Source organism: Streptomyces sp. NPDC006544, assembly GCF_040611715.1.
GTDB lineage: Bacteria > Actinomycetota > Actinomycetes > Streptomycetales > Streptomycetaceae > Streptomyces.
Map to the genome: position 1 here is coordinate 170931 of NZ_JBEXOV010000001.1, position 48353 is coordinate 219283.

Consider the following 48353-nt stretch of genomic DNA (forward strand, 5'->3'; position numbering starts at 1 on the left):
GCCGGTGCGCGAGGGCGGCCACCCCGGCGGCGGCGAGGGCGGTGGCGGCCACGGACGGCAGGCGCAGGGTCCAGAGGCTGTCGCCGCCGACGCCGAACACGGCGCGCATCAGCAGGTAGTAGAGGCCGTGCACGGCGTCGACCCGGCCGAGCAGTTCCCACAGCTCACCGGCCGGCCGGTGGGCGACCTGCCAGGTGACGGATTCGTCGCGCCACATGGAGCCGGCGCGCGGGAGGCCCCAGAGGCCGAGTGCGAGGGCGGCGAGCGGCGGCAGCCAGCGCCAGGGGGCGAAGCGGCTGATGTCTGCCTCCGGGTGCTATCCGTACGGGTGGTGCGGACTCCATACTCGGGGTTCGAGCCGGATACCTGCGGGGTGGGGCATGCGAACACGTGGATGGCGGGCCGGTCCGGTGGCCGCGACGGCGGTCTTGGTCCTGGCTTCGGCACTGGGCGCGTGTTCGTCCGACGGGCCCGCGGACGGGGCTTCGCCGGGCCCGGCGAAGAGCACCGGCTCCGGGGCGGGCGCGAGCCCGGGCGACGGGTCCGGGGCGCCCTCGGCGACGGCCACGCTGCCGCCCGGCCAGAGCCAGAGCCCCGCGAACCCCGCTCCGGACCCCTCCGCGAGTCCCCCGGCGTCGGTGCCCGCGCCCGCGGGCTCGGAGCCGGACGCCGGCGCGACGCTCGTCGCGGTCACCCGCAGCGGCGGGATCACGGGCAAGACGAGCACCCTGGTCGTCAAGGGGGACGGAACCTTCCTGCGGCTGGACGCGAAGGCCGTGACGGTCGACCGCGACAAGCTCCCGGCGGCCGCCCTCGCGCACCTGCGCACCGCCCTGCGGAACGCGGACTTCGCCCGCCTGCCCCGGATCTCGACGCCCGACCGGCCGGTCGCCGACGCGTTCACCTACGCCTTCCGGCACGACGGCTACGAGGTGGCCGCCGCCCAGACCACCCTGCCGGCGCCGCTGGGAGACGTCCTGGACGCCCTGCCGGCCTTCGAACCGCGCTGACGGACCTCCCGGGCGGCGCCCGCCGGGGCCGGCCCTCCCCGGTACCGCCCTCCGGGGCCCGCCCGCCCCGGTACCGCCCTCCGGGGGCCGCCCGGCGGAGCCCCGACCACCCACCGCACCCGGAACCGGGCCGCCGCCCCCTGGGAGGGACGGGACGGCCCCCGGCGGCGTCCGTGGCGAAAACCACACATCCGGAACCCGTCATAGCCGCAGGCCGAACGCTCCTCTACGCTGCACCCCTATCACGCGGGATCTTCAGGGGCGGGACATGGAACAGACGCACACCACCCACAACGGCGCCGCGGCCACCCCGGGCGCGCAGCGCCGGGTACTCGTCGTCGAGGACGACCACACCATCGCCGAGGCCATCGCGGCCCGGCTGCGCGCCGAGGGCTTCCAGGTGCAGACGGCCTCCGACGGACCGGCGGCGGTCGCCGCCGCCGAGAACTGGCTGCCGGAGCTGCTGGTCCTGGACATCATGCTGCCGGGCTTCGACGGCCTGGAGGTCTGCCGCCGGGTCCAGGCCCAGCGCCCGGTCCCGGTGCTGATGCTCACCGCCCGGGACGACGAGACGGACCTGCTCGTCGGCCTCGGGGTCGGCGCCGACGACTACATGACGAAGCCCTTCTCGATGCGCGAGCTGGCCGCGCGGGTCCACGTCCTCCTGCGCAGGGTGGAGCGGGCCACCCTGGCCGCGCACGCCCCCCGCGGGGCCACCCTGCGCCTGGGCGATCTGGAGATCGACCACGCGCAGCGCCGGGTGCGGGTGCACACCGAGGACGTGCACCTGACGCCGACCGAGTTCGATCTGCTGGTGTGCCTGGCCGGCACGCCGCGGGCGGTGCTCTCGCGCGAGCAGCTGCTCGCCGAGGTGTGGGACTGGGCCGACGCGTCCGGGACCCGTACCGTCGACAGTCACATCAAGGCCCTGCGCCGGAAGATCGGCGCCGAGCGGATCCGTACGGTCCACGGCGTCGGGTACGCCCTGGAGACCCCGGCCCAGCCGTGAGCGGGCACCGGCCGCCGGGTCAGCGGCCTCCCGGCGGGCTGCGGCCCCCCGGAGGACTGCGGCCCTTCTCGCCGTTCTCGATCAAGACGAAGCTGGGCACGCTCGTCGTGGTGTCGGTGTTCATCACCACCGGCCTGCTGATGGTGGCGATGCGCACGGCCACCGAGGTCCGCTTCATCACGGTGTTCTCGGTGATCGCCTCGATGCTGATCACGCAGTTCGTCGCCCACAGCCTGACGGCGCCGCTGGACGACATGACCACGGTGGCCCGGGCGATATCCCGCGGGGACTACACCCGCCGGGTGCGCGAGGCCGGCCGCCGGGACGAGCTGGGCGACCTCGCCTCCACGATCAATCTGATGGCGGACGACCTGGAGGCGGTGGACCGGCACCGCAAGGAGCTCGTGGCCAACGTCTCGCACGAGCTGCGCACCCCGATCGCGGCGCTGCGCGCGGTGCTGGAGAACGTGGTGGACGGGGTCTCGGCAGCCGATCCGGAGACCATGCGGACGGCGCTGAAGCAGACCGAGCGGCTCGGACGGCTGGTGGAGACCCTGCTGGACCTGTCCCGGGTGGACAACGGGGTGGTGCCGCTGCGGGCCCGCCGCTTCGAGGTGTGGCCGTACCTGTCGGGGGTGCTGAAGGAGTCGGGGCTGGCCGCGGCCGGCCGGCCGGGGCTGACCTCCGGCTCGGGCGGGCACACCCGCAACGACGTCCACCTCCACCTGGACGTGTTCCCGGCGGACCTGACGGCGCACGCGGACGCCGAGCGGCTGCACCAGGTGGTGGCGAACCTCATCGACAACGCGGTCAAGCACAGCCCGCCGCACGGCCGGGTCACCGTCCGCGCGCGGGCGGGCGACGCTCCCGGGGCCCTGGAGCTGGAGGTCAGCGACGAAGGTCCGGGCATCCCGGAGGAGGAGCGGCACCGGGTCTTCGAGCGGTTCAACCGGGGCAGCGCGAGGGGCGGGGACGGCGGGACCGGGCTGGGCCTGGCCATCGCCCGCTGGGCGGTCGGGCTGCACGGAGGGCACATCGGGGTGGCCGAATCGTCCCGGGGCTGCCGCATCCTCGTCACGCTTCCGGGCAGCTCACAGGCGCCGGGTTGACGTAGGGTTCGAGTGGGAAGGACATGATCTCGGCCACAGGCGCCGGGGTCCGTCAGGGGTGCGAAGCCAAGGGGGCCGCAACCGCGGTGCCTCCTGCCCGAACCACGCTTGTTTCCCGCCATTCCTAGCGGTGAAACCCGCCGTTCGATGTGACCTACGCGACGGAAGTACCGCCCGGTCTGCATCACACGGTCCGGGAGGCGTAGCCTTTATTCCCGCTGTCCATACCTTGTGAAGCGGAAGAGGGCGGTTGCCGCCGTGTCGCCACAGTCCCCCAGTAACTCGAGCACCACGACCGAAGCAGGAGGGAGCGGGAAGAACCCCGCCCCGGGCTTCGGTGCCAATGAGTGGCTCGTCGACGAGATCTACCAGCAGTACCTCCAGGACCCCAACTCGGTCGACCGGGCCTGGTGGGACTTCTTCGCCGACTACAAGCCGGGGGGCGCTGTCGCTCCGGTGAAGGCGGATAAGCCCTCGGAGAAGCCGACTCCCCCCGCCGCGACGACGGACGGCGCCTCCGCACAGGCCGCCGCCCCCGTCACCGCCGCATCGCCGCAGGCGTCCGTCGCCGCCGCCACGGGGGCGGCGAGCGCCACGCCCGCAGCCCCGGCCGCGACGCCCGCGCCAGCTCCTGCCCCTGTACCTGCCACCCCCTCTGGTGCCCCTGCTGTGACTGTCACCTCCCAGGCCCCGGCCGCCGCACCGGCCGCGCCTGCCCCTCAGGCATCGGCTCCGGCCGCCGCCCCCGCCCCCGTAGCCCCCCAGAAGGCCGCGCCCGCCACCGAGGCCCCTGCCGGCCCCGAACTGGTGACGCTCCGCGGCCCGGCGGCGGCCGTGGTCAAGAACATGAACGCCTCGCTGGAAGTGCCGACGGCCACGTCCGTCCGCGCCGTCCCGGTGAAGCTGCTGTTCGACAACCGCATCGTCATCAACAACCACCTGAAGCGCGCCCGGGGCGGGAAGATCTCCTTCACCCACCTCATCGGCTACGCGATGGTGCAGGCCATCAAGGCCATGCCGTCGATGAACCACTCCTACGCGGAGAAGGACGGCAAGCCGACCCTGGTCAAGCCGGAGCACATCAACTTCGGCCTCGCGATCGACCTGGTGAAGCCCAACGGCGACCGCCAGCTCGTCGTCGCCGGCATCAAGAAGGCCGAGACCCTCAACTTCTTCGAGTTCTGGCAGGCCTACGAGGACATCGTCCGCCGGGCCCGCATCGGCAAGCTGACGATGGACGACTTCACGGGCGTCACCGTCTCGCTGACCAACCCCGGCGGCCTGGGCACCGTCCACTCCGTGCCCCGCCTGATGCCCGGACAGTCGGTCATCATGGGCGTCGGCTCGATGGACTACCCGGCCGAGTTCCAGGGCACCTCCCAGGACACCCTGAACAAGCTGGGCATCTCCAAGGTCATGACCCTGACCTCGACGTACGACCACCGCACCATCCAGGGCGCGGCCTCCGGCGAGTTCCTGCGCGTCGTCGCGAACATGCTGCTCGGCGAGAACGGCTTCTACGACGACGTCTTCGAGGCGCTGCGCATCCCGTACGAGCCGGTCCGCTGGCTCCGGGACATCGACGCCTCGCACGACGACGACGTCACGAAGGCCGCCCGCGTCTTCGAGCTGATCCACTCCTACCGGGTCCGCGGCCACGTCATGGCCGACACCGACCCGCTGGAGTACAAGCAGCGCAAGCACCCCGACCTCGACATCACCGAGCACGGCCTCACCCTGTGGGACCTGGAGCGCGAGTTCGCGGTCGGCGGCTTCTCCGGCAAGTCGATGATGAAGCTCCGCGACATCCTCGGCGTCCTGCGCGACTCGTACTGCCGCACCACCGGCGTCGAGTTCATGCACATCCAGGACCCGAAGCAGCGCCGCTGGATCCAGGACCGCATCGAGCGCCCGCACACCAAGCCGGAGCGCGAGGAGCAGCTGCGCATCCTGCGCCGGCTGAACGCGGCGGAGGCCTTCGAGACCTTCCTGCAGACGAAGTACGTCGGCCAGAAGCGCTTCTCGCTGGAGGGCGGCGAGTCCGTCATCCCGCTGCTCGACGCCGTCATCGACTCGGCCGCCGAGGCCCGCCTCGAAGAGGTCGCGATCGGCATGGCCCACCGCGGCCGCCTGAACGTCCTGGCGAACATCGTCGGCAAGTCGTACGCGCAGATCTTCCGCGAGTTCGAAGGCAACCTCGACCCGAAGTCCATGCACGGCTCCGGCGACGTCAAGTACCACCTGGGTGCCAACGGCACCTTCACGGGCCTGGACGGCGAGCAGATCAAGGTCTCGCTCGTCGCGAACCCCTCGCACCTGGAGGCCGTGGACCCCGTCCTGGAGGGCGTGGTCCGCGCCAAGCAGGACATCATCAACAAGGGCGGCACGGACTTCACGGTCCTGCCCGTCGCCCTGCACGGCGACGCGGCCTTCGCCGGCCAGGGTGTGGTCGCCGAGACGCTGAACATGTCGCAGCTGCGCGGCTACCGCACCGGCGGCACCGTGCACGTGGTCATCAACAACCAGGTCGGCTTCACCGCCGCCCCGGAGTCCTCGCGTTCCTCGATGTACGCGACCGACGTGGCCCGCATGATCGAGGCGCCGATCTTCCACGTGAACGGCGACGACCCGGAGGCCGTGGTCCGCATCGCGCGGCTCGCCTTCGAGTTCCGTCAGGCGTTCAACAAGGACGTGGTCATCGACCTCATCTGCTACCGCCGCCGCGGGCACAACGAGTCCGACAACCCGGCCTTCACGCAGCCGCTGATGTACGACCTGATCGACAAGAAGCGCTCGGTGCGCAAGCTGTACACCGAGTCCCTCATCGGTCGCGGCGACATCACGCTGGAAGAGGCGGAGCAGGCGCTCCAGGACTTCCAGGGCCAGCTGGAGAAGGTCTTCGCGGAGGTCCGCGAGGCCGCCACGCAGCCCGCGGCCGCCGCGCCGGCCCCGGCCGCCCAGCCCGACTTCCCGGTCGCGGTGAACACCGCGATCTCCCCGGAGGTCGTCAAGCGGATCGCCGAGTCCCAGGTCACCATCCCCGAGGGCGTCACCGTCCACCCGCGTCTGCTGCCGCAGCTGCAGCGCCGCGCGGCGATGATCGACGAGGGCACCATCGACTGGGGCATGGGCGAGACCCTGGCCTTCGGCTCGCTGCTGATGGAGGGCACCCCGGTCCGGCTGTCCGGCCAGGACTCGCGCCGCGGCACGTTCGGCCAGCGCCACGCGGTCCTCATCGACCGGGAGACCGGCGAGGACTACACCCCGCTGCTGTACCTCTCGGACGAGCAGGCCCGTTACAACGTCTACGACTCGCTGCTCTCCGAGTACGCGGCCATGGGCTTCGAGTACGGCTACTCGCTGGCCCGTCCGGACGCGCTGGTCCTCTGGGAGGCCCAGTTCGGCGACTTCGTCAACGGCGCGCAGACCGTCGTCGACGAGTTCATCTCCTCGGCCGAGCAGAAGTGGGGCCAGACGTCCGGCGTCACGCTCCTCCTTCCGCACGGTTACGAGGGCCAGGGCCCGGACCACAGCTCCGCCCGCCCGGAGCGGTTCCTGCAGATGTGCGCGCAGGACAACATGACCGTGGCGATGCCCACGCTCCCGTCGAACTACTTCCACCTGCTGCGGTGGCAGGTCCACAACCCGCACCACAAGCCGCTCATCGTCTTCACCCCGAAGTCGATGCTGCGTCTGAAGGCCGCGGCCTCGAAGGCGGAGGAGTTCACGACCGGGTCGTTCCGTCCCGTCATCGGCGACTCCACGGTCGACCCGAACGCGGTCCGCAAGGTCGTGTTCTGCGCGGGCAAGGTCTACTACGACCTGGAGGCCGAGCGGGAGAAGCGCGGCATCACCGACACGGCCATCCTGCGCATCGAGCGGCTGTACCCGCTGCCGGGCGCGGAACTGCAGGCGGAGATCGCCAAGTACCCGAACGCGGCGAAGTACATCTGGGCCCAGGAAGAGCCGGCGAACCAGGGTGCGTGGCCGTTCATCGCGCTGAACCTGATCGACCACCTCGACCTGGCGGTCGGCGCGGACATCCCGGCCGGCGAGCGCCTGCGGCGGATCTCCCGCCCGCACGGCTCGTCCCCGGCGGTCGGTTCGGCCAAGCGCCACCAGGCGGAGCAGCAGCTCCTCCTGAGCGAGGTCTTCGGAGCCTGACGGCTCCCTGACGGCTCGCTGACCAGCACCTCGCAAGGCCCGGCCCCCTCGGGGGCCGGGCCTTGCGGCGTCTGCGGGCGCCCACGCCGGGAGGGGCGGGCTCAGCCGGGCCCGGGGGTCGGCAGGCCGGGGTGGGCCGCCCGCCAGGCGTCCCGGGTCCGCTCCACCTCCGCGCGCGCCGCCGCGTACCGGCCGCCCCGCGGCCCCAGGCCGTCCATGGACCGTTCGGCCGCGGCCATCGAGCCGACGAACACCCTTCCCGCGGGCGTGAGTTCCGGGCAGGCCTCGAGGGCCGGCAGCGCCGCCGCCACCTGGGACCGGATGCGCGCGTGCTGCGCCCAGGCGCCCCGGGCCCCGTAGAGCGCGGCGCGCTGCCAGTAGCCCGCCAGCGCCAGATGTGCGTACGCGCCCCGCAGGAGGCCCTCCAGCGGCCGGGGATCCGCCCTCCAGGGGGCCCAGTACCGCGCGGAGCGGTCGGCGGTGTGCAGGGTGACCGCCTGCGCCAGAGCGGCGAGCTTGCCGTGCTGCACCTCGTGGACGAGGGTCGCGGCCAGGGCGGGCGGCGGCTGGGCCCGCGCCAGTACGGAGCCGGCCGCCGCGGGCGGGGCCGCGCCCGCGGCGCGGGAGGTGCCGGACAGCGGGACCAGGGAGCGCAGCAGTCGGCCGGTCTCCTCCGCGCGGGCCGTGTCGTAGCGGCGCATCAGCGTGAGCGCGCCGGCCCACTGGGTGTCCCACCGCTTGTGGCCCTTGGGAGTGAGCCGGCGGGCGGCGCGGTCGGCCGCCGAGGCCCGGTACGGGTCGAGGTCGTCCAGTGCGGTGTGCCCGTCGGGGAGCGCGTGCAGGGCCAGCGCGGCCGGGTCGTCCGGGTCCCAGGAGCGCTCGGTGAGGGCGAGCGGGCCGGGCCGCGGCGGGCGCAGCAGCCCGAGGGTGGGCAGGACGAGGCGGCCGTGCACGGGCCGCAGGGTGACCTTGAAGCAGATCCCGGCCCGCAGCCCGGCGGCGGCGGCGAGCGCCCCCAGGTGGGCCACGTCGGGCGGCGGCCCGTGGGGCGTGCGCAGCCGGCGCAGGGTCTCCTCGGCCCATGCTCCGGTGGCCGGATAGTGCACCACGTCGGCCACCGCGCCGGGGTCGCACCGCCCGGCCTCCTCCAGGAGGGCCCGGTACTCCGCGGCCTCGCCTCCGGGCAGTGCGTCGAGCACCTCGCCCAGCAGCCCCAGCCGCCGGGTCCGCCGGATGCCGCGCACCAGTGCGGTCCCCTCCGCGGACGGTTCCGTGGACCCGAGCTCCCGCAGGACGCCGTCGCCCGGCTCCGGGTGCCTCATCGCCTCGCCTCCCGCCGTGGACCCTCCATCCCTGCCCGGGGGACGTGCTGCGCGAACGGCGGAAAGCGGCCACGTCCCGGCGCGCCGCCCGGGCGGATTATCCTGGCGGGAAAGACCCGACCACCGCACGGAGCCCGACTTGTACTTCACCGATCGCGGCATCGAGGAGCTGGCGAAGCGGCGCGGCGAGGAGGAGGTCACCTTCGAGTGGCTCGCCGAGCAGCTGCGCACCTTCGTCGACCTGAACCCCGACTTCGAGGTTCCGGTGGAACGCCTCGCCACCTGGCTGGCCCGCCTGGACGACGACGAGGACGAGGACGCCTGAGACCAGGTCCCGCTCATGACGAAGGGGCCCGGCCGCGATGCGGTCGGGCCCCTTCGTCATCGTCCCCGGGGACAGGGAGGACAAGGCGCACTCAGGCGGCCTTGGTCTCCCAGAAGATGCGGTCGATCTCGGCGATGAGCTCGAGCGCCTTGGCGCCGGTCGCCGGGTCGTTCGACGCCTTGGCGGCCGAGAGGGCCTTCAGGGTGTCGTTGACCAGAGCGTGCAGCTGCGGGTACTTCTCGAAGTGCGGCGGCTTGAAGTAGTCGCTCCACAGCACCGAAACGTGGTGCTTCGCGAGCTCGGCGCGCTGCTCCTTGATGGTGATGGCGCGCGCGCGGAAGTCGGAGTCGTCGTTGGCCTGGTACTTCTCCTGCACGGCCTTGACGGACTCGGCCTCGATGCGGGCCTGGGCAGGGTCGTACACGCCGCACGGCAGATCGCAGTGGGCGGAGACCTTCGCCTTGGGGGCGAAGAGGCGGGAAAGCATGGAGTGTGTCCTCCTCGTGATCGTCTTCTCAAGGGGGAGATTACTCCGTGAGAGAGACGTTTTCGCGGCCGCCCCCATGGGCTTGGGACAAAAGTCCAGGGCCGTACCCGGGCCGGTGCGCGAATGTACGGAAGAGTGCGGCAGCATGCGGGGTGGGACAAGGTGCGGGCGAGGAGGTCACGGATGGTCCGGAACACGCCCTCGGGACGGCGGTCGCCGTCGGTGTGGTCGTCTCCGTTGAAGGAGTGGTCGTCTCCGTTGAAGCGGATCGGCGTGCTCGAGGTGACGGGTCCTTCGATGGCTCCGACGCTGGAGCACGGGGACCAGCTGCTGGTCCGGTACGGGGCGCCCGTGCGGCCGGGTCACGTCGTGGTGCTTCGCCACCCGTTCCAGCAGGACCTGCTGGTCGTGAAGCGGGCGGCGGAGCGGCGGCCGGGCGGCTGGTGGGTGCTGGGCGACAACCCGTTCAACGGGACGGGCGACAGCACCGACTACGGGACCGTCCCCGACGAGCTGGTCCTGGCGACCGGGGTGGCCCGTTTCAGGCCGTTCCCTCGGCCGGAGCACACGGCGCGGGATCAGCGGTCGCTGAGGGCCCGGGTCTCCTGGGCGGCCTCGGCGCTGCGTCCGCTGCGCGCGGACTCCTCGGCCTCCAGGCGCTTGCGGGCGCGGTAGGCCGCGACGTTGGCGCGGGTGGCGCACCGGTCGGAGCAGTAGCGGCGGGAGCGGTTGGTGGAGGTGTCCAGGTAGGCGTTGCGGCAGGGGGCCGCCTGGCAGAGGCCGAGCCGCCCCGGGCCGTGCTCGGTGAGGTGGAAGGCCAGCCCGAAGGACGCGATCGCGGCGTAGCCCGCGGACGCGTTGGAGGGGTGGTCGGCGAGGTGGATGTGCCAGTGGGGTCCGCCGTGCTCGGCATGCTCGTCGATGGGCACGTGGCCCGAGACCTGGGGGCTGACCGGGAACTCCATGAGCAGGGAGTTCAGCAGGTCGACGGCCAGGACGTGGTCGCCGCCGTCGGCCGCCTCGAAGACGGTGCGCAGCCGGCCCCGGACGTTGCGGAAGCGGGTGACGTCGGTGTCGGTGACCCGGCGGGCCATCTGCACGCTGGCACCGAAGAGCGCCCGGACGGCGTCCACGGAGGTCAGCGAGTCCTTGTTGCGGGCCGGCTCCTCGGTGTTGACCAGGCGCACGGCGTAGTCCGAGTAATGGGCCAGTTCCACGTGTAGTCCTTACGGCTGCGGATTGTTGTCTCCGTAACGGCCGAGACAGCTTCTAGGGTATTACGCATACAGGATGCCGTGGCGGACACGGCACGTTCCGAAGGACAGGAGGAGCGGGCCGGCCGGACCCGTCGGCGTGGGCAGGAGCGCACCGGGCCCCGGACCATGGGTGCGGTACCGGAAGTAACACGGACCGCGCCGCCGAGAGGTTCCCGAAATCCAGCAGTACGGGCACCGTCCCCGCTCCCGCCCGGTTGACGACCGCCCGGCCGTGGCGGCCGCCGCACGCGGAAGGGGCGGTACGGGAGACCCGTACCGCCCCTTGCGCGTGAAGCCGTTACAGCACCTTGGACAGGAAGGCCTTCGTCCGGTCGTGCTGCGGGTTGCCCAGGACCTCGCGGGGGTGGCCGGACTCGACCACGACACCGCCGTCCATGAAGACGAGGTTGTCGCCGACCTCGCGGGCGAAGCCCATCTCGTGGGTGACCACGATCATGGTCATGCCCGATTCGGCCAGGTCCCGCATGACGTCGAGGACGTCGCCGACGAGCTCCGGGTCGAGCGCCGAGGTGGGCTCGTCGAAGAGCATCAGCTTCGGTTCCATGGCCAGCGCACGGGCGATGGCCACGCGCTGCTGCTGGCCGCCGGAGAGCTGGGTGGGGTAGTTCCCGGCCTTGTCGCCGAGGCCGACGCGGTCGAGGAGCTTGACGGCGCGTGCGCGGGCCACGGCCTTGCTCTCGCCCTTGACCATGACGGGGGCTTCCATGACGTTCTCGATGGCCGTCATGTGCGGGAAGAGGTTGAAGCGCTGGAAGACCATGCCGATGTCCCGGCGCTGGGCCGCGACCTCGCTGTCCTTCAGCTCGTAGAGCTTGCCGGCCTTCTCGCGGTAGCCGACCAGCCGGCCGTCGACCGAGAGCCGGCCGGCGTTGATGCGCTCCAGGTGGTTGATGCAGCGCAGGAAGGTCGACTTGCCGGAACCGGACGGGCCGACCAGGCAGAACACCTCGCGGGGGGCCACCTCGAGGTCGATGCCCCGCAGGATGTGCGCGGCGCCGTACGACTTGTGGACGGCCTCGGCCTTGACCATCGGCTGGGCGGTCACTTCGACACCTCCGTACGGCGGAACATGTTCAGGTTGGCGCGCAGCCGCTGGAACGGCGTGGGCGGCAGGGACCGCAGCGCACCGCGTGCGTAGCGGCGCTCCAGGTAGTACTGGCCGACGCTGAACACACTGGTCAGGGCCAGGTACCAGATGGAGGCGACGAACAGCATCTCCATGATGGCGCCGGCCGTGGACCCGATGTTCGACGAGGCTCGCAGCAGTTCCGTGTACTGGACGGCGGACACCAGTGACGAGGTCTTCAGCATGTTGATGAACTCGTTGCCCGTCGGCGGGATGATCACGCGCATCGCCTGCGGGAGCACCACGCGGCGCATGGTCTGCGTCTGGGTCATGCCCAGCGCGTGCGCGGCCTCGCCCTGACCCTCGTCGACGGACTGGATGCCGGCCCGGACGATCTCCGCCATGTACGCGCCCTCGTTCAGGCCGAGGCCCAGGAGGGCGACCATGAACGGGGTCATGAGTTCGACGGTCTCTTGCTTGTAGATCGGGCCGAGGTTCACGTACTGGAAGATCAGCGACAGGTTGAACCACACCAGTAGCTGTACGTAGACCGGGGTCCCGCGGAAGAACCAGATGTAGAGCCAGGCGACGGTGTTGGTCACCGGGTTCTTCGAGAGCCGCATCACCGCGAAGACGATGCCGAGCACGAGGCCCAGCGCCATCGCGGAGACGCTGATCACGACGGTGTTGCCCAGGCCGCTGATGACCGACGGGTCGAAGAGCTTGTCTCCGACCGTCTTCCAGATGACGTTGCCCTGCGAGAAGGCGTAGACGAGCCAGCCCAGCAGTACGACGACGACGACACCGCTGACCCAGCGGCCGTAGTGCCGCACGGGGATTGCCTTGATGGCCTCGTAGGGGGTGCCCGAGGCGCCGGGACCGGCCGGCGGGGTTGCGGCCGGACCCTTTTCGTTCTTGTCAGTCACGATGACTGCCCTTCAGTGGAACTCAGGAACCAGGACCCCGGGGCCGCGAGGGCCACCGGGGTCACCCGGGTCACTTGCCTGCGTTGACCGTGGCGGAGGTGACCGCGCTGTCCTTGACGTTCCACTTCTCCAGGACCTTGGCGTAGGAGCCGTCCTTGATGATGGCGTCGAGCGCCTGCTTCAGGGCGTCGCGCAGCTGGGTGTTCTCCTTGCTGACGCCGATGCCGAAGAGGCCGACGTCGCTCTGCGCGCCACCGACCTCGAAGTCGTTGCCGCCGCCCGAGGTCTTCGCGATGTACGCGGCGACCGGGAAGTCGTTGAGGTCGGCCACGGCGCCGCCGGCCTTGACGCGGGTCTGGGCCTCGGCGTCGGTGTCGAAGGACTCGATGGTGAGCTTCTTGTCACCGCACTTCGTGGCCTGGGCCTTGAAGGTGTCCTCGTAGATCGTGCCGCGCTGGACGGCGACGGTCTTGCCGCACAGGTCCTCCAGGGACTTGATGCCCTGCGGGTTGCCCTTCTTGACGAGGAGCGAGACGCCGGAGGAGAAGTAGTCGACGAAGTCGATCCCCTTGCCGATCTGCTTGCCGTCGTCGTCGAGGCCCTTCTGGCGCTTCTCGTTGTCGGTGACCGAGGACATGATCGCGTCCTGGCGGCCGGAGTAGATCGAGGTGATCAGACCGTCGAAGCTGCCCGAGGTGAACTCGAACTTCACGCCGAGCTGCTTGCCCAGCGCCTCGGCGATGTCGGGGTCGACACCGACGATCTTGCCACCCTCGGTGAACTCCATCGGCGCGTAGGCCGCGTCCGTGCCGACCTTGACGACACCCGCGTCCTGGATCTTCTTCGGCAGCGCGGAGAAGAGCGGGGCGTCGTTCGTCTTCGAGCTGCCGCCGTCCTTCTTCTCGGTCTGGTCGCCACAGCCGGTGAGGATCAGGGCGCCGGCGACCGCGATCGCGCCGACCGCGGCGATCCGGGACCGGGCGGCGGTCGTACGACGGGTGGTGCTTGCGGTCATGAGCTGGTTCCTCCGGCAGTGGGGAAAGAAGCATCCGAGACGGTCGTGCACGCACCATCGAGTGTCGCGACCTTGTGTGATTACGGCATCTTGCCATTCGGACTGAGACATTCAGGGTGCCCGTCAGGTCAAAATCGGATAACGGAGACCCCCGGGTACCCAACAGCCCTGCGGATAAGGGCCCTCGGGACCGGATTAAACGCTGTGACCAGGCGTTTTGGCCGCAGTTTTTGCGGTGCGTCTCGCCTATCGGACGGCAAGGTTTGGACTTTTCGCCAAAACCGGGGCAAGCGACCTATGGTCGAGGGGGAATCGACTCGTCTGGGTGAGGGTTCTTCGGGTAGAACAGATCCTTACACCCCTCATCCGGGGCTCAGGGCGCGCGTGCGGCGCGCCCGCGCGTACGAACCTCCCCTTCGCGCGGACGGGCTACCAACCGTCTGTGCGAAGTACGGACGCGGTGCCCGCCCACCCCTTAACCAGGAGTGGTCACCCTCAATGATTCAAAGACTTAAGGGGTCAACACAGTGGCAGCGGAGATCGTCAATCCTCGCAGCGACAGCGTGACGGACAACAACCCGGATGCGGTGTTCGCGCTGCACCGGGGCGGCAAGATGGCCATCGTGGCCACGGTGCCGGTCCACAACAAGGACGACCTGTCCCTGGCGTACACGCCCGGCGTTGCGAAGGTCTGCAGCGCCATTGCCGAGCAGCCCGACCTGGTGAACGAGTACACCTGGAAGTCCAACGTGGTCGCCGTCGTGACCGACGGTACGGCCGTGCTCGGACTCGGTGACATCGGGCCGGAAGCCTCCCTCCCCGTGATGGAGGGCAAGGCCATTCTCTTCAAGCAGTTCGGTGGAGTGGACGCGGTTCCCATCGCGCTCGCCACCAAGGACACGGACGAGATCATCGAGACCGTGATCCGCCTCGCGCCGTCCTTCGGCGGCGTGAACCTGGAGGACATCTCCGCCCCGCGGTGCTTCGAGATCGAGCGTCGCCTCCAGGAAGCCCTGGACATCCCGATCTTCCACGACGACCAGCACGGCACGGCCATCGTGACGCTGGCCGCCATGCGCAACGCGGCGAAGCTCACGGGTCGGACCCTCGCCGACCTGCGGGCCGTGATCTCGGGTGCGGGCGCGGCGGGCATCGCCATCGCCAAGATCCTGGTGGACGCCGGCATCGGCGACGTCTGCGTCACCGACCGCAAGGGCGTCGTCTCCGCGGACCGCTCCGACCTGACGGACGTCAAGGCGGAGATCGCGGGCCTGACGAACAGGACCGGCCAGACCGGTTCCCTGGAGAGCGCCCTCGCGGGCGCCGACGTCTTCATCGGCGTCTCCGGCGGTACGGTCCCCGAGGCCGCGGTGGCGACGATGGCGAAGGACTGCTTCGTCTTCGCCATGGCCAACCCGAACCCCGAGGTCCACCCCGACGTCGCGCACAAGTACGCGGCGGTCGTGGCCACGGGCCGTTCGGACTTCCCGAACCAGATCAACAACGTGCTGGCCTTCCCGGGCATCTTCGCGGGTGCGCTGAAGGTCCGCGCCAGCCGGATCACCGAAGGCATGAAGATCGCCGCCGCCGACGCCATCGCCGGCGTCGTGGGCGACGAGCTCGCCGCCGACTACGTGATCCCCTCGCCGTTCGACGAGCGCGTGGCGCAGGCCGTCACCGCGGCCGTCGCGGCGGCCGCCAAGGCGGACGGCGTGGCCCGTCTCGCCTGATCTCGGCACCAGCGGTACGCAGCAGGGCCCGGCCGGACACTTCGGCCGGGCCCTGCTGCCGTTCGCCGCGGCGAACGTCCGGGGCGGGGGCCTGGATCCAGAGGCTACTGGGCGGTAGCCTCGCGGCCATGTTCGCTGCCTATGCCGCCCGAATCGACCGTGACCAGCCGCTCCGAGGCCTCGAGCTGGGCGACCGCCCCGCGCCGCAGGCCCGTCCCGGCTGGGTGACCGTGAACGTCAAGGCCGCCTCCCTGAACCACCACGACCTGTGGTCACTGCGCGGAGTCGGCCTCGGCGAGGAGAAACTCCCGATGATCCTCGGCTGCGACGCCGCCGGGATCGACCAGGACGGCAACGAGGTCGTCCTGCATTCCGTCATCGGCCAGAGCGGCCACGGCGTCGGCCCCGACGAGCCGCGCTCGATCCTGACCGAGCGCTACCAGGGCACCTTCGCCGAGCAGGTCACCGTCCCCGCCTGGAACGTGCTGCGCAAGCCCGCCGAGCTCTCCTTCGAGGAGGCCGCCTGCCTGCCCACCGCGTGGCTGACCGCCTACCGGATGCTGTTCACCAATGCCGGCGTCCGGCCCGGGGACTCGGTCCTCGTCCAGGGCGCGGGCGGCGGCGTCGCCACCGCCGCGATCGTCCTCGGCAAGGCGGCCGGTCTGCGGGTCTTCGCGACCAGCCGGGACGAGGCCAAGCGCAGGCGCGCGGTCGAGCTCGGCGCCGTGGAGGCGTACGAGCCGGGCGCGCGGCTCCCCCAGCGGGTGGACGCCGTCATCGAAACGGTCGGCGCGGCCACCTGGTCGCACTCGGTCAAGTCCCTCCGCCCCGGCGGCACCCTGGTCATCTCGGGCGCCACCAGCGGAGACCGCCCGGCGCACGCGGAGCTCACCCGGATCTTCTTCCTGGAGCTCAAGGTGGTCGGCTCGACGATGGGGTCGAAGGACGAGCTGGAAGACCTGCTGTCCTTCTGCGCGGCGACCGGGGTCCGGCCGGTGATCGACGAGACGCTGCCCCTGGACCGGGCCCGCGAGGGCTTCGAGAAGCTGGAGTCCGGCGACCTCTTCGGCAAGATCGTCCTCACGGTGTAGACGGGCGACGGCCGTCGCCGTCACGGCCACCGTCACCGTCAATACAGGTTGACACCCTCCCGCGCGTCAACCTACATTGACATCCATGACGGAAGCTACCGATCTCGCGGAGCGTGCCGGTGACCGCGACCCCCGCGTGGGCCTGCGCGCCGTGGCCGCCCTCCGACGTCTGCTCGAGCAGCTGGAGGCCGTCCAGGTGCGCAGCGCCCGCGCACAGGGCTGGTCCTGGCAGGACATCGCGGCCGAGCTGGGAGTCAGCCGGCAGGCCGTACACAAGAAGCACGGGAGGCTCTGATGTTCGAACGCTTCACCCGGGACGCCCGCTCCGCCGTGACCGGCGCGACCGGCGAGGCCCAGCGGGCCGGGGCCGCCACGGTCACGGAGGAACACCTGCTCCTCGCGCTCCTCGCCCAGGGCGCCCTCGACCCGCTGGGCGTGGACCGGGACGCGGTCGCCGCCGACCTCGCGGCGGCCCGCCGCCGGGGCGGCATGTCCAGGGCGGACGAGAAGGCCCTCTCGGATCTCGGCATCGACCTCACGGAGATCGTCTCCCGCATCGAGGAGACGCACGGGGAGGGAGCCCTGTCGGCCCCCGCCTCCGGCAGGCGCACCGGCCGTACCCGCTTCACCCCGGGTGCGAAGAAGGTGCTGGAGCAGTCGCTGCGGATCGCCCTGGGGCGCAAGGACCGGCACATCTCCTCCCTCCACCTGATCCTCTCCCTCCTCTCCCGCCCCGGTACCCCCGCCGAGGTCCTCACGGACCACGGGGTCACCTACGCCGCGGCCGAGTCGGGTCTGGCGGCCTGAAAAACCCCGACGAGCCCCCCGCCGGACGGCGCGGGGGGCTCGGTGGAGCTGGGGGGGAGCAAGTGGAGCGGGTGGAGCGGGTGGAGCTCGAGAAGCCGGGCTCCTAGCGCGGTGGCCGGAGCGTCGCCGCGATGCGGGAGGCCGCCGCCGCGAGGTGCGCGCGGGCCTCGGACAGCTGGTCCCGGCTGACCCCGTGGTCGCGGGCCGCGTCGCGGATGTCGTCGCGGAAGCGGTCGAGCAGCCGGTCCATGTCACGGGCCGGGTCGCCGGTCGCAGGCACGTCCCCCGCCCAGTCCGGGTCTCCCGCCGGGGCCTGGGCCGAGGCTCCCGCAGCGCCGGCGGAACCGGGCGAGGCGCCCGGGGCACCCGAAGGGCCCGCGGAACCCGACGCCGCACCGCCGAGCCAGGCTCCCGCCAGATTGCCCAGGACCCCGCCCGACTTCGCGAGCTGCTCCTGGAACTGGCCGGCGATGCGCTGGACCTCCTCGCGGGCCCGCTCCTGCGCCTCCTTGGCCTGGCGGCGGGCCTGCTGGGCCTCCTCGCGCGCCCGCCGGCTCTCGTCCTTCGCCCGGCGCGCCTGCTCCTTCCACTCCGCCTTCGCCTTGCGGAGCTCCTCCTTGGCGGCCTTCCAGGACTCGTCCTCCACCTGCGTGGCGGACGCGTTCGCCGCGGCCCGCATCTCGCGCCGCAGGTCACCCGCCGCCCCGCTCACGTCGGCACGGATCTCGGCGGCCAGCTCCGAGACGGAGTCGCGGATCTCCAGCTCCAGGTCGGCGAGTTCACCGACCCGGTCGGCGAGTTCGGCGCGACCCGCCTCGGTGATCGAGTACACCTTGCGCCCGCCCTCGGTGGCGTACGTGACCAGGCCCTCGGCCTCCAGCTTGGAGAGGCGCGGGTACACCGTGCCCGCGGAGGGCGCGTACAGCCCCTGGAACCGCTCCTCCAGCAGCCGGATCACCTCGTACCCGTGGCGCGGGGCCTCGTCGAGCAGCTTGAGGAGGTAGAGGCGGAGGCGGCCGTGGGCGAAGACGGGCGGCATGTCAGAGCACCTTCTTGTCGAGCTCGAGAGGGGCGGCCGGCGCGGCCGGGCCGTCCTCGGCCGGGCGGCGCAGCAGCGCGATGGAACCGGAGACCGTGGTGGCGCGCAGGGTGCCCGTACCGGCGCCCAGGGTGCCGGTGATCCGCTTGGCGCCCAGCTGGCCGGAGACGCGCAGGTCCTCGAAGGCGTTGGAGACGCCGCCGGTGGCGGTGTTGGCCTCGACGCGCGCGTCGGCCGGGTGCGGGAGGCGGATGGCGACCTGCCCGGACACGGAGTTGAGGAAGATGTCCACCGGGCTCTGCTCGGGACGGCCGTCGAGGGCGAGGTCGATGAGCATGTCGCCGCTGACCGAGTCGGCCCGCACGTTCCCGGCGGCGCCGTCGACGACGGTCAGGTCTCCCGAGACGGAGTGGAAGCCGAGCTCACCCGTCACGGACTGGGCCTCGACGCTGCCGGAGACGGTGTGCGCCTTGATCCTGCCGGAGAGGCCGACGAGCGTGGCGCCGCCGGAGACCCCGTGGATCTCGGTGCCGCCGTCGATCCCGGAGACGAAGGCGGTGGCGCTGACGGCGGCCAGCTGGACGTGGGTGGCGGCCGGGACCGCGAGGGTCACGGTGGCGCTGCGCTCCCAGGCCTTGCGGCCGGAGTCGGAGGTGGACCAGGCCTTCCACGGCTTGCTCTCGAACCACTTCTTGAAGCCCTGGGAGCCGTTCCAGGGGAGGTCCTCGTAGGAGACGGTGAGGACACCGTCCTCCTGCACCACGTGCAGGGGCGGGCCGTCGACCTCGGCCACCTCCAGGTAGGCCGCGCCCTCGTCCGCGGCGACCACGTTGACCGTGCCGCCGACGACGCGGACGCGGACCTCGGTCACCGGCTCCTCGAAGGTGAGCTTCTGCGGTCCGGCGACCGACCACGTCTTCTGCACTGCCTCTGCCATGCTGCTGATCCTCCTCGGCGTACGTGCACGGACTGCGGACTGCTGGATGTGCTCGACGCACGCAACATATCGCGTCTTCTGACTAACACGATATATCGCGGTCGGGGTAAGTCAAGGGCGGCAGAAGATCCCGAATCCTCACTTCAGAGGTGACGTGGGGCGGCGCGCTGCCGCCGGGCCCGTGGCGCGGGGGTGCCCCGGCGCGGCTCGGCCCGGACGTCCAGCCGGCCCGCGGAACGGCAAGCCGCACGCCGGGCGCCGGACGCCGGGCGCCGGACGCCGGACGCCGGACGCCGGACGCCGGACGCCGCCGGCTACGCCGCCAGCAGCGGGCTCGCGTGCCGGCGCAGCCAGGCCCGGTAGGGCGGCGTACGGAGCGCGGCTTCGCGGTAGGCCGCGCGCAGGTCCTCGTAGACCTGCGCGCAGGTCGCCTCGTGCGCGCCCGGCCGGGTCGCGAGGAGGAGGCGCACGGCGAGCGGGTCGCCCGAGAGCGGCCGGATCGCCATGTCCTCGCGCGGCCCGGAGGTGGGCTGGCAGGGGGCGACGGCCTCGCCGGAGACGATCAGCGAGGTGGCCGTGTGGTAATCGGCGTGCAGGAGGGGCGGGTCGAGTCCGGCGACCGCGAACACCCGGCGCAGGCCGTCCCATTCGCCGTCCACCGAGGGGTCCACGGTCCACCGGTCGGTGGCGAGGTCCCGCAGCTCCACCACGGACCGGGCGGCCGCCGGGTGGTCGCGGGCCATGGAGACGAACTGCGGTTCCCGCTCCATGAGCACGCGCAGCCGCAGGCCGGCCGGCACCTGGAGGGGGCTTCCCTCCACTTCGTGCACGAACGCCACGTCGAGCTGCCCCGCAGCCGTCATCCGCAGCAGCGCGTTGGCGGAGACGTCGACCACCAGGTCGGTCTCCGTGTCGGGCAGCCGCCGGTGCAGGCGGCGCAGCCAGCCGGGCAGGGCGCCGCTGGCCGTGGACCCGATCCGCAGCCGGGGCCCCTGGGACAGCGCCCGCGCCTCCGCGACCAGGGCGGCCATCTCGGCGAGGAGCGGACGGGCCCGGCCGAGCACGCTGCGTCCGAAGGGGGTCGGCCGGCAGCCGGTGCGTTCGCGCAGGAACAGCTCACCGTCCAGGGCCCGTTCGATGCGGCGCAGCTGGGTCGTCAGCGAGGGCTGGCTCACGCCGAGTTGCCGGGCGGCCTTGTGCAGGCTGCCGGCGTCGGCGATGGCGCACAGGGCGCGCAGGTGCCTGACCTCAAGCTCCATGCCCAGAGAGTAGGCCGGTCGACTCCGACCGCACCAGCCACTGGCATCCCCCCGAATCCCGCCATTCTCAGGGGTGTTGGCCTGCCGAAAACTCCCCGATAACCGGGCGTTATCGGGGGCTGGCATCATCCGCCGGCCGCCCCCGCTCCCGCAGACTCCGGTACCGAACGATCCCCCCACCACCCCCCGCACCGGAGCAGGAGTCCCCCATGCGCCACTCCCGCAAGACCATGATGTCCGCCGCCACCGTCGGGCTCGGCGTCGCCGCCGTCCTCGGCGGCATCGTCCCGAGCGCCAGCGCCGCCGCCCCCGCCTCGGGCAGCCCGAGCTCGTACGCCGCCTACGAGCGCTCGCAGGAGAACCAGGCCGCCAACCGCGCCTTCTTCGACGCCGTCCAGCGTTCGGTGGCCGAGCAGCGTGCCGCGAACCCGGGCCTGCTGGCCGTGACCGTCACGTACAACACCCGTAGCGCGCCGAGCTTCCGCAGCCAGATAGCCCGCTCCACCCAGATCTGGAACAGCTCGGTGGCGAACGTCAAGCTGCAGGAGGTGTCCTCGGGCGGGAACTTCTCCTACCGCGAGGGCAACGACTCGCGGGGCTCCTACGCGAGCACCGACGGCCACGGCCGGGGTTACATCTTCCTCGACTACCAGCAGAACCAGCAGTACAACTCCACCCGCGTGACCGCTCACGAGACCGGACACGTCCTCGGCCTGCCGGACCACTACTCGGGTCCGTGCAGCGAGCTGATGTCGGGCGGCGGCCCCGGCACCTCCTGCCAGAACGCCACCCCGAACTCCGCCGAGCGCTCGCGCGTCAACCAGCTGTGGGCCAACGGCCTCGTCGCCTCGGGCCTCGACTCCAAGGGCTAGGCCCGGCAGGGTCCGGCCCCGCGGGGCAGGGCCTCCCGGGGCCCGGCCCGGCGGGGCTCAGGCCCCGGGAGGCACGTACGCCGCGCAGTCCGGGTTCCGGCAGGGACCCGGCACCCACTCCGGGATGAAGATCCCGAGTGCCTTGCGTCGTCTGACCAGCGTGTCGACGGGGCGACCGCAGGCCGGGCACGTCCGTTGCTCGTGCCCGGCCCGCGGGGCGACCGTCTCGTGTGCGCGCTGCTGCTCTTCACCGGCCATACCCCCACCGTAGGCCGGTTCCGCGCGTTCGGCGGGACGGCCGGAGCCTCAGCGCCTGACGGCGTACGAGGTGATGGTCTGGCCGCCGCCGAGGACCGTGCAGCCGGTCAGCTCCAGCGGGCGGACCCCGAAACCCGCCCGCGACATCGGCATGCCCGTGCCGGCGAGGACGGGGTAGGTCTTGACCACGAACGCGTCGATCTCGTCGATCAGCTGGGTGGCGAGGTCCGCCCCGCCGCACAGCCAGATCCCGAGCCCGTCGCGCTCCTTCAGCTCGCGCACCCGTGCGGCGACGTCGCCGCTGATCAGCTGGACGTCCGGGGCGGGGGCGGCGGTGAGGGAGCGCGAGACCACGTACTGCTCGCGCAGATGGCCGTAGGGGCTGGGCTCGCCGGCCTTCAAGCCCGGTTCGTAGGTGTTGCGGCCCATGAGGACGGCGTCGAACCGCTTGGCGGGGGTGCCGGAGAGACCGAGCCTGGTGCGCCCCTGCGCGGCGACGGTCTCCGGGTACTCCGCCTTCAAGTGGTCGATGAACTCGGGGTCCAGATGCGCGGAGAAGAAGTCACCGTCGCCGTCCGGGGCCCCGATGAAGCCGTCGACGGTCGTGGCGACGAAGTACGTGAGCTTGCGCAAGCGAGTCTCTTCCGTTCGGCGGCGCCCCTCCACTGAGGCACGTCAGGCAAAGTACTTCACGTGACGTGGTATCGCAAGGGATCACCGCGGCTTGCGCCACATCGGCCACATCAGCGGGCCGTCCGGCAGCCGCACCGGCGCGCCCGTGTGCTCGAAACCCAGCCGCTCGTAGAGCCGGCCGCTGCGCTCGCTGCTCGCCTCCAGGTACGCCGGCACGCCCTCGCGGTCGCAGCGCTCCAGCACCGGCGCGATCAGCTCCCGCCCCAGCCCCTCCCCCTGCCGTCCCGGCGCGACCGCGATCATCAGCAGGTACTCGTGCTCCTCCGCGGTCGGGTGCGCCTCGCCCGTCAGCCGGCCGACCAGCTCGCAGCGCTCGTTGTCCGGGTCGGCCACCGCCCGCATCTTCGCCGGGACCTCGTCCGGGGCGGCCTCCCCCTCCGGATCGCCGGCCGGGATCCGCAGCCACAGTGCCGCGGCCGAACCGTCCGCCGCGTAGTCGATCCGGCCCTCGGCCAGCGCCACGTCGACGAAGACCCCGAGGAACTTCCCGTGCACCGCGGCCCGGTGTCCGGGGTCCGGGAACACCCAGCAGCTCACCGGGTCCTCACGGAACGCCTCGTCCAGCAGTCGTGCCACCGCGTCCCGGTCCGACTGATCCGCCCGACGTATCTCCAGCGCCATGGGTCCCGCCCTCCACTTCGCTCACGCGTCAACCGCCTTGAGCGATCCTAAAGTTGGGTCCACCGACGCAGAAAGGCCCGTTCCGGCACCGTGCGGTGCCGGAACAGGCCTCAAAGCGCCCCTTCGCGCCTACGCGTTCACTTCGTACGGCGGGTCACGAACTCCGCCAGCGCCAGCAGCCCGTCCGCCGCCCCGAGGTCCGCGACCGCCCGCGACAGCTGCTGCACCGCCCGCCCCATCCGGTCGGCGGCGTGGGCCTGCGCCCAGTCCCGCCCGCCGGACCGCTCCACCGCGTCGGCGGCCCTGCGCACGTCGTCCCCGGTCATGGGGCCCGCGTACAGGGCGGCCAGTTCCGCACCCGCCGTGGTGCCCGAGGTGAGGGCGGCCACGACGGGGAGGGACTTCTTGCGGGCGGACAGGTCGGCCCCCGCGGGCTTCCCGGTGTGGCCGGGGTCCCCCCAGATGCCGATCAGGTCGTCGATGAGCTGGAACGCCAGGCCGGCCTCCCGCCCGAAGGCGTCCATCGCGTCGACCTCGTCCGGGCCGGCCCCCGCGTACAGGGCACCGAGCGCGCACGCGCAGCCCAGGAGGGCCCCGGTCTTGGCCGTGGCCATGGTCAGGCACTCGTCGAGGGAGACGTGCGCGCGCTGCTCGAAGGCGCAGTCCGCCTGCTGGCCCGCGCACAGCTCGATCACGCAGGCCGCGAGCCGGGCCGAGGCCGCGGCCGAGGCCGGATGCGGGTCCTCGGCGAGCAGCCGGAGCGCCAGCGCCATCATGGCGTCACCCGTGATGATCGCGTCCGGCACCCCGAAGACCGTCCAGGCCGTGGGCCGGCCGCGCCGCCGGGCGTCCTTGTCGATGACGTCGTCGTGCAGCAGCGTGAAGTTGTGCGCGAGCTCCACGGCCGCCGCCGCCCGCACGGCGTCCGCCACCCCGCCCCCGCCTCCGCCCAGGGCCTGGGCGGAGGCGAGCACGAGGGCGGGCCGGATGGCCTTGCCCGCGCTGCCCGACGCGGGGGTGCCGTCCTCGTTCTCCCAGCCGAAGTGGTACATCGCCACGCGCCGCATCGAGCCGGGCAGGCTCTCGACGGTCCGGCGCAGTTCCGGGTTGACCGTTTCTCTCGTCCGGTCGAGCAGGGCAGCGGCATCCTGCCCCTCGCCGGCGGCGATCGCCTCGATGGTCGACACGGTCAGCGCCAGCGCGCGATCTCGACGTTCTCCAGGACGCCGAGCGCGTCCGGCACGAGCACCGCGGCGGAGAAGTACGTGGTGACCAGGTAGGAGATGATCGCCTGCTCGCTGATCCCCATGAACCGCACCGAGGTGCTCGGCTCGATCTCGTCGGGGATCCCGGGCTGGTGGAGGCCGATCACGCCCGACTCGTCCTCGCCGGTGCGCATGCAGAGGATGGACGTCGTCCGGGCGTCACTGATCGGGATCTTGTTGGACGGGAACATCGGGACCCCGCGCCACGACGGGACGCGGTGGCCTCCGATCTCGACCGACTCCGGGTAGAGGCCCCGCCTGTTGCACTCCCGGCCGAAGGCGGCGATGGCCTTCGGGTGCGCCAGGAAGAACTTGGATCCGCGCCGCATGCTGAGCAGCTGGTCCATGTCGTCGGGGCCGGGCGCGCCGTCGTGGGGCTGGATGCGCTGGTCGTAGTCGGCGTTGTGCAGGAGGCCGAAGTCGCGGTTGTTGAGCATCTCGTGCTCCTGGCGCTCGCGCAGCGCCTCGACCGTGAGCCGCAACTGCTGCTCGGTCTGGTTCATCGGCTGGTTGTACAGGTCGGCGACGCGGGTGTGGACCCGCAGGACCGTCTGCGCGATGGAGAGCTCGTACTCGCGCGGGCGGGCCTCGTAGTCGACGAAGGTGCCGGGCAGGACGGCTTCGCCCTGGTGGCCGGCGGAGAGGTCGATCGCGGCCTCGCCGTACTTGTTCGTGCGCTGCTCGGGCACGGCCCGCACGGCGTCCACGTGTGCGCGCAGCGATTCGACGCGGTCGGCGAGGATCTGGAAGTCCTGGCGGGAGAGGACGAGCGCGGTGCCGGCGGTGGCGGCGCGGGCGGTCCATTCCCAGATGGCCTCCTCGTCGACGAGGGAGTCCTCGCCGAAGTAGGCGCCGTCGGCCACGGTCGACAGGACGGCGTCGTCGCCGTAGGGGCCGGTGCCGATCTGGTCGACGCGGCCGTGGGCCAGCAGGAACACCTTGTCGGCCGGGTTGCCGAAGGAGGTGAGCTCCTGGCCGGCCTCGAAGTCGATCTGGTGGCAGCGCGCGGCGAGTTCGGTGAGGACGTCGAGGTCGTCGTAGTCGCGCAGGAGCGGCAGTTCGCCGAGCTCGGCCGGGATCACCTGCACCTGGGTGCCGGTCTTGACGAACTCCACGCGCCCGTCGCCGACGGAGTAGCTCAGCCGCCGGTTGACCCGGTAGGTACCGCCCTGGACCGACACCCACGGGAGCATCTTCAGGAGCCACCTGGAGGTGATCTCCTGCATCTGCGGCGCGGACTTGGTCGTGGTTGCCAAGTTCCGCGCGGCCGAGGTGCCGAGACTGCGCTGCGGGGTCTGGACCCCCGGTTCGGAACCTGCCTGCACCGACATGTGTTTCCCTTTCGATCACTCCACGGATCTGCGCTCGCAGCCTTCCAGCACGCACCGTGGTGGGACCATTACACAAAAGGGTGGGACTACTCCGTCCGTGGACGGGGCATCCTCTGGAGTTCAACTTCCTCATCACGAGCCCCTGGCACACCATGCGTTTCGGCCACCGGCGCAAGCGAGGAGCTTTGAATTTGTATCTGCGATGCAAGTTTTCTACGGTGACCCCATGCGGCTGACCCGATTCACCGACCTGGCGCTGCGCGTCCTGATGCGCCTGGCCGTCGAGGAGGCGCCCGAGGCGGACCTCCCCACCACCCGGGACGTGGCGGCGGCCATGGAGGTCCCGTACACGCACACCGCCAAAGTGGTCGCCAGGCTGCAGCACCTCGGCCTGGTCGAGGCCCGGCGCGGGCGCGGCGGCGGCCTCGTGCTGACCGCCGCCGGGCGGACCGCCCCGGTGGGCGCGGTGATCCGCGAGCTGGAGGGCGCCGGCGACGTCGTCGACTGCGAGGGCGCGGCCCCGTGCCCCTTGCGCGGCGCCTGCGTGCTGCGCGGGGCGCTGCGCCGGGCCCAGGAGGCCTTCTTCGCCTCACTGGACCCCCTGACGGTGAACGACCTGGTCGCAGCCCCGACCGGCCCGGTCCTGCTGGGCATTTCGGGCAGTTCGCCGAGGATTCCGGGCGCCTGACCACGGGGGGCCGGATGGCCGGTTCGTGCCACTGGGAAGCCCCCGCACCCCGAGCCCGGCCCGCCTGTCGAACGGAAGTCCGCATCGGCGGACCCGTTCACCCGTCCCATAAAATATGCATCTCAGATGCAGAGACAGAGCTTCACGAGGAGTCCGCATGCTGTCCGAGAAGTCGACCGCGACCGTACGAGCCACCCTGCCCGCCGTCGGCGCGGCCATCGGCGACATCGCGGAGCTCTTCTACGAAAAGCTCTTCGCGGCCCACCCGGGGCTGCTCCGCGACCTGTTCAACCGCGGCAACCAGAACGCCGGACTCCAGAAGCAGGCCCTCGCCGGCTCGATCGCCGCCTTCGCCACCCACCTCGTCGCCCACCCCGACACCCGCCCCGACGTGATGCTCGGCCGCATCGCCCACAAGCACGCCTCCCTCGGCGTCACCCGCGCGCAGTACCCCGTCGTCCACGAGCACCTCTTCGCGGCCATCGCCGAGATCCTCGGCGACGCCGTCACCCCGGAGGTCGCCGAGGCGTGGGACGAGGTGTACTGGCTGATGGCGAACGCCCTGATCGCCCTCGAGGAGCGCCTCTACGCCGAGCAGCAGGTCGTCGCGGGGGACGTGTGGCGCGAGTGGACCGTCGCCGCCCGCGTTGAGGAGACCGCCGACTGCGCCACCTTCCACCTCACCCCCGCCGACGGGGCCCCCGCCCCCGGCCCCAAGCCCGGCCAGTACGTCTCCGTCCAGGTCGAACTGGCCGACGGAGCACGGCAGATACGCCAGTACAGCCTCTGCGGCGCCCCCGGTTCCCCGGTCCGCTCGATCACCGTCAAGCGCGTCCACGGCCCGGCCGCCGGCGGCCCCGACGGCGAGGTCTCCCACCACCTCCACACGCAGGTCCGCACCGGGGACACCCTGCGCGTCTCGGCCCCCTACGGCGACCTCGTGCTCCAGGACTCCGCCGCGCCGGTGGTCCTCGCCTCCGCAGGAATCGGCTGCACGCCCATGCTCGCGATGCTCCGGCACCTCGCCGAGACCTCGTACCCGGCGCCCGTGACCGTGCTGCACGCCGACCGCTCCCCCGCCGACCACGCCCTGCGCGCCGACCACCGCGCACTGACCCACAAGCTCCCCGACGCCCGGGCGCACTTCTGGTACGAGACGGCGGCCGAGCCCGGCGACCGCGAGGGCCGCCTCGACCTCACCGGCATCCCGGTGGCGTCCGGCACCACGGCCTACCTGTGCGGACCGCTCCCCTTCATGCGGGCGGCGCGCGAGCAGCTGATCGCCCGGGGCGTGGCGCCCGCCGACATCCACTACGAGGTGTTCGGCCCCGATCTGTGGCTCGCCTCCGCCTGATGCCGCGGGCCCACCGCGGGACCCCTTCTCACCCCTCCCCCGCCCCTTCCCCGCGCCCTCTGCGCCCTTGCGACGGAATGGCCGACTCCACTACACCGGTGAGTGACAGATCGCTCACGAAGAGTCAAGGAGTCGGCCATGTCCGCACCCATGTCCGCAGCCCGGTTCATCGGCGCCCTGCGGGCCGAGGGCCTCACCGTCGTCGAGGTCGGCGCCTGGCGCACCCACAACCGCAACCACAAGGGGCCGTGGGGTCCGGTCAACGGGGTGATGGTCCATCACACCGTCACGCACGGGACCGCGTACACCGTCCAGCTCTGCCGCGACGGCGACGCGGCGCTCCCCGGCCCGCTCTGCCACGGCGTGATCACCAAGGACGGCCGGGTCCACCTCGTCGGCTACGGCCGCGCCAACCACGCGGGCGCGGGCGACTCCGCGGTCCTGGCCGCGGTGATCGCGGAGAAGCGGCTCCCCCCGGACCAGCACGCGGACACCGACGGCAACCGGCACTTCTACGGCTTCGAGTGCGAGAACCTCGGCAGCGGGGAGGACCCCTGGCCGGCGGTCCAGCTCGACGCGATCGCCCGCGCGGCGGCCGCCCTGTGCCGGGTGCACGGATGGACCGCCCGCTCGGTGATCGGCCATCTGGAATGGCAGCCGGGCAAGATCGACCCGAAGGGATTCACGATGGACTCGATGCGCGCCCGCGTGGAGGAGCGCCTGAAGTGACAATGGCCTGGTGAACCAGGCTCCCGAAGCGTCCGAGGCACTGCTCCCCCGACCGCCGTCCCCGCTGGCCGAGGCGGCGGACGAGCGCTTCGCCGAGCACGGCGTGACGCTGCTGCTGAAGCGGGACGACCTGGTCCATCCGGAGCTGCCGGGCAACAAGTGGCGCAAGCTCGCGCCGAACCTGCGCGCGGCCGTCGCGGGCGGTTACCCGGCGCTGGCGACCTTCGGCGGGGCCTACTCGAACCACCTGCGCGCCACGGCCGCGGCCGGCCGCCTGCTGGGGCTGGAGACCGTCGGGATCGTACGGGGCGACGAGCTCGCCGGGCGCCCGCTGAACGAGTCGCTGGCCCGGTGCGCCGCGGACGGCATGCGCCTGCACTTCGTCTCCCGCGCGCAGTACCGCCTCAAGGCCGATCCGGCGGCCCTGTCCCGGCTCCTGGGGGCGGCGGGGGCGGGCGGCGCGTACGTGGTCCCGGAGGGCGGCAGCAACGCCCTCGCCCTGCACGGCTGCGCCGGGCTCGGGCGCGAGCTGCGCGGCGTCTGCGACGTGGCCGCGGTGGCCTGCGGCACCGGAGGCACGCTGGCCGGGCTCGCGGCCGGGCTCGGCGACGGGCAGCGGGCGGTGGGCGTACCGGTGGTCGGGGGCGGCTTCCTGGAGGCGGAGATACGTTCCCTCCAGGCGGCGGCCTTCGGCGGCCCGGCCGGCGACTGGTCACTGGCCGAGGGATTCGCCCACGGCGGCTACGCCCGCGTCCCCGACGCGCTGGAGGCCTTCGCGGCGGACTTCGAGTCCCGCCACGGCCTCCCGGTGGAGCGGATCTACGTGGCGAAGCTCCTCTGGGCACTGCTCGCGCTGACCCGCGCCGGCGCGTTTCCCCCGGGCTCCACCGTGGCGGCGGTGGTCACCGGCCGGCCGTGACCGCGCGCCGCGCCCGCGGCGCCTCGGACTACGCCGACTCCTCCCGGTAGGCCGCCGCCTCCTCCAGGTCGAGGCGGCGCAGCAGGACGCGGAGCATCTCGTCGTCGATGCGGCGCGCGTCGCGCAGCGAGACGAACACCTCCCGCTCCGAGGCGATCATCTCCCCCGCCAGGCGGCGGTACACGTCGTCGGCCGACTCCCCCGTCACGGCGTTGACCTCCCCCAGCCGCTCCCACACCGCGTTGCGCCTGCGCTCCAGTACGGTCCGCAGCCGGTCGGCGAGCGGCGGCGGCAGGGCGTTCTCCGGGGAGGCCAGCAGCTCCGTCAGCCGCTCGTCCGCCGCCCGCGAGGCCTCGCTCTGCGCCTGGGCCTCCGCCAGGGTCTCGGCGTGCAGGTCCTTCGCGGGCAGCCGCAGCAGCCGGATCAGCGGCGGCAGCGTGAGGCCCTGGACCACCAGCGTGCCGATGACCGTCGTGAACGTCAGGAACAGGATCAGGTTCCGGTGCGGGACGGTGACCGGCACGGAGAAGGCGATGGCCAGCGAGACCACGCCCCGCATGCCGGCCCAGCCGACGACGGTCGGGGCCTTCCAGTTCGTCCCGGGCTCCCGCGCCCGGATCCGCCGCGAGAGCCGCGGCAGGAACGTCGCGGGGAAGACCCACGCGAAACGGGCCACCACCACGACCGCGAAGACGGCGACCGCGTAGCCCGCCGCGGCCGCGCCCTCGTACTGGCCGAGCCCCTTGAGGACCACCGGCAGCTGGAGCCCGATGAGCGCGAAGACCACGGATTCCAGGATGAAGGCGACCATCTTCCAGACCGCCTCCTCCTGGAGCCGGGTCGCGAAGTCCACCTGCCAGTTCCGGTGCCCGAGGTACAGGGCGACCACCACCACCGCCAGGACGCCCGAGGCGTGCACCCGTTCGGCGGCCGCGTAGGCCACGAACGGGATCAGCAGCGACAGCGTGTTCTGGAGCAGGGGTTCGCGCAGCGTCTTCCTCAGCAGGTGGATGGGGACCATCAGCAGCAGGCCCACGCCGACCCCGCCCACCGACGCCAGGAGGAACTCCGCGATCCCGCCCGCCCAGCCGGCGCTCGTCCCGAGCGCCGCCGCGATCGCCACGTTGTAGGCCGTGATCGCGGTGGCGTCGTTGACCAGGGACTCGCCCTGCAGGATGGTCGTGATCCGGTTCGGCAGCCCCAGTTTGCGGGCGATGGCCGTCGCGGCGACCGCGTCGGGCGGCGCGACGACCGCGCCCAGCACCAGCGCCACCGGCAGCGAGAGCCCCGGTACCACCAGGTACGCCGCGTACCCGACGGCCAGCGTCGCGAAGAGCACGTACCCCACCGAGAGCAGCGCCACGGGCCGCATGTTCGCGCGCAGGTCCAGGTACGAGCTGTCCATGGCGGCCGTGTACAGCAGCGGCGGGAGCAGCAGCGGCAGCACGATGTGCGGGTCCAGCCCGTACGGCGGCACGCCCGGGACGTACGCGGCGGCCAGCCCGGCGGCGACCAGCAGCAGGGGCGCGGGCACCCGGGTGCGCCGGGCCAGACCGGCGACGATCGCACAGCCCGCGACCAGTGCCACCAGGGGCAATACCTCCATCGAAGATCATCCTCGCTCGGCTCGTGTCGTCCTCGGGCGCCCGCACCTCAGTACGCTGGCCATCATGAGCGAGTGCACCCACGTTCCCGAACTGCCGCGCCCCGAGCCCGCCCCTCTCGACCTGACATGTCCCGAATGTCGTGAGCTAGGCAGCCATCCCGTGCAGCTGCGGATGTGCCTGGAGTGCGGCTACGTCGCCTGCTGCGACTCCTCGCCCCACCGGCACGCCACGGCGCACCACCACACGACCGGCCACCCGGTGATGCGGAGCTTCGAAGCGGGCGAGACCTGGCGGTGGTGTTTTGTCGACGGTTCGATCGTCTGAGGCGGGGTAGGTCAACCCTCCGCCGGTTCCCCTGATTTGGGCCCGCAGACCCCTAGCCACTGTGCGTACCCATGGGCTTACCATCAGTCACTGGTCGCAGGTACGGCCGCACGGCCAGCTATGTTCGACGGGGCCTCGCGCTCTCCAGCGGGGGGACCGCGACACGATCGCCCGGATCGCGATAGCGTCACCGGCGAACACAGCTCGTACCACCTTGGAGGTGAGGGTGTCCCAGATCGCAGGCGAGCCCGGGACCCAGGACTTCGTGGAAGTCCGGCTGCCCGCTGCGGGTGCCTACCTGTCGGTGCTGCGGACGGCCACGGCCGGCCTCGCGGCACGTTTGGACTTCACTCTCGACGAGATCGAGGACCTCCGCATCGCGGTGGACGAGGCCTGCGCGATCCTGCTCCAGCAGGCCGTGCCCGGCTCCGTCCTCAGCTGCGTCTTCCGTTTGGTGGACGATTCGCTGGAGGTGACCGTTTCCGCGCCGACCACGGACGGACGCGCGCCGGAGCGCGACACGTTCGCGTGGACGGTCCTCTCGGCCCTGGCCGGCAAGGTCGAGGCCACGGTCGAGGAGAACAAGACGGTGAGCATCAGCCTCTACAAACAGCGCGGCGCAGGACCAGGCCCGGCGTGAGCGGCGGGGAGGTCCCGGTGCGGGGCGGGGATCGGCCCCGGGTAGGTCACGAGGTCGACGGCGGCATTCCGGAGCAGCAGCACGCCCGGCCGCACCCGGCCGACACGGATGCGGAAGACGGCTTTTCGGACTCGGCGGAGCGACGGGCGGGCCCTATGAGCGACAACCAGCACGACCAGACACTGCCGGGCCAGCCACCGGGAGCCGCTGCCACGGCCCCCTCGGCCCCGGCCGAAGGCACGGCCGGAGGCCCACCGGCCCCGGTGTTCGTCAGTCCGGCGCCCCTGCCGGACCCGCGCGACCGCAGCGGCGCGCGGGCCCTGTTCATCGAGCTGCGGGCACTGCCCGACGGCTCGCCGGAGAAGGCCGAGCTGCGCAACCGCCTCGTACGGATGCACCTGCCGCTGGTCGAGCACCTGGCACGGCGCTTCCGCAACCGCGGCGAGCCCCTGGACGACCTCACGCAGGTCGCCACCATCGGGCTGATCAAGTCGGTGGACCGGTTCGACCCGGACCGCGGGGTCGAGTTCTCCACCTACGCCACGCCCACGGTGGTCGGCGAGATCAAGCGCCACTTCCGCGACAAGGGCTGGGCGGTCCGCGTCCCGCGGCGACTGCAGGAGCTGCGGCTCTCGCTGACGACGGCGACGGCGGAGCTGTCCCAGCAGCACGGCCGCTCGCCCACCGTGCACGAGCTGGCCGAACGGCTGGGGATCTCCGAGGAGGAGGTGCTGGAGGGCCTCGAATCGGCCAACGCCTACAGCACGCTCTCGCTCGACGTCCCGGACACGGACGACGAGTCGCCGGCGGTGGCGGACACGCTGGGCTCGGAGGACGAGGCGCTGGAAGGCGTCGAGTACCGCGAGTCCCTCAAACCGCTGCTGGAGGGGCTCCCGCCGCGCGAGAAGCGGATCCTGCTGCTGAGGTTCTTCGGCAACATGACCCAGTCGCAGATCGCGCTGGAGGTCGGCATCTCCCAGATGCACGTCTCCCGGCTGCTGGCCCGCACCCTGGCCCAGCTCCGGGAGAAGCTCCTGGTCGAGGAGTGAGGGCCGCGGAAGACAGGGCCTGACGCACGGCCCCTCGTACGGGCGGCCGCGCACGGACTCGCGTACGGGCCCCGCTCACGGGCGGGGCTACGGGGCCTACGGGGCCTGTTCGCCGGGCCCGGCGCCGAGCGCCGCGGTCGCCGTCGGATTCACCAGGAGTCCCACGACGGCCACCGCGGACAGGGCCAGGGCCGCGGCGGCGGCGGTCATCCCACCGCCCGTGGTCCACAGGGTCCAGGCCACCGGCATGGCCATCAGCTGAGTGATCAGCGCCGGGCCGCGGCTCCAGCGGCGGCCCAGGCGCAGCCCGCGCGCCGCGATCAGGGGCAGCGCGGAGAGGACCAGCAGGGTGACCCCGCCCGTCTCCGCCTGCTGCGGGGAGTCCGCGTCGCCGGCGACGCCCACGTACAGCATGTAGACCCCGAGGCCGGCCAGGGTCAGACCTTCCAGGGCGGTCAGGGCGGCGGCCGCGGTCAGCCTGCGGAGGGGCGCGGCGGGGCCGGCGGGTGCGGTGGGGGTGGGCTTCGTACTCACCCCAGCAGGGTATCCGGGGGCCTCGCCGCCCCGGAGGGGACGGCCAGTACGATCGTTCTCGAACGGGTCGGTAGGCTGCGCATATGCGTGCACTCCTCGTGGCCAACCCAGCAGCGACGACCACCAGCGCGCGCACGCGTGACGTCCTGACCCACGCCCTGGCCAGCGAGATGAAGCTGGAGGCGGTCACCACCGAGTACCGCGGCCACGCCCGGGACCTGGGACGCAGGGCGGCCGAGACCGGGGTCGACCTGGTGGTGGCGCTCGGCGGTGACGGCACCGTCAACGAAGTGGTCAACGGCCTGCTGCACGAAGGACCCGACCCGGACCGGCTGCCGGGCCTCGCCGTGGTTCCCGGCGGCTCCACCAACGTGTTCGCCCGCGCGCTCGGCCTGCCCAACGACGCGGTGGAGGCGACCGGCGCCCTGCTGGACGCGCTGCGCGAGCGGCGCGAGCGGACGGTCGGCCTGGGGCTGGCGGCGGGTACGCCGGGCACCGAAGACGAATCGGTTCCGGCCCGCTGGTTCACCTTCTGCGCGGGCTTCGGCTTCGACGCGGGCGTCGTGGGCCGGGTCGAACAGCAGCGCGAACGGGGCAAGCGTTCGACGCACGCCCTCTATGTACGGCAGCTGATGCGCCAGTTCTGGGACGAACCAAACCGGCGGCACGGCACGGTCACGCTGGAGCGCCCCGGCGCGGATCCCGTGACGGACCTGGTGTTGTCGATAGTGTGCAACACCTCACCCTGGACGTATCTAGGCAACCGCCCCCTTTACGCCTCGCCCGAGGCGTCGTTCGATACTGCACTTGACGTATTGGCCCTGGACCGTTTGTCAACTCCGGCGGTCGCTCGCTACGCGACACAGCTCCTGACCTCGACTCCTGAACGCGGCCCTCACGGCAAGCATGCGGTGTCTCTGCACGATCTGACCGACTTCACCTTGCATTCGAAGGTCCCGCTTCCCTTCCAGATGGACGGAGACCACCTCGGTCTGCGTACCAGCGTTCGGTTCACAGGCGTACGCCGTGCACTGCGTGTGATTGTGTGAGTAGAAGGGCCAAAAACCCTTTCACTCGAACGTTTACACGCCGGTCCACCCCCACGAAGTAGGGCTGTGACCTAGTAGACACCGACGAATCAAAAAAAACTTTCCGGAAGGGGTTGTATCCCCGTCCGAGGTTTGCGAATCTCTACATGGCGATCGGGACAGCCCGCAGAACCCGGCACCCACACAGATCGCCAGAACCCCTCCACGAATCCCCCACCACCCAGGGCGAGCTTTTGACCAAACTGGGCGGTCTCCCTTCCGTCGCGAAGGGATTCGTGAAAGCGTTCACATTCACAAGCAACTTGCCCGCAATACAAGGAGATGGAGCAGCCATGGACTGGCGTCACAACGCCGTTTGCCGCGAGGAAGACCCGGAACTCTTCTTCCCCATCGGCAACACCGGTCCTGCGCTGCTGCAGATCGAGGAAGCCAAGGCCGTCTGCCGCCGTTGCCCCGTCATGGAGCAGTGCCTGCAGTGGGCGCTCGAGTCCGGCCAGGACTCCGGCGTCTGGGGCGGTCTCAGCGAGGACGAGCGCCGCGCGATGAAGCGCCGCGCCGCTCGCAACCGGGCGCGCAACGCCAGCGCCTGATATCGACTTTCGAGCCTCGAGCCGCAGCGCGTAGTACCCATATCAGCGCTCAGCAACGTGCTCTTGAGCCCCGGACCGAAAACCATTCGGTCCGGGGCTCAGTGCTGTCCGGGGCACATGGGCTCCGGGCGCGGGCCTGCTGAACCCAGTACGTCACGGTGAGTGACCTCGACGGTCGCCCCGCCTCCCCGCCCGGTCCCGCTACTTCTGTGACATCACCGGGATGTCGAGGACGACCTTGGTGCCGCGCGGCTCGGCCGCGACCATGTCGAACCCGCCGCCGAGCTCGCCCTCCACGAGGGTCCGTACGATCTGCAGCCCGAGGTTGCCGGCCCGCTTGGGGTCGAATCCCTCGGGCAGACCGCAGCCGTCGTCGACCACCGAGATCAGCAGCCGGGCATCGCTGCGGCCGACGCCCGTGCGGGTGGCGGACACCTCCACGGTGCCGCCCTCCCCCTGGGTGAAGGCGTGTTCCAGGGCGTTCTGCAGGATCTCCGTCAGCACCATCGACAGCGGAGTGGCGACCTCCGCGTCCAGGATTCCGAAGCGGCCGGTGCGCCGGCAGGCGACCTTGCCCGGGGAGATCTCGGCGACCATCGCGATGACGCGGTCGGCGATCTCGTCGAACTCGACGCGCTCGTCGAGGTTCTGGGACAGCGTCTCGTGCACGATCGCGATCGAACCGACGCGGCGGACCGCCTCGTTCAGCGCCTCGCGCCCCTGCGGGGAATCCATCCGACGGGCCTGGAGCCGCAAGAGCGCGGCCACCGTCTGGAGGTTGTTCTTCACCCGGTGGTGGATCTCCCGGATGGTCGCGTCCTTGGTAATCAATTCACGTTCGCGACGGCGCAGTTCGGTGACGTCGCGGCACAGCACGAGGGAGCCGATCCGGATCCCCTTCGGCTTGAGCGGGATGGCGCGCAGCTGGATGACCCCGGTGTCGCCCTCGGCCTCGGTCTCGCGCGGGGCCCAGCCGCTGGCGAGTTTGACCAGCGCCTCGTCCACCGGGCCGCGGGACGGCGCGAGTTCGGAGGTGATGTTGCCCAGGTGGTGGCCGACCAGGTCGGAGGCGAGGCCGAGCCGGTGGTAGGCGGAGAGCGCGTTCGGGGACGCGTACGTCACCACCCCTTCGGCGTCGAGCCGGATGAGGCCGTCCCCCACGCGCGGGGAGGCGTCCATGTCCACCTGCTGGCCGGGGAACGGGAAGGAGCCCGCCGCGATCATCTGGGCCAGGTCGGAAGCGGACTGGAGGTAGGTGAGCTCCAGCCGGCTGGGTGTACGCACAGTGAGCAGGTTGGTGTTGCGGGCGATGACGCCCAGCACCCGGCCCTCGCGGCGGACGGGGATCGACTCGACGCGGACCGGCACCTCCTCGCGCCACTCCGGGTCCCCCTCGCGCACGATCCGGCCCTCGTCGAGCGCGGCGTCGAGCAGCGGACGGCGGCCGCGCGGGACCAGGTGGCCGACCATGTCGTCCTGGTAGGAGGTGGGGCCGGTGTTCGGGCGCATCTGCGCGACCGAGACGTACCGGCTGCCGTCCAGGGTGGGCACCCACAGGACGAGGTCGGCGAACGAGAGGTCGGAGAGCAGCTGCCACTCCGAGACCAGCAGGTGGAGCCACTCCAGGTCGGTTTCACCGAGAGCGGTGTGCTGACGTACGAGGTCGTTCATGGAGGGCACGTGGCGAGCGTACCCCGGGTATGGGCCATGACTTTCCGCAGCGCGATCCTCCGGAGTATCCAGGAGACCCCCCTTCCGCGTACGCTTGGAGGAAGTGACGGGATCTTGGGCCCCGTCATTGGATGGACAGAACAGATTGGTCTAGTCCACAATTGCACCAAAGCTTCCGCCCTCCCCGCACAGGAGGACGGATCGAGGTAAGCCGCGCGCTCTGCCCTGACCGCACCGGCACCTCCCACCGGCCGTCGGGCACCGCACACCCGCCGGCCGTAAGTACTCCGGACTACGGTGCCGGTCGGGCTGAGGGTCCCAGCCGGCACCGTAGGCCAGAGGACAGCGCCCCGCCGCTGACGAAGCCGCCGCTGACGAAGCCCGCCGCTAACGAGGCCAGGCGCGCAGCGCGACGGCCGCCACCGCCTCCAGCTCCCCCCGGCCCGCCCCGTCCCGCGCCTGCTGGGACATCCCCTGGAGCACGGCCCCGGCAAAGCCGGCCAGCGCCCGTACGTCCGTGTCCGCCGGCAGGACGCCGGCGGCCACATCGGCCCGGATGCGTCGCTCGAACATCGCCTGGCCCTCCTCGCGCCGCGCGCGCAGCGCCTGCGCCACCTCCGGCGCGGTGGCGCTGACGGCCGCGCTGAGCACCATGCAGCCCAGCGGGTGGGCCGGGTCGGTGTAGATCTCGGCGGCCTCCCGCAGGACGCGCCCCACGGCTTCGCGGGCGGTGGGCTCCTCGGCGAGCGCCACGGCCGCGAACTGCGCGTAGCGGCCGCCGTAGACCCCCACGACCTCGTCGAAGAGCGTGCGCTTGTCACCGAAGGCTGCGTAGAGGCTCGGCGCGCCGATCCCGAGCGAGGCGGTCAGGTCGGAGATCGACGTCGCCTCGTAGCCGTTCTCCCAGAAGGCGAACATCGCCTTGTCCAGGGCCGCCGCACGATCGAAGGAGCGGGGCCTGCCGCGCTGTCCGGTCACCATGCCCACATTCTATAGCGGCCGCTACGGAATCTGGTAACGTCCCTTTCTGTAGCGACCACTAGGGAAAGGGGGCGCGCCATGGGCGTGCTCGAGGGGAAGACGGCACTGGTCACGGGCGGCAGCCGGGGCATCGGCCGGGCCATCGCCGAACGGCTGGCCCGGGACGGGGCCCTGGTCGCGGTGGCCTACGGCCGGAACGGGGCGGCGGCCGCCGAGACGGTTGATGCCGTCGAGGCCGCCGGGGGGCGGGCGTTCGCCATACGGGCCGAGCTGGGGGTCCCGGGCGACGCGCAGGCGCTCTGGGCGGCCTACGCGGCCCATCCGCTGGCCACGCTGGAGGTCGACGTCCTGGTGAACAACGCGGGCGGGGCCGCCTTCGCGGACATCGCCTCGACCGACGAGGAGACGTACGACCGGGTCCACGCGCTCAACGCGAAGGCACCCTTCTTCGTGATCAAGCACGGCCTGTCGAGGCTGCGGGACGGCGGCCGGATCGTGAACGTGACCGGCACCCCCGAGCTCGCCCTGCCGGCGATCCTGGCCACGATCACGGCGAAGGGCGCGGTGAACGCGCTGACGGTCTCGCTGGCCGCCGAGCTCGCACCCCGGGGCATCACCGTGAACTCGGTGGGCCCGGGGATCGTGGAGACCGATCTGAACGCGGGCTGGCTGGCCGACCCGGCGGCCCGTGCGCACGCCGCCTCACGCTCGGTCTTCGACCGCCTGGGCACCACGGAGGAGATCGCCGACGTGGTCGCCTTCCTCGCCTCCCCGGACTCCCGCTGGATCACGGGGCAGCACCTCGCCGCGACGGGCGGCCTGCAGCTCTCCCTGCTGTAGCCGGCGATCCGGGACGGGGTCCGGACGGGAGCGGGGCGGGCGGGGACGGGCGGGGGCGCGCCTCCCGGTAACGGGGCCAGTGCGGCCCCGCTCCCGGGAGGCCGGGGGCGGGAACGGGGACCACGATGGAGTGTGCGAAGACAGGCCGCGGAGGCCCCTCCTCTGCTAGAATTGGTCTATACCACAATCGTCCCACTCCAGATCGGCAGGCCACGCGTGGAAGTTGTCATCGTCCCGGACGCCAAGGCAGGCGGCGAGCTCATCGCGGAGGCCATGGCCGCCCTGGTCCGCCGCAAGCCCGACGCCCTGCTCGGCGTAGCGACTGGCTCCACCCCGCTGCCCATCTACGAGGCCCTCGCCGCCCAGGTCAAGGCGGGCAAGGTCGACGCCTCGAAGGCCCGCATCTGCCAGCTCGACGAGTACGTCGGCCTGCCCGCCGGACACCCCGAGTCCTACCGCGCCGTCGTCCTGCGCGAGGTCGTCGAGCCGCTCGGCCTGTCCGAGGCCTCCTTCATCGGCCCCGACGGCTCCGCCGCCGACATCGTCGGGGCGTGCGACGCGTACGACCGGGCCCTCGCCGCCGCCGGCGGCGTCGACCTGCAGCTGCTCGGCATCGGCACGGACGGGCACATCGGTTTCAACGAGCCCTGCTCCTCGCTCGCCTCCCGCACCCGCATCAAGACGCTGACGGAGCAGACCCGCGTGGACAACGCGCGCTTCTTCGACGACGACATAGACCAGGTGCCCCACCACGTCATCACCCAGGGCATCGGCACCATCCTCGACGCCCGCCACCTGGTCCTGCTGGCCACCGGCGAGGGCAAGGCCGAGGCCGTCGCGCAGACCGTCGAGGGCCCGTTGTCCGCCTTCGTCCCGGCCTCCGCGCTTCAGCTGCACCGCCACGCCACGGTCGTCGTCGACGAGGCCGCGGCGTCCAAGCTGAAGCTCGCGGACTACTTCCGCCACGCGTTCGCCGACAAGCCCGCCTGGCAGGGCCTGTAAGCAGGAGCGCCACGTGCCGAAGGCACGCGCATCGAACGCCGGCGGGGCTGGAGGATCCAGCCCCGCCGGCGTTCGATGCGTCCGGCACTAGACCCCGGCGATCACCTCGGCGGCGGCCTTGCCGCAGACCCGGGCCGCCCCGTGCGTCGCGATGTGCAGCGCGCCGCGCGGCTCGGCCCGCGGCAGGCCCATCTCGACGACGATCGTCTGCGGCCGCGCCGCGACGAGCGCGTTCAGGGCCTCGGTCATCCACGGGTGCCGGTGCGCGTCGCGGACCACCGCGACGACAGTGCGGTTCCCCGCGGCCGCCAGGATGTCGGCGGCCACCGAACCCCGCGGGTACACGCCCGCCTCCGTGCCCGGGATCAGCGCGGCCAGTTCCCCGGCCACTCCCCACGGGGTCTCGTCCCCGACCGCCACGTTCGCGACGGGCGCGAGCGTGGCGACGTACGGCGCGTTGACCGGGGCGGCGGCGGCCGGCGAGCCGGTCACCGTCACCGCGCGGCGGGCCGCGGCCAGGCCGATGCCGGGCGCGCTGTCCCCCTCCGACAGCGCGCCCCGGCGGACCTGGCGGGTCCATTCGGCCAGCGCGCGCACCCGCGCGGCGGCCTCGGCGAGCCGCTCCCCCGGGAGCGAGCCGTCGCGTACGGCCGCGACCAGCGCGTCGCGCAGGCGCAGCACGGTCTGCTCGTCGGCGAGTCCGCCGCCGACGCAGATCGCGTCGGCGCCGGCCGCGATGGCCAGGACCGAGCCGCGCTCGATGCCGTACGTCCCGGCGATGGCGTTCATCTCCATGCCGTCGGTGACGACGAGGCCCTCGTAGCCGAGCTCCTTGCGCAGCAGACCGGTCAGGATCTGCGGGCTGAGGGTGGCCGGACGCGTCGGGTCCAGGGCGGGCACCAGGATGTGCGCGCTCATGACGGCCTTGGTGCCGGCCTCGATGGCGGCCCGGAACGGTACGAGTTCGCGCGCGGCCAGGGTGTCGAGGTCCACGTCGATGCGCGGCAGCGCGTGGTGCGAGTCGACGTTGGTGTCGCCGTGGCCCGGGAAGTGCTTGGTGCAGGCGGCGACCCCGGCGGCCTGGAGGCCTTCGACGTAGGCGGCGGTGTGCCGGGCGACGAGGTGGGTGTCGGCGCCGAAGGACCGTACGCCGATGACCGGGTTGTCCGGGTTGGAGTTGACGTCCGCGGACGGGGCCCAGTTGAGGTTGACCCCGCAGTCGGCGAGGCGGCGGCCGAGCTCGCGGGCGACGTCGCGGGTCAGGTCGGTGTCGTCCACGGCGCCGAGCGCGAGGTTGCCGGGGAAGGACGAGCCGCCCCGTACCTCCAGACGGGTGACGTCGCCGCCCTCCTCGTCGATGGCGACGAGGACGTCGTCCCGCTCGGCGCGCAGCTGGGCGGTCAGGGCTGCGAGCTGCTCGGGCGAGGTGATGTTGCGGCCGAAGAGGCCGACGGAGGTGAGGCCTTCCGACACCCGGCGGAGCAGCCAGGCGGGGGCGGTGGTGCCCTCGAAGCCGGGCTGGAGGACCGCGAGGGCGTCCTGGGTCAGGGTGTCCGTGTGCTGCGCAAGGACAGTCATGGGCCGTTATCCCTTCACGGCGCCGGCGGTCATTCCGCCGACGGCCTTGCGCTGGAGGAAGACGAAGATGAGCAGGACCGGCACCGCGAAGAGCGAGGACGCCGCCATGGTGGCGCCCCAGTCGTTGCCGAAGGCCGTCTGGAACTGGGTCAGCCAGAGCGGCAGGGTCTGCGCGGACTTGTCCTTGTTCAGGATCAGGACCATCGCGAACTCGTTCCAGGCCGTGATGAAGCCGAAGAGCGAGGTGGACATGAGGCCGGGTGCCAGCAGGGGGAAGATCACCTTGCGGAAGGCCTGGCCGCGGGTGCAGCCGTCGATCTGGGCGGCCTCCTCCAGGGTCACCGGGACGGCGGCGATGAAGCCGCGCAGGGTCCAGATGGTGAAGGGGAGGACCATCACGAAGTAGATCGCGGTCAGTACGGCGAGGTTGTTCAGCATCTCGGCGTCGCGGACGATCATGTACATCGCGATGACCATGACCTCCCAGGGAGCCATCTGGGCCATCATCACGCCGAGAATGAGGCCCTTGCGGCCCTTGAACTTCATGCGGGCGATGGCGAAGCTCGCGGCGAGGGCGACGACCAGGGCGAGCGCGACGGCGCCGACGGTGACGACGAGGCTGTTGGTGACGTAGGTCCAGAACAGGTCGACGCCGGTGGCCTTGGTGAAGTTGTCCATCGTCGGGGTGAAGACGAAGACGGGGTCCTTGGAGAGGATCTCGCCGGACGGCTTGAGCGCCGAGGAGAACATCCAGTAGACGGGGAAGACGAAGAGGACGGCCAGCAGCAGGGCGCCGACGTTCTTGGCGACCGCCGCGGGGCGGACGGGCCGGCGGTTGCGCAGCTGCCGGGGCTTCGCGGACGGCGCGGGCTTCGGGGCGGTGGTCGTGCTCACTGCTCCTCCTCCTGCTTCAGGATCAGACGGAAGTAGAAGGACATGACGATCACGAGCATCACGATCGTCAGCACGGAGATCGCCGCGGCCAGGCCGTAGTGGAACTGGCTCTGGCCCTCGACGTACGCGTAGATCGTCAGCGTCTCGGAGCTCCGGTCGGGGCCGCCCTTGTTCATCGCGTAGACCTGGGTGAAGGCCTTGAAGACCCAGATGACCTCGAGGAACGTCGTGACCAGGAAGAACGACGTGAGGTTGGGGAAGACGACCTGCCAGAAGGTCTGCCAGCCGTTGGCACCGTCCATGCGGGCGGCCTCGTACATCTCGCCGCTGATGGTGGTCAGGGCGGCGTACATGTTGAGGGCGACGAAGGGGATGGAGCCCCAGGCCACCAGCACCGTGATGATCACCATGGTGGACAGGCCGGACTCGAACCAGTTGTGCTGGTCGTAGCCGCTGAAGCCGAGCGTGCGCATCAGCCAGTTCATGACGCCGTACTGCTCGTCGAACAGCCACTGGAAGACGGTCACGGAGGCGACGATCGGCATGGCCCAGGCCATCACGAGTGCCATCGACAGGACCAGGCGCATCCACTTGCCGAGCCGGTTCAGCAGGAGCCCGACGAGGCTGCCGACCACCATGATCAGGAAGACGTTGGCGGCGGTGAAGACGAAGCTGCGGACCACCACGGTCCAGAACTGCGCGTCTCCGAGCAGCTGGGTGTAGTTCCCCACGCCGTTGAACGGCGCCTTCCGCTGGATGAACTCGATCTTGTCGACCTTCTGGAACGACAGGATGATGTTCTTGACCAGCGGGTACAGCAGCAGGGTCACCATGCTGAGCACGGCGGGCCCGATCAGGAGGTAGGGCAACCACCCTGAGGGGAGCGACTTCCTGCCGCCGCGAGGAGACGCGGACGCTGCCTTGGCTCCGGCGGGCGGCGGTGTCGCGGCCGGCCCGGCGGACTTCTGTGGTGCGTCCTGTGGAGCGGAGGTCGCCGCTCCCTGGGAGTGCACGGTCATGTCTTGGCTTCCTCGCGGTTGACTGTGGCGACTCGCACCCGCTTCCCCGCTCGGAGCGGGCGGCGCTTACGTCTGTCAAGGCGCGACCGGGGGCGCGGCGGGCGCTCGGGGCGCCCGCCGCACCGCCCGGTGCGTTCACTGCGGGTACTTCGGGTACTGCGGGGCACTGCCGGTACTCCTGGTACTCCCGGTACTGCCGTACCGGCGGTGCCCCGGGGTGCTACTTGTTGATGCGGCTCGCGATTTCCTTGTCCGCGTCGGCGCCCGCCTTGGCGGCGTCCTCACCCTTCAGGACCTTGGTCATGAACTCCTTGACGGGGTTCGGCTCGGTCTCGACGTTCGCCCAGCCCGGGGTCACCGGGGTGATCTTGCCGTTGGCGCCGGCCGTGGCCATCGCCTCGGCGAAGGAGCCCGCCGGCGGGGCGAAGTTCGCGCCCGCCTGGTTCGGGAGCAGCGCACCCTTGGTCTCGGCCGCGTACTTGGTCATCTGGTCCTTGCCTGCGGCGAGGGCCAGCCACTCCTTGGCGAGGTCCTTGTTCTTGGAGCGCTCGGCGATCGCCAGGTTCGAGCCGCCGAGGAAGACGGTGCCCGGCTTGTCGGCCGTCTTGCCCGGGATCGGGAAGTAGCCGAAGTCGGCTTCCTTGCCCGCGTCCTTCAGTGCCTTCTCGGCACCGCCGGCCTCCCAGCCGAGACCGATCCAGGAGGCGACGCCGCCCTTGGGAACGACGTCGGTGGACTGCTGCGGGGTGGCCTCGTCCTTGTCCTTCGGAGCGGTCGAGAAGGACTGGAGCTTCTTGTAGAACTCCATCGCGGAAGCGGCCTGGGGGGTACCGAGACCGCCCTTCCACTTGTCGCCGTCCTTGGTGGCGAAGTCGCCGCCCTCGTCCCAGACGAAGCCCGCGAGGACGTACCAGCTCTGGCCGGGCAGGTAGATCGGCTGCGAGGCCGGGTCGGCCGCCTTCAGCTTCTCCAGACCGGCGACCCACTCGTCGCGGGTCTTCGGCGCCGTGACGCCCGCCTTCTCGAAGGCCTTCTTGTCGTAGACGACGACGCGGTTGGCCGCGTACCACGGAGCGGAGTAGAGCTTGCCGTCGATCTCGGCCGAGGCCAGCATGCTCTTCTGCCAGGCGTCCGCGCCGAGCTTGGACTTGTCCTTGGTCAGGTCGGCGAGGCCACCGGTGACCGCGTAACCGGCGGTCTGGGTGTTGCCGAGCTCGAGGACGTCCGGCGGGGTGTTCTCGGAGAGGGCCGTGGTGACCTTCTCCTGGATGCCCTTCCAGGGCTGGACCTCGACCTTGACCGTGACACCGGGGTGCTTGGCCGAGAACTCGGCGTTGACCGCGTCGATCCAGGTCTTGGGCGCGGAGCCGTCCATCACCCAGACGGTGATCTCCTTGGCGCCACCCGCGTCGGTCTTCGCCTTGTCGTCGCCGTCGTTGCCGCCACACGCCGCGACTGCGACCATCATGCCCGCGACACTGACCGCCGCGATGAGCTTGCGCTTCACGCCACCCTCCTCAGGGATGCTGCCTGCAACTTCCCTCGCCCGCCGCGGTGACTCAAAAGCGTCAAGTGCTGCCCGTGGGGCCGGGATCTGATCCATATTGGTGTAGACCAGTAACGGGAGCTTGGCCTAGACCTTTAGGGGTGTCAAGGGTCTAATGAGCGGGTGCTCGGTCCGTTATCGGACCGACACCTGGGGGAGGGAGGAGGCCTGTCCTCCCTCCCGTGTCACGATGTGACCGCACATATCGGAGGAGCCGGTGACGGCAGCGAAACTGGAGTCGGGAAGGCGGGCGGCCATGGCCACCGAAGGGGCGACCACGGAGCCGGACGGCGGTGCGGCCACTCGCACGGCGCGCGTGCCCAAGTACTACCGACTCAAGCGGCACTTGCTCGACATGACCGAGACGCTGCCGCCGGGCACGCCGGTACCGCCCGAGCGCACGCTCGCGGCCGAATTCGACACCTCCCGGACCACGGTCCGACAGGCGCTCCAGGAGCTCGTCGTCGAGGGGCGCCTCGAGCGGATCCAGGGGAAGGGCACCTTCGTCGCCAAGCCGAAGGTCTCCCAGCCGCTCCAACTCTCCTCGTACACCGAGGACATGCGGGCGCAGGGCCTGGAACCCACCTCCCAGCTCCTGGACATCGGCTACGTGACGGCCGACGACACCCTGGCCGGCCTGCTGAAGATCACCACCGGCGGGCGGGTGCTGCGCATCGAGCGGCTCCGCCTGGCCAGCGGCGAACCGATGGCCATCGAGACCACCCACCTCTCGGCCAAGCGCTTTCCCGCGCTGCGCCGCTCGCTGGCCAAGTACACCTCCCTCTACACCGCCCTCGCCGAGGTGTACGACGTGCGCCTCGCCGAGGCCGAGGAGACCATCGAGACCTCGCTGGCCACGCCGCGGGAGGCCGGACTGCTCGGCACCGACGTCGGCCTGCCGATGCTGATGCTTTCGCGCCATTCGCTGGACGCCGACGGGGAGCCCGTCGAATGGGTGCGTTCCGTCTACCGCGGCGATCGTTACAAGTTCGTCGCCCGACTCCAGCGCCCCGCCGTCTGATTCGTAGTTGACTCTCGTTCCGCTATACGGACGGGGGCTTACGTCCACCGGGCGGGCCCCCGTAGATTCCCTGCGCTCGCGCAGATGATCAACGAGGGGACGAGGGATCATGCCGGAACCCGAAGCGGAAGCAACGGAACAGGAACGGAACACGGCGAGCCCGGGCACCACGCCGGGCTCGCCTTCTCCATCAGGGGACCCGTCGGGCGCTCCCGGCGCGCCGGGGGGCATGTCTCCCCGGTCCGTGGCCCTCTGGGTGCTCGTCGGGCTCGTCGGCGCCATCGGCTGGGCCGTGCTGGCCCTCTCGCGCGGTGAGGAGATCTCGGCCGCCTGGCTGCTCGCCGCCGCGCTGGGCTCGTACGCGATCGGTTACCGCTTCTACGCGCGCTTCATCGCGACCCGCGTACTGAAGGTGGACAGGACCCGCGCCACCCCGGCCGAACGCCTCGACAACGGTGTCGACTTCCACCCGACCGACCGACGGGTGCTTTTCGGCCACCACTTCGCCGCCGTCGCCGGCGCCGGCCCGCTGGTGGGCCCCGTACTCGCCTCGCAGATGGGCTATCTGCCCGGGACGATCTGGATCGTCGCGGGCGTGATCTTCGCGGGCGCGGTCCAGGACATGGTCACCCTGTTCTTCTCCACCCGGCGCAACGGCCGTTCGCTCGGCCAGATGGCCCGCGACGAGATCGGCCCGGTCGGCGGCGCGGCCGCGCTGGTCGCCGTGTTCGTCATCATGATCATCCTGCTGGCCGTGCTGGCCCTGGTCATCGTCAACGCGCTGGCGCACTCCCCGTGGGGCGTCTTCTCCATCGGCATGACCATCCCGATCGCCCTCTTCATGGGCTTCTACCTGCGCGTCCTGCGTCCAGGACGGGTCACCGAGGTCTCCGTCGTCGGGGTCGCGCTGCTGCTGCTCGCCATCGTCGCGGGCGGCTGGGTCGCGGAGTCCTCGCTGGCGGAGACCTTCACCCTGGAGAAGGAGACGCTGGTCCTCTGGATGATCGCGTACGGCTTCGTGGCGTCCGTGCTGCCGGTGTGGATGCTCCTCGCCCCGCGCGACTACCTCTCCACCTTCATGAAGGTCGGCACCATCGGCCTGCTGGCCGTGGGCGTGGTCGTCGCGATGCCGGTGCTGAAGATGCCCTCCGTCACCGACTTCGCCTCGCGCGGCGACGGCCCGGTCTTCGCCGGATCGATGTTCCCGTTCGTATTCATCACCATCGCCTGCGGAGCGCTGTCCGGCTTCCACTCGCTGGTCTCCTCGGGCACCACCCCGAAGATGATCCAGAAGGAGACCCAGGTCAAGGTCATCGGCTACGGCGCGATGCTGACCGAGTCCTTCGTCGCCGTCATGGCGATCATCACGGCCTGCATCATCGATCCGGGCCTGTACTTCGCCGTCAACTCCCCCGCCGGTGTCGTCGGCGCCACCGTCGAGACCGCCTCGCAGGCGGTGACGAACTTCGGCTTCGCCATCTCCCCGGACGCCCTCGCGCAGGCCGCGAAGGACGTGGAGGAGTCGAGCCTGCTCTCCCGCACGGGCGGCGCGCCGACCTTCGCACTCGGAATGTCGGAGATCTTCTCGTCCGTGATCGGCGGCGCCTCGATGAAGGCGTTCTGGTACCACTTCGCGATCATGTTCGAGGCCCTGTTCATCCTCACCACCGTCGACGCGGGCACCCGCGTGGGCCGCTTCATGCTCCAGGACACCCTCGGCAACGTGCACAAGTCCTTCAAGGACATCAGCTGGAAGCCCGGCGTCTGGATCGCCAGCGCGGCCGTCGTCGGCGGCTGGGGCTACTTCCTGTGGGTCGGCGTCAAGGACCCGCTGGGCGGCATCAACCAGCTCTTCCCGCTGTTCGGCATCGCGAACCAGCTGCTCGCGGCGGTCGCCCTGGCCGTCTGCACCACGCTGCTGGTCAAGTCGAGCCGCCTGAAGTGGGCCTGGGTGACGGGTGTTCCGCTGGTCTGGGACGTGGCCGTGACGCTCACCGCCAGCTACCAGAAGATCTTCTCCGACAACCCCAAGATCGGCTTCTTCGCGCAGCGGGACCTCCACCAGGACGGCATCGACGCCGGCAAGGTCCTGAAGCCCGCCAAGGACATGGGCGAGATGCACACCGTGGTCACCAACGCCACGGTGGACGGGGTCCTGTCGGTGTTCTTCGCGCTGCTGATCGTCATCGTGCTCCTGGACGCGGCCCGGACCTGCGTCAGGGCCGTCCGCAAGCCGGAGTCGGTCACCCTGGCCGAGGTCCCGTGGACCGAGTCCAGGATCATCGCCCCCGCCGGGCTGATCCCGACCGCCGAGGAGCGGGCCGAGCTCGCCGCGGCCGGCCTCGACTCGGGCGGGGGCCGCGCGCAGGAGCCCGCGCGGGAACCCGCGTGAGCGGCCTGCGGCGCGTACTGGGCCGCGCCCGGTTCTTCGTACGGGAGTTCTCGGGCGAGGCGGCGTACGACCGCCACGTCGCCCACGCCCGTACGCACGACCCGGACGCTCCGGTCCCCACCCGCCGGGCCTTCGAGCGGGCCCGCATGGACGCCCGCGAGGCCGACCCGCGGGAGGGCTTCCGCTGCTGCTGAACCCTGGGGGCGCACGCGTCGCCCGCAGGGGGCCGCACCATCCACTTCACCACAATCGGCTCGGCATCAGGTCTCAGCCTTAATGAGGGACGGATTTGCCTACCCCTCGGCCTACACCC

General features: G+C 71.5%; 48 protein-coding genes (1 of these 48 only partly in view). 25 read left to right on the plus strand and 23 right to left on the minus strand.

Going from position 1 to position 48353, the window contains the following annotated elements; all coding sequences use genetic code 11:
* On the minus strand, positions 1 to 217 hold the start of the coding sequence (locus tag ABZY44_RS00750) for a glycosyltransferase family 39 protein (RefSeq protein WP_356649382.1). 1124 nt of this gene lie to the left of the window's left edge; 217 of the gene's 1341 nt are visible here — the first part of the coding sequence; its start codon is at positions 215 to 217; the stop codon falls past the left edge of the window.
* 163 nt (positions 218 to 380) lie between these two features.
* Between ABZY44_RS00750 and ABZY44_RS00755 the strand changes: the two genes are divergently transcribed.
* The 4 genes from ABZY44_RS00755 (at position 381) to ABZY44_RS00770 (ending at position 7292) form a co-directional block, all read left to right on the plus strand.
* A complete protein-coding gene (locus ABZY44_RS00755; RefSeq protein ID WP_356649383.1) occupies positions 381 to 1010 on the plus strand; it encodes a hypothetical protein in 630 nt (209 codons plus the stop codon).
* 268 nt (positions 1011 to 1278) lie between these two features.
* Entirely contained in the window at positions 1279 to 2019 is a 741-nt protein-coding gene (locus tag ABZY44_RS00760) for a response regulator transcription factor (protein WP_356649384.1), read from the plus strand.
* A gap of 38 nt (positions 2020 to 2057) precedes the next feature.
* On the plus strand, positions 2058 to 3128 hold the full coding sequence (locus ABZY44_RS00765) for an ATP-binding protein (RefSeq protein ID WP_356649436.1): 1071 nt from the start codon (positions 2058 to 2060) through the stop codon (positions 3126 to 3128).
* 258 nt (positions 3129 to 3386) lie between these two features.
* A complete protein-coding gene (locus ABZY44_RS00770; RefSeq protein ID WP_356649385.1) occupies positions 3387 to 7292 on the plus strand; it encodes a multifunctional oxoglutarate decarboxylase/oxoglutarate dehydrogenase thiamine pyrophosphate-binding subunit/dihydrolipoyllysine-residue succinyltransferase subunit in 3906 nt (1301 codons plus the stop codon).
* A gap of 101 nt (positions 7293 to 7393) precedes the next feature.
* On the opposite strand, the gene ABZY44_RS00775 is transcribed toward ABZY44_RS00770, so the two are convergent.
* Positions 7394 to 8614 carry an HEXXH motif-containing putative peptide modification protein gene (locus tag ABZY44_RS00775; protein WP_356649386.1) on the minus strand — a complete coding sequence of 407 codons (1221 nt, stop codon included), beginning with the start codon at positions 8612 to 8614 and terminating at the stop codon, positions 7394 to 7396.
* A gap of 139 nt (positions 8615 to 8753) precedes the next feature.
* Between ABZY44_RS00775 and ABZY44_RS00780 the strand changes: the two genes are divergently transcribed.
* On the plus strand, positions 8754 to 8939 hold the full coding sequence (locus ABZY44_RS00780) for a DUF6104 family protein (RefSeq protein WP_356649387.1): 186 nt from the start codon (positions 8754 to 8756) through the stop codon (positions 8937 to 8939).
* 91 nt (positions 8940 to 9030) lie between these two features.
* Here the strand turns inward: ABZY44_RS00780 and sodN are convergent, their stop codons facing one another.
* On the minus strand, positions 9031 to 9426 hold the full coding sequence (gene sodN / locus ABZY44_RS00785; RefSeq protein ID WP_356649388.1) for a superoxide dismutase, Ni: 396 nt from the start codon (positions 9424 to 9426) through the stop codon (positions 9031 to 9033).
* Positions 9427 to 9648: 222 nt separating this feature from the next.
* On the opposite strand from sodN, the gene sodX reads away from it, so the two are divergent.
* The gene (gene sodX / locus ABZY44_RS00790; protein WP_356649437.1) at positions 9649 to 10101 is read left to right on the plus strand and encodes a nickel-type superoxide dismutase maturation protease; all 453 of its coding nucleotides are present in this window, start codon (positions 9649 to 9651) and stop codon (positions 10099 to 10101) included.
* Here the strand turns inward: sodX and ABZY44_RS00795 are convergent.
* The 4 genes from ABZY44_RS00795 to ABZY44_RS00810 all read right to left on the minus strand — a co-directional run bounded on the left by ABZY44_RS00795 (position 10005) and on the right by ABZY44_RS00810 (position 13710).
* Positions 10005 to 10643 carry a CGNR zinc finger domain-containing protein gene (locus ABZY44_RS00795; RefSeq protein ID WP_356649389.1) on the minus strand — a complete coding sequence of 213 codons (639 nt, stop codon included), beginning with the start codon at positions 10641 to 10643 and terminating at the stop codon, positions 10005 to 10007. The two genes, sodX and ABZY44_RS00795, sit on opposite strands and share 97 nt — an antisense overlap.
* Positions 10644 to 10980: 337 nt before the next feature.
* Entirely contained in the window at positions 10981 to 11733 is a 753-nt protein-coding gene (locus ABZY44_RS00800; protein ID WP_356649438.1) for an amino acid ABC transporter ATP-binding protein, read from the minus strand.
* 11 nt (positions 11734 to 11744) lie between these two features.
* A complete protein-coding gene (locus ABZY44_RS00805) occupies positions 11745 to 12695 on the minus strand; it encodes an amino acid ABC transporter permease (RefSeq protein WP_356649390.1) in 951 nt (316 codons plus the stop codon).
* Positions 12696 to 12765: 70 nt separating this feature from the next.
* On the minus strand, positions 12766 to 13710 hold the full coding sequence (locus ABZY44_RS00810; RefSeq protein WP_356649391.1) for an ABC transporter substrate-binding protein: 945 nt from the start codon (positions 13708 to 13710) through the stop codon (positions 12766 to 12768).
* 527 nt (positions 13711 to 14237) lie between these two features.
* On the opposite strand from ABZY44_RS00810, the gene ABZY44_RS00815 reads away from it, so the two are divergent.
* The 4 genes from ABZY44_RS00815 (at position 14238) to ABZY44_RS00830 (ending at position 17338) form a co-directional block, all read left to right on the plus strand.
* Positions 14238 to 15440: an NADP-dependent malic enzyme gene (locus ABZY44_RS00815; RefSeq protein WP_356649392.1), complete on the plus strand. Its 1203-nt coding sequence runs from the start codon at positions 14238 to 14240 to the stop codon at positions 15438 to 15440.
* A gap of 128 nt (positions 15441 to 15568) precedes the next feature.
* On the plus strand, positions 15569 to 16531 hold the full coding sequence (locus ABZY44_RS00820) for a zinc-binding dehydrogenase (RefSeq protein WP_356649393.1): 963 nt from the start codon (positions 15569 to 15571) through the stop codon (positions 16529 to 16531).
* Between the two features lie 85 nt (positions 16532 to 16616).
* Complete coding sequence (locus tag ABZY44_RS00825; RefSeq protein WP_215015209.1) at positions 16617 to 16826, plus strand: helix-turn-helix domain-containing protein; 210 nt, start codon at positions 16617 to 16619, stop codon at positions 16824 to 16826.
* The gene (locus ABZY44_RS00830; RefSeq protein WP_356649394.1) at positions 16826 to 17338 is read left to right on the plus strand and encodes a Clp protease N-terminal domain-containing protein; all 513 of its coding nucleotides are present in this window, start codon (positions 16826 to 16828) and stop codon (positions 17336 to 17338) included. The genes ABZY44_RS00825 and ABZY44_RS00830 overlap by 1 nt, the downstream gene beginning before the upstream one ends.
* 103 nt (positions 17339 to 17441) lie before the next feature.
* On the opposite strand, the gene ABZY44_RS00835 is transcribed toward ABZY44_RS00830, so the two are convergent.
* The 3 genes from ABZY44_RS00835 to ABZY44_RS00845 form a co-directional block, all read right to left on the minus strand.
* Positions 17442 to 18377, minus strand: a complete 936-nt coding sequence (locus ABZY44_RS00835) for a helix-turn-helix transcriptional regulator (RefSeq protein WP_356649395.1) — start codon at positions 18375 to 18377, stop codon at positions 17442 to 17444.
* A 1-nt stretch (position 18378) separates the two neighbouring features.
* Positions 18379 to 19314, minus strand: a complete 936-nt coding sequence (locus ABZY44_RS00840) for a hypothetical protein (RefSeq protein WP_356649396.1) — start codon at positions 19312 to 19314, stop codon at positions 18379 to 18381.
* Between the two features lie 314 nt (positions 19315 to 19628).
* Entirely contained in the window at positions 19629 to 20573 is a 945-nt protein-coding gene (locus ABZY44_RS00845) for a LysR family transcriptional regulator (RefSeq protein ID WP_356649397.1), read from the minus strand.
* A gap of 209 nt (positions 20574 to 20782) precedes the next feature.
* Between ABZY44_RS00845 and snpA the strand changes: the two genes are divergently transcribed.
* The gene (snpA, locus tag ABZY44_RS00850; protein WP_356649398.1) at positions 20783 to 21445 is read left to right on the plus strand and encodes a snapalysin; all 663 of its coding nucleotides are present in this window, start codon (positions 20783 to 20785) and stop codon (positions 21443 to 21445) included.
* A 57-nt stretch (positions 21446 to 21502) separates the two neighbouring features.
* Here snpA and ABZY44_RS00855 read toward each other — a convergent pair whose 3' ends face one another.
* The 5 genes from ABZY44_RS00855 to ABZY44_RS00875 all read right to left on the minus strand — a co-directional run bounded on the left by ABZY44_RS00855 (position 21503) and on the right by ABZY44_RS00875 (position 25613).
* Positions 21503 to 21703 carry a hypothetical protein gene (locus tag ABZY44_RS00855; protein WP_356649399.1) on the minus strand — a complete coding sequence of 67 codons (201 nt, stop codon included), beginning with the start codon at positions 21701 to 21703 and terminating at the stop codon, positions 21503 to 21505.
* Positions 21704 to 21751: 48 nt separating this feature from the next.
* Positions 21752 to 22336: a dihydrofolate reductase family protein gene (locus tag ABZY44_RS00860; RefSeq protein WP_356649400.1), complete on the minus strand. Its 585-nt coding sequence runs from the start codon at positions 22334 to 22336 to the stop codon at positions 21752 to 21754.
* A gap of 81 nt (positions 22337 to 22417) precedes the next feature.
* Positions 22418 to 23017 (minus strand): GNAT family N-acetyltransferase, encoded by a 600-nt coding sequence (locus ABZY44_RS00865; RefSeq protein ID WP_356649401.1) that lies wholly within the window; start codon positions 23015 to 23017, stop codon positions 22418 to 22420.
* A 137-nt stretch (positions 23018 to 23154) separates the two neighbouring features.
* On the minus strand, positions 23155 to 24210 hold the full coding sequence (locus tag ABZY44_RS00870; protein WP_356649439.1) for a family 2 encapsulin nanocompartment cargo protein polyprenyl transferase: 1056 nt from the start codon (positions 24208 to 24210) through the stop codon (positions 23155 to 23157).
* On the minus strand, positions 24207 to 25613 hold the full coding sequence (locus ABZY44_RS00875; RefSeq protein WP_356649402.1) for a family 2B encapsulin nanocompartment shell protein: 1407 nt from the start codon (positions 25611 to 25613) through the stop codon (positions 24207 to 24209). Before ABZY44_RS00875 ends, ABZY44_RS00870 begins: the two co-directional genes overlap by 4 nt.
* 226 nt (positions 25614 to 25839) lie before the next feature.
* Between ABZY44_RS00875 and ABZY44_RS00880 the strand changes: the two genes are divergently transcribed.
* The 4 genes from ABZY44_RS00880 to ABZY44_RS00895 all read left to right on the plus strand — a co-directional run bounded on the left by ABZY44_RS00880 (position 25840) and on the right by ABZY44_RS00895 (position 29303).
* Positions 25840 to 26301, plus strand: a complete 462-nt coding sequence (locus ABZY44_RS00880) for an Rrf2 family transcriptional regulator (protein WP_356649403.1) — start codon at positions 25840 to 25842, stop codon at positions 26299 to 26301.
* A 157-nt stretch (positions 26302 to 26458) separates the two neighbouring features.
* Positions 26459 to 27655 carry a globin domain-containing protein gene (locus ABZY44_RS00885; protein ID WP_356649404.1) on the plus strand — a complete coding sequence of 399 codons (1197 nt, stop codon included), beginning with the start codon at positions 26459 to 26461 and terminating at the stop codon, positions 27653 to 27655.
* Between the two features lie 138 nt (positions 27656 to 27793).
* On the plus strand, positions 27794 to 28384 hold the full coding sequence (locus tag ABZY44_RS00890; protein ID WP_356649405.1) for an N-acetylmuramoyl-L-alanine amidase: 591 nt from the start codon (positions 27794 to 27796) through the stop codon (positions 28382 to 28384).
* 10 nt (positions 28385 to 28394) lie between these two features.
* Positions 28395 to 29303 carry a pyridoxal-phosphate dependent enzyme gene (locus tag ABZY44_RS00895; RefSeq protein ID WP_356649406.1) on the plus strand — a complete coding sequence of 303 codons (909 nt, stop codon included), beginning with the start codon at positions 28395 to 28397 and terminating at the stop codon, positions 29301 to 29303.
* A gap of 28 nt (positions 29304 to 29331) precedes the next feature.
* Here ABZY44_RS00895 and ABZY44_RS00900 read toward each other — a convergent pair whose 3' ends face one another.
* On the minus strand, positions 29332 to 30909 hold the full coding sequence (locus tag ABZY44_RS00900) for a Na+/H+ antiporter (protein WP_356649407.1): 1578 nt from the start codon (positions 30907 to 30909) through the stop codon (positions 29332 to 29334).
* Between the two features lie 64 nt (positions 30910 to 30973).
* Between ABZY44_RS00900 and ABZY44_RS00905 the strand changes: the two genes are divergently transcribed.
* From ABZY44_RS00905 to ABZY44_RS00915, 3 genes are all read left to right on the plus strand, one after another.
* Positions 30974 to 31234, plus strand: coding sequence for a UBP-type zinc finger domain-containing protein (locus tag ABZY44_RS00905; RefSeq protein ID WP_356649408.1), 261 nt, complete (start codon positions 30974 to 30976; stop codon positions 31232 to 31234).
* A gap of 226 nt (positions 31235 to 31460) precedes the next feature.
* Positions 31461 to 31874: an anti-sigma regulatory factor gene (locus ABZY44_RS00910; RefSeq protein WP_214949331.1), complete on the plus strand. Its 414-nt coding sequence runs from the start codon at positions 31461 to 31463 to the stop codon at positions 31872 to 31874.
* Entirely contained in the window at positions 31871 to 32923 is a 1053-nt protein-coding gene (locus tag ABZY44_RS00915; protein ID WP_356649409.1) for an RNA polymerase sigma factor SigF, read from the plus strand. Before ABZY44_RS00910 ends, ABZY44_RS00915 begins: the two co-directional genes overlap by 4 nt.
* Positions 32924 to 33019: 96 nt before the next feature.
* On the opposite strand, the gene ABZY44_RS00920 is transcribed toward ABZY44_RS00915, so the two are convergent.
* The gene (locus tag ABZY44_RS00920; protein WP_356649410.1) at positions 33020 to 33457 is read right to left on the minus strand and encodes a hypothetical protein; all 438 of its coding nucleotides are present in this window, start codon (positions 33455 to 33457) and stop codon (positions 33020 to 33022) included.
* Between the two features lie 83 nt (positions 33458 to 33540).
* On the opposite strand from ABZY44_RS00920, the gene ABZY44_RS00925 reads away from it, so the two are divergent.
* A complete protein-coding gene (locus ABZY44_RS00925) occupies positions 33541 to 34506 on the plus strand; it encodes a diacylglycerol kinase family protein (protein ID WP_356649411.1) in 966 nt (321 codons plus the stop codon).
* A 332-nt stretch (positions 34507 to 34838) separates the two neighbouring features.
* Entirely contained in the window at positions 34839 to 35096 is a 258-nt protein-coding gene (locus ABZY44_RS00930) for a WhiB family transcriptional regulator (protein ID WP_003953983.1), read from the plus strand.
* A 201-nt stretch (positions 35097 to 35297) separates the two neighbouring features.
* Here ABZY44_RS00930 and ABZY44_RS00935 read toward each other — a convergent pair whose 3' ends face one another.
* Together ABZY44_RS00935 and ABZY44_RS00940 are read right to left on the minus strand one after the other, a co-directional pair.
* Positions 35298 to 36767, minus strand: coding sequence for a PAS domain-containing sensor histidine kinase (locus ABZY44_RS00935; RefSeq protein ID WP_356649440.1), 1470 nt, complete (start codon positions 36765 to 36767; stop codon positions 35298 to 35300).
* 387 nt (positions 36768 to 37154) lie between these two features.
* Complete coding sequence (locus tag ABZY44_RS00940) at positions 37155 to 37748, minus strand: TetR/AcrR family transcriptional regulator (RefSeq protein ID WP_356649412.1); 594 nt, start codon at positions 37746 to 37748, stop codon at positions 37155 to 37157.
* Positions 37749 to 37826: 78 nt separating this feature from the next.
* Between ABZY44_RS00940 and ABZY44_RS00945 the strand changes: the two genes are divergently transcribed.
* Both ABZY44_RS00945 and nagB read left to right on the plus strand, forming a co-directional pair.
* Positions 37827 to 38588, plus strand: a complete 762-nt coding sequence (locus ABZY44_RS00945) for an SDR family oxidoreductase (protein ID WP_356649413.1) — start codon at positions 37827 to 37829, stop codon at positions 38586 to 38588.
* Between the two features lie 216 nt (positions 38589 to 38804).
* Entirely contained in the window at positions 38805 to 39590 is a 786-nt protein-coding gene (gene nagB / locus ABZY44_RS00950; protein WP_356649414.1) for a glucosamine-6-phosphate deaminase, read from the plus strand.
* Between the two features lie 87 nt (positions 39591 to 39677).
* Here the strand turns inward: nagB and ABZY44_RS00955 are convergent, their stop codons facing one another.
* The 4 genes from ABZY44_RS00955 to ABZY44_RS00970 all read right to left on the minus strand — a co-directional run bounded on the left by ABZY44_RS00955 (position 39678) and on the right by ABZY44_RS00970 (position 44588).
* Positions 39678 to 41168 carry a glycoside hydrolase family 3 protein gene (locus ABZY44_RS00955; protein ID WP_356649415.1) on the minus strand — a complete coding sequence of 497 codons (1491 nt, stop codon included), beginning with the start codon at positions 41166 to 41168 and terminating at the stop codon, positions 39678 to 39680.
* A gap of 6 nt (positions 41169 to 41174) precedes the next feature.
* A complete protein-coding gene (locus ABZY44_RS00960; RefSeq protein ID WP_356649441.1) occupies positions 41175 to 42011 on the minus strand; it encodes a carbohydrate ABC transporter permease in 837 nt (278 codons plus the stop codon).
* A 47-nt stretch (positions 42012 to 42058) separates the two neighbouring features.
* Positions 42059 to 43081 (minus strand): sugar ABC transporter permease, encoded by a 1023-nt coding sequence (locus ABZY44_RS00965; RefSeq protein WP_356649416.1) that lies wholly within the window; start codon positions 43079 to 43081, stop codon positions 42059 to 42061.
* A 220-nt stretch (positions 43082 to 43301) separates the two neighbouring features.
* Positions 43302 to 44588: an extracellular solute-binding protein gene (locus tag ABZY44_RS00970; RefSeq protein ID WP_356649417.1), complete on the minus strand. Its 1287-nt coding sequence runs from the start codon at positions 44586 to 44588 to the stop codon at positions 43302 to 43304.
* A 295-nt stretch (positions 44589 to 44883) separates the two neighbouring features.
* Here ABZY44_RS00970 and ABZY44_RS00975 point away from each other — a divergent pair, with 295 nt between their 5' ends.
* From ABZY44_RS00975 to ABZY44_RS00985, 3 genes are all read left to right on the plus strand, one after another.
* On the plus strand, positions 44884 to 45648 hold the full coding sequence (locus ABZY44_RS00975) for a GntR family transcriptional regulator (RefSeq protein ID WP_356649418.1): 765 nt from the start codon (positions 44884 to 44886) through the stop codon (positions 45646 to 45648).
* Positions 45649 to 45877: 229 nt separating this feature from the next.
* Entirely contained in the window at positions 45878 to 48040 is a 2163-nt protein-coding gene (locus ABZY44_RS00980) for a carbon starvation CstA family protein (protein WP_356649419.1), read from the plus strand.
* The gene (locus ABZY44_RS00985) at positions 48037 to 48234 is read left to right on the plus strand and encodes a YbdD/YjiX family protein (RefSeq protein ID WP_356649420.1); all 198 of its coding nucleotides are present in this window, start codon (positions 48037 to 48039) and stop codon (positions 48232 to 48234) included. Before ABZY44_RS00980 ends, ABZY44_RS00985 begins: the two co-directional genes overlap by 4 nt.
* The last annotated feature ends 119 nt before the right edge of the window (positions 48235 to 48353 follow it).

Coding starts and splice junctions, on each gene's coding strand:
- ABZY44_RS00980 (WP_356649419.1), top strand. CDS start 45,878: ATGTCTCCCCGGTCCGTGGCCCTCTGGGTGCTCGTCGGGCTCGTCGGC.
- ABZY44_RS00855 (WP_356649399.1), bottom strand. CDS start 21,703: ATGGCCGGTGAAGAGCAGCAGCGCGCACACGAGACGGTCGCCCCGCGG.
- ABZY44_RS00845 (WP_356649397.1), bottom strand. CDS start 20,573: ATGGAGCTTGAGGTCAGGCACCTGCGCGCCCTGTGCGCCATCGCCGAC.
- ABZY44_RS00885 (WP_356649404.1), top strand. CDS start 26,459: ATGCTGTCCGAGAAGTCGACCGCGACCGTACGAGCCACCCTGCCCGCC.
- ABZY44_RS00965 (WP_356649416.1), bottom strand. CDS start 43,081: ATGACCGTGCACTCCCAGGGAGCGGCGACCTCCGCTCCACAGGACGCA.
- ABZY44_RS00775 (WP_356649386.1), bottom strand. CDS start 8,614: ATGAGGCACCCGGAGCCGGGCGACGGCGTCCTGCGGGAGCTCGGGTCC.
- ABZY44_RS00760 (WP_356649384.1), top strand. CDS start 1,279: ATGGAACAGACGCACACCACCCACAACGGCGCCGCGGCCACCCCGGGC.
- ABZY44_RS00830 (WP_356649394.1), top strand. CDS start 16,826: ATGTTCGAACGCTTCACCCGGGACGCCCGCTCCGCCGTGACCGGCGCG.
- ABZY44_RS00820 (WP_356649393.1), top strand. CDS start 15,569: ATGTTCGCTGCCTATGCCGCCCGAATCGACCGTGACCAGCCGCTCCGA.
- ABZY44_RS00755 (WP_356649383.1), top strand. CDS start 381: ATGCGAACACGTGGATGGCGGGCCGGTCCGGTGGCCGCGACGGCGGTC.
- ABZY44_RS00800 (WP_356649438.1), bottom strand. CDS start 11,733: ATGGTCAAGGCCGAGGCCGTCCACAAGTCGTACGGCGCCGCGCACATC.
- ABZY44_RS00875 (WP_356649402.1), bottom strand. CDS start 25,613: ATGTCGGTGCAGGCAGGTTCCGAACCGGGGGTCCAGACCCCGCAGCGC.
- ABZY44_RS00940 (WP_356649412.1), bottom strand. CDS start 37,748: ATGGTGACCGGACAGCGCGGCAGGCCCCGCTCCTTCGATCGTGCGGCG.
- ABZY44_RS00835 (WP_356649395.1), bottom strand. CDS start 18,377: ATGCCGCCCGTCTTCGCCCACGGCCGCCTCCGCCTCTACCTCCTCAAG.
- ABZY44_RS00840 (WP_356649396.1), bottom strand. CDS start 19,314: ATGGCAGAGGCAGTGCAGAAGACGTGGTCGGTCGCCGGACCGCAGAAG.
- snpA (WP_356649398.1), top strand. CDS start 20,783: ATGCGCCACTCCCGCAAGACCATGATGTCCGCCGCCACCGTCGGGCTC.
- ABZY44_RS00810 (WP_356649391.1), bottom strand. CDS start 13,710: ATGACCGCAAGCACCACCCGTCGTACGACCGCCGCCCGGTCCCGGATC.
- ABZY44_RS00890 (WP_356649405.1), top strand. CDS start 27,794: ATGTCCGCACCCATGTCCGCAGCCCGGTTCATCGGCGCCCTGCGGGCC.
- ABZY44_RS00825 (WP_215015209.1), top strand. CDS start 16,617: ATGACGGAAGCTACCGATCTCGCGGAGCGTGCCGGTGACCGCGACCCC.
- ABZY44_RS00865 (WP_356649401.1), bottom strand. CDS start 23,017: ATGGCGCTGGAGATACGTCGGGCGGATCAGTCGGACCGGGACGCGGTG.
- ABZY44_RS00955 (WP_356649415.1), bottom strand. CDS start 41,168: ATGACTGTCCTTGCGCAGCACACGGACACCCTGACCCAGGACGCCCTC.
- ABZY44_RS00930 (WP_003953983.1), top strand. CDS start 34,839: ATGGACTGGCGTCACAACGCCGTTTGCCGCGAGGAAGACCCGGAACTC.
- ABZY44_RS00925 (WP_356649411.1), top strand. CDS start 33,541: ATGCGTGCACTCCTCGTGGCCAACCCAGCAGCGACGACCACCAGCGCG.
- ABZY44_RS00900 (WP_356649407.1), bottom strand. CDS start 30,909: ATGGAGGTATTGCCCCTGGTGGCACTGGTCGCGGGCTGTGCGATCGTC.
- ABZY44_RS00880 (WP_356649403.1), top strand. CDS start 25,840: ATGCGGCTGACCCGATTCACCGACCTGGCGCTGCGCGTCCTGATGCGC.
- sodN (WP_356649388.1), bottom strand. CDS start 9,426: ATGCTTTCCCGCCTCTTCGCCCCCAAGGCGAAGGTCTCCGCCCACTGC.
- ABZY44_RS00905 (WP_356649408.1), top strand. CDS start 30,974: ATGAGCGAGTGCACCCACGTTCCCGAACTGCCGCGCCCCGAGCCCGCC.
- ABZY44_RS00945 (WP_356649413.1), top strand. CDS start 37,827: ATGGGCGTGCTCGAGGGGAAGACGGCACTGGTCACGGGCGGCAGCCGG.
- ABZY44_RS00935 (WP_356649440.1), bottom strand. CDS start 36,767: ATGAACGACCTCGTACGTCAGCACACCGCTCTCGGTGAAACCGACCTG.
- ABZY44_RS00975 (WP_356649418.1), top strand. CDS start 44,884: ATGGCCACCGAAGGGGCGACCACGGAGCCGGACGGCGGTGCGGCCACT.